Source organism: Peribacillus sp. P4_D6 (assembly GCF_056401795.1).
This window is the reverse complement of sequence record NZ_JBFUIQ010000005.1, coordinates 1-57,671: the sequence shown is the minus strand read 5'-3', so window position 1 is coordinate 57,671 and position 57,671 is coordinate 1. Positions and strand designations below refer to the sequence as shown.

Genomic DNA, 57,671 nt, shown 5'->3' with positions numbered 1-57,671 from the left:
CTCGAAGCAAGGCAGATGGCCAAGCTCATTAAAAAGGCTATAAGCGAAAAGCATCGGATATATGATACGAAAACCAAAAGGTACCGATCTGCCACTTATCGGGACATGGTCATTCTTCTTCGTTCAATGCCATGGGCACCGCAAATCATGGAGGAATTTAAAAAGCAGGGAATTCCAGTATATGCTAATTTATCCACGGGGTATTTTGAAGCGACCGAAGTGGCCATCATGATTTCCTTATTGAAGGTGATTGATAATCCGCAACAGGATATCCCATTGGCTTCCGTTCTCCGTTCACCTATCGTCGGGTTGGATGAAGAAGAGATGTCAAAGGTGCGTTTATTCCATACAGGAAGCTATTACGAAGCACTAGCTGATTTTTACAGAAAGAGTGACCCTGAAGAACATCCGGGGCTTTATGAAAAAGCCTCTGCATTTTATAAAAAACTAGTGAAGTGGCGGAAGCTTGCCAGGCAGGAGGCATTATCAGATCTAATCTGGCTCCTATACCGCGAAACGCAGTTTTATGATTTTGCAGGTGGGATGCCGGGCGGCAAACAGCGTCAGGCCAATTTACGAGCGCTGTATGACAGGGCAAGGCAATATGAAGCAAGTTCTTTCCGCGGTCTGTTCCGTTTCTTGCGGTTCATAGAAAGGATGCAAGAACGTGGAGATGATTTAGGGGCAGCTCGAGCTTTAGGGGAACAGGAAGATGTAGTCCGGCTGATGACAATTCACTCGTCAAAGGGGCTTGAGTTCCCGATCGTGTTCATTGCAGGTCTTTCCAAGCAATTCAATATGATGGATTTACGAAAGTCCTATTTACTGGATAAAGATTATGGCTTTGCGGCAAAGTATGTGAATTCCGAATTACGGATAACTTATCCATCCCTCCCTCAATTGGCTTTTAAGAAAAAAAAGCAGCTTGAATTAATTGCCGAGGAGATGCGTGTCCTCTACGTGGCGCTAACAAGGGCTAAGGAAAAGCTTTATTTGATTGCCAGTATCAATGATGCAGAAAAAACGCAGCAGAACTGGGAAAGTAATGCGGCACATGGAGATTGGCTATTGAAGGACTATGTACGGGCAGGTGCAAAAAGTTATCTTGATTGGATTGGTCCATCCCTTGTCCGACATCGGGATTCTCTTGGTGCTGCAGGTCTTGGCCTGGAAATGGAGTCGCATCCATCGAAGTGGTCCATTTCCGTCATTCCAAGTGAAGAGCTTGCTGTTCTGGATGAGGAAGAGGCACTGGTTCAAGAGCAAATGCTTGAACATGTCCAGAAATCGGAGAAGGTCGGCATCGTTTCCGAGTTTTATGATGATATCAAGGAACAGCTGGAATGGGAGTACCCCGAGCATGAGGCGACGGTGTATCGTTCCAAGCAATCCGTTTCTGAATTAAAACGTCAATATGAACTCAAGGACGAGCAAAGCTCCACAGAGCTGTTGCGTAAATTTAAGCGGCCTATCACGAAGCGGCCGACTTTCATGCAAGAAAAGTCACTGACTCCTGCTGAAAGGGGTACGATTACACATTTAGTCATGCAGCATATTGATCTATCTAAAGAGATTACCATTCAATCGATTCAGCAACTGATCATTGATCTGATTCAACGTGAGCTGTTGACGGAGGAACAGAAAGAAGCTGTGGATCCGGAGACGATCGTCGATTTCTTCGATAGTGAAATCGGCCAAAGAATGCAGAGGGCCGAAAGCATTCGCCGTGAAGTGCCATTTACGATGTCGCTGCCTGCAAAGGAAGCTTACAGCGATTGGACAGCTGGAGATGAAGAAGTCCTTATCCAAGGGGTGATTGATTGTATCTTTGAGGATGAACAAGGTCTTGTGCTTCTCGACTATAAAACGGATACGATCACCGGCCGTTTTGCAAGCGGGTACGAAGGGGCTAAAGGGATTCTTGCCGATCGATACCAGATGCAGCTTCAGCTTTATACGAGGGCTGTTGAAGGAATAATGAATAAGGAGGTAACCGGCCGTTACTTGTTTTTCTTTGACGGCTCGCATTTATTGGAAGTATAAGAGAGAAGGAGTGTCCCATTGATGTGGGACGCTTCTTTTCGGTTGAATAAACAGAATAGTTTGAAAAGGTGTAAATGCTTACTATATACTAGTGGAGAAAAATACCTTTTTAAAGGAGTAGAGAAGAGTATGACGAGTGAGATCAAGAGCAAGGGATACTTTGGTGAGTTCGGTGGAAGCTTTATACCGGGTGAACTTCAGGAAGTTATGGATATTTTAGAAACGGAATTCCTGAAATATAAGGATGACCCGGAATTCATTGAGGAGTTCCGATATTATCTGAAAGAATATGTCGGACGCGAAAACCCGTTAACACTTGCAAAGAATTTAACGGAAAAGGTTGGCGGGGCAAAAATATACTTGAAGCGTGAAGATCTGAATCATACAGGTGCTCATAAAATTAATAATGCGATTGGACAAATCCTGCTCGCTAAACGAAGGGGTGCTAAACGCATCATCGCAGAAACAGGAGCAGGACAGCATGGTGTGGCGACTGCGACAGCATGTGCGATGTTTGGCATGGAGTGTGTGATCTATATGGGTAAGCTGGATACGGAGAGGCAGGCATTGAATGTCTTTCGGATGGAATTGCTGGGGGCAAAAGTCGTAGCTGTCGAAAAGGGACAGGGTCGATTGAAGGATGCTGTTGATGAGGCATTGAATGACTTGGTGCAAAACTATGAAAATACTTTTTACTTGCTTGGTTCAGCAGTGGGGCCACACCCATATCCAACGATCGTTAAGCATTTCCAATCAATCATAAGTGAAGAATCAAAACGCCAAATCCTTGAAAAGGAAGGAAAACTACCAACTGCCATCATTGCTTGTGCAGGAGGGGGAAGTAATGCGATCGGTGCTTTTGCTCATTATCTCGATGAAGAAAATGTCCGTTTAATTGGTGTAGAACCGATTGAAGCCCCAAGTATTTCGCAAGGTGTCCCGGCAGTATTGCATGGATTCAAAAGTTTGACGTTAGTGGATGAACAAGGAGAACCAAAACCAACATTCTCTATAGCTGCAGGTTTGGATTACCCGAGCGTGGGGCCCGAGCATAGTTTTTTGAAAGAAAGCGGACGAGCGGAGTATGTGACGGTAAAAGGGGAAGAAGCTCTGGAGGCTTTTCAGGTATTATCCAAAACAGAAGGAATCATTCCAGCTCTCGAAAGCTCACATGCCCTAGCTCACGCCATGAAGCTCGCAAAAGAGTTAACAAGGGCTGATATACTGATCGTTAATTTATCAGGCAGGGGAGACAAAGATGTCGAGCAAGTATTCAACATGTTAGAAAAATAGTCCGAAATTAAAAGCCTCCCTGGAGATGGGAGGCTTTTAGTTTATAAAATAACTGGATCAAACTTGGGCTACCTACCTCTGAATACATATCTTTCACCAAGTCAAAACTGAAAGAGAAAATCAATCGCTGTCTCAATTTACCAACCAAATGGTCTGATGGCGGCAACAGTTGATCTCGCTTAATCGAATCATGATTAGAAAGCATCCTTATCACCTCAAGATTTAGTCCTACTATTTGAAAACAAAAAAGATTGTAGGCAAAAGGAGTACTATCTAAATGTTAAAACAAAGTTGAATGGAGCGGGTGTTCGAGACTCCTGCGGGGAAAACGTGTCCAAGGGAGACCCCGCAGGCGCAAAGGCGCCGAGGAGGCTTCCGGATCGTCCGCGGAAAGCGAGTGCCTAGAGTGGAAATCAACGGTCAAATTGTAAAAACTAAAAAAACTGTAGACAAACTCAATTATTATCGAGTTTGTCTACAGTTTAAAAGCCTCCTTGGAAATGGGAGGCTTTTTCTATAACTAATTATTCCCTGTAATGGGCTGGTCGACCCCATTGACATCAAGGACATTGCTACCGTTCAGGCCATTGGCCGTAAAAACGATTGCAGCCGTGTTCCCTGAGCCGGATCCGCTAACGGATTTGGAGGAAGACTTAGGGGAAATGACTGCGCAATCACCGAATAACAGGTTTCCTTGCGCGACATTAAATACTTGAACCGGGCCGATAATGGCGGGCATATGAACCCCTCCTTTAAAAGTTTAAGTGTTGTTGGTCGAATCTTCGATTGGCGTCTCTTCGTTTTCTTTAGGAATCTCCCGAATATGTTTCACTCTTGATTCCATGCGTGCATGGCCTACGTTCCCCACACCAACCACAGATGAGGATGATACCCCGATTATATTGATATTGCCGACCCGTATGAAGGGATTCGGATTTGAAAAACTTGATATGACTGGTTCGTTCAATCTTGGGATATAAAATGGTCTCTTAAAAATGTCATAGTCTTCGAAATGAATATCGACTGAGTGGAAAGTTTCACTTTTCTTTTGAACGGCTAAAGCCAGGGAATTCCCGTCAATATATGAGGTATCCCCGATTTGCATGGCGGAGCTGAATGATACCGTGTCGGAAAATATAGATTTTACTTTTGATATTCTTGAAAACATGTTTTTTATCCTTCTGGTGTAAGCGGTACGGATGGCCCGATGATCAGGGATTCCGGTGGGGTATCGAATGCTGAGGATAGTTGGACCGTTTGTACATCCCCTATGAGAAATAAAGCAGAGCTTGCTACACCGGTAATTTTGATATCTCCTACACAAAGCTGATGATTGGTTACATTAAACTCCATTTGGATTTCCTCCTGTCTCGGCTTGTGAATGGGTAATGAATTGTAATAATGCAGTTTGAATATCGGATTTCACCTTTTCCCTGATCTTTTCCTTGATATTCTCCCTTTGCTGCGGAGCACGTTCCGCGTAAGAAAGATTATCGAAATACATATTGATGCGTTGATGAAGCTGGCGTTCGACATCTTGCTTAATGAAGTCATGATATGAGGGTTCCAATGATGTTTTCAGTTGGTTTTCAGCATCGGTGATCATATTTTCCAAGTCTGAAAGGATATCGTTGTGAATTTCCTGGACGACGATTTCCCTGCCTGGAAATAGGTTAGGGGCAGGCTGAACAGGTTGGTTGTTGACGGCAAATTCATCTATGTTGTTAAGGTCAGTTGGATTTAAACCGATATTCAATGTTCCATCTAGAGATTCGACTTTTAACTGATCGAATTTATATTCAATTTTATCTACATGGATTGGCGGTTTATTTTTCAGCTCGGCAAGTTCATCTGTCAGGCGTTTGAGTTCGTGTTCAAGTTTCATGATCCGTTTATCCTGGGCTTCAAGAAAACGCTGCATTTGTATGGAATATGAATATAGATCCTGATTCACGATTCAACACCTCACCTTCACAATAAGTTAATTTCATATATGACAGTATATGAAAAAGTTGGATGTAGGTGAATGCCTATGAACTAGGAGGATGTAAATGGGACGAAACTGGGTAATGGGATTACATCAGCTTCAATTTCGGGAGCTGGCTCTGTGAATCCACCGGTATTGGCTAATGTGGAATATGGTTTAATCACTCCGGCACTTCCTATTTGAAAAACGGATGAATTGGCGATGCTTTCAATTTTTATCATATTGATTTGTATGGTCTGGTGAATATTGAAGATCATGCTGACTCCTTTCTTAAAAACATTAGAGATTTAAGACCAGTGGCTGATCAACACCATCAGTATCATTTGTATTTGTGGTGCTATAGGCATTATAAAGGGATATGGATTCACCCGTATTAAACGAGCCAGCACCTGCAAACGTTTTTGAAGTGGCATATGGACTAATTTTAAAGACGTCGCCAATATGGACAATTCCACTGCTACCGACGTTGATGACTTGAACGACTCCTACGATGGCCGGCAAGAAAATCACCCTTTTTTTATTCTGGTTTTCCCCATGTATCTCAGGCCATGAGCCTATCACTGAAGGGAGTTTCACTGTATTGTATGTTGGCTCATGATTGATGTGATTCATCTGCCTATTAATATATTGTTATATAACAACAGTTGGTATTATTGGAATGTTGGTAACAGATATGGTAATATAATGCTAATTCGGAATTTTCAAATAAAGATAGAGGTGAGGAAATGAATGTACCATTAGTATTATCGCATTTCTTAGATCGAGCAGCCTTACTATATGGAGATAAGAAAGCCATCATTGGAGATGACAAGGTTTTAACATACTTAGAGCTGAATGGCCGTGTAAACCAGCTTTCAAATGGTTTAAGGGATATCGGTGTCAAAAAGGGTGATAAGGTGGCATATTTGGCACCTAACTCAATTGAAATGCTTGAAGGATTTTATGGGGTATTTCAACTTGGTGCTGTAATCGTTCCCTTGAATATTCGTTTGAAGCCTTCAGATTATGTTTTCATTTTGAACCATAGCGAGTCCAAGGTCCTTTTCGTAGATCAGGAATTGTATCATCTAATTTCCCCTGTCAAGGACGAACTTGAATCGGTGGAGCACATAATCGTTCATTATAAGGATGAGGAGATAAATGAAACCGATTACAGCCATTGGCTGGAACGTTATGATAACAAGTGTTTTAACCGGGAGTCAGTGGATGAAAATGATGTTTCGAGCCTTCTTTATACGAGCGGGACCACAGGAAATCCCAAAGGGGTGATGCTGACTCACCGCAACAACTATTTACATGCCCTGGGTGCGATGCATCATTTCAGGGTCAATGACCGCGATACATATTTGCACGTACTGCCGATGTTCCACGTGAATGGGTGGGGGGCGCCATTTTATTATACGGCAAATGGTGCCACTCAAGTTTGTTTGAGGAAAACCAGCCCAGAAATGATATTTGATGCACTGCAAAAGCATAAGGTTTCCATCATGCATATGGCACCGACGGTTCTGAATTCACTGTTCCAATATTATGAACGGAATGTTACGAATATCGAGCAGGATATCCGAATCGTCGTTGCAGGCTCCGCTCCGCCTCCTGCATTCGTTACAAGGGTGGAAAAAGAGTTAGGCTGGGAGTTCATTCAAATTTACGGAATGACAGAATCAACACCTGTCAGTCTGATATCGCTGATTCGTTCTGAATTCGATGATCTTCCGGAAAAAGAAAAATACAGAATGAAGGCGAAAGCCGGATATCCCATCATAGGCAGTGAGGTAAAGGTTATCCATGACGATGGTGAGGAAGTTGCCCATGATGGCGTGGATATCGGCGAGCTTATCGTCCGCAGCCATGGGGTGATGTTAGGTTATTGGAAAAATGAAGAAGCGACCAGCCAGACACTGATAAATGGATGGCTGCATACAGGGGATATGGCCACAATCGATGAAAACGGGAATGTGGATATAGTAGACCGCAAAAAGGATATAATCATTAGTGGCGGAGAAAATATCTCTTCAATAGAAGTGGAAGGAATACTCTACGAACATCCGGACATTCTTGAAGCGGCGGTCATTGCCGTTCCGCATGAAAAGTGGGGAGAGACACCGCATGCCTTCATCGTGCCAAAAATGGGCGTGGAATTAACGGTGGATGATATAAAGGCCTTCACACGGGAAAAATTAGCTCATTTTAAATCAGTTACCAGTGTGTCGTTCGTCGATGAGCTTCCAAAAACGGCATCGGGGAAAATACAAAAAATCCATCTCCGTAATGATTATTGGGAATTTAAGGGGAAAACAGGCAGATTCGTTAATTGAAGCTCGCTAACGCTGTTCAGAAATGAACAGCATTTTTTTGTTGCCGTTTAAATTCAGTTTCATATTAAGCTATGCAGATATCGATCCTGATGAAAGGAGGATCGAGGTGAACACTGATATGTAAGCCGCTAACTAAAGCCATTGTTGGATAAGGGAAGGTCAATCAGGAACACTGGAATTTGTTTTGAAAAAAAGCTTCTTGTTTAACGATAAAGTGTTACTATTATAAAATATTTCAAATTATTATAATTTTTCTTTTTTCATTATGTTGATTTTAACAGTTTTGGATTGTGGGGGAGATCATTGAAACGTATTCATTATAGCTGGGTTATTTTAATCATAACATTCTTCTCGATTATTGTAGCCGGAATCGTTAGGTCATCATCGGGAGTATTCATCGTACCATTTGAAAATGAATTCGGGTGGGACCGGTCCGTCATTTCTTTAGCCTTTGCCATAAGTCTTTTTCTTTATGGATTATCGGGTCCATTCATGGCCGCACTAATTGAAGTGCTTGGATTGAAGAAAATGATGGTATCGGCCATGTCCACTTTATTGGCAGGGATTCTCCTCACTTTTTTCATGCAGCATGAGTGGCAGCTCATTTTAATTTGGGGAATTATCATTGGATTGGGTTCTGGAGTGTTTTTAACGGTATTGAGCCCATATGTGGCAAATCGTTGGTTCGAGAAGAGGCGGGGGCTGGCGGTCGGGATACTGACGGCAAGTACGGCCACGGGCCAGCTCATTTTACTTCCGGTTTTAGCCATCATCATTGAGAGTTATTCGTGGAGATGGGCGATTGGATTAATTTTGGTCCTTAGCTTGATCATGCTGGCAATCATCCTTTTATTCATGAAAAACAATCCGAAGGAAGTCGGGACTCTTCCATATGGATTGGAAGAGGAAAAGCAGGAGACTGTTACAGTCCAAAATAAGAATCCCATCGCCATGGCTTTTCAGTCGTTGATTGAAGCAGTGAGAGTGAAGGAATTCTGGTTATTGGCAGGTAGCTTTTTTATATGCGGACTTTCAACGAGCGGGTTGATCGGGACACATTTCATTTCTTACTGCATTAGTTTTGGTTTACCGGTTGTGACGGCAGCATCTCTGCTATCTTTCATGGGAATCTTTGATTTGATTGGTACGACTGTATCCGGATGGCTATCAGATCGTTTTGATAACCGTTGGCTGTTGTTTTGGTATTACGCTCTAAGGGGTGCTTCCCTCGTATTACTTCCTTTTGCATTAAATGAAGGTTCTATCGGTCTATTGATTATCTTTTCCGTTTTCTATGGCTTGGATTGGATAGCGACCGTTCCTCCGACCATAAGCATTTCAAGGCAAGTATTTGGCATGGAGAAAAGCGGGATCGTATACGGGTGGATATTCGCGGCCCATCAGGTGGGTGCAGCAGTGGCGGCGTACGGTGGAGGGCTTATCTTCAAAATATTCAACTCCTATACTTGGGCATTCTTCCTTGCAGGAATCTTTTGCTTATTGGGCAGCTTGTTTGTCATACTGATAAAAAAGCACAAAGCGGTCACGAAAGTTAAAGGTGATGCAATGGAGATATAGAAAAGATGTTAAATCTGTATGAATGAAAGAGGGTGTACCTATGAAGGGCGCAATGGTACCATTGCAGGAAAGTAAACGGATCGTAAGCATCGATATTTTACGTGGATTAGCCATTTTAGGGATATTTTTAGTGAATATGCCTTCTTTCCACTCCCCGCTCTTGTACATAGATGGTGCCGAGCGGTGGGCAGGAGGATGGGATGGGATATTGTACAGATTCAGTGATATAGTCGCACAGGCCAGCTTTTATCCGTTATTTGCCTTTCTGTTCGGTTTCGGGGCAATCATTTTGGCAGTAAGGAGTGAAGAAAAGGGTATTTCATTTCCGTTACTATATATGAAAAGGCTAAGTTTCCTGCTAGTACTTGGCTGCATTCATGCTTTCTTCATCTGGCATGGGGACATCCTCATTAATTATGCTGTATTTGGGTTTGCACTTTTGTTTTTTTATAAGATGAAGGGCCGGAATTTAATTCTGCTTGGCTCGGTTTGTTATGTCCTGCCTTTTGCAATATTGGGTTCTCTATTTCTTATAATGGGCACTTTTGATAGTGAAGGGATGGCGATCACGACTGATTCGGCGATGATGAAACAGTCTTTGGAAGTTTATCAATCTGGTACATTTACGGAACTGATGAGTCAAAGGGCGTTGGATTGGTATATGGTGAACAACCCTTTAAATGCCATTATCCTTTTTTTATCGATTTTTCCGTTTTTTTTAATGGGAGCAGGCGTGGCAAAACAAGGCTTTCTCCAAAATCCAACCCAATATAAACGACAATTGAAAGCGATATCGATCGTAAGCTTGCTATTGGGCATGTCAATTAAGATGCTGCCATATGTAACGGTATACCATTTTGGAACGATATTCGTCCAGGATTATTTGGGAGGACCGTTACTTACGATTTTTTATATCACGGCAATCACGCTTTTGGCGGAACGGGCAGGGGCTTCCCGCCTGTTACATCCGCTTTCGTATATCGGAAGGATGTCGATGAGCAATTACTTGTTCCAATCTATGGTATGTACGGGCATTTTTTATTCATATGGCCTTGGTTTATATGGATCAGTCTCATATACGACAGGATTTGTTTTTCTAATAGCCCTGTTTTGCCTGCAAATCCTGCTTTCCTTATTGTGGATGGGCCTTTATGAATACGGACCGGTTGAATATATATGGCGTTTTTTTACGTATGGTAAAAAGCCGGTCATGCGCAGGTAGGGACCAGTTAAGAAGAAATGTAAATGATGTTCATTAAATTGTTGGTTTTACCCATTCAGGTGGATACTTAGCTTTGTTTTTTTGTAAAAGCCTATGATATGATGAAATGGAAACTGAACGAGGGGGCAAAAAAATGACTACACATATGCATATTACAGCTTGGGTTATCGGAATCATTCTTTTCTTTGTCACATATTCGATGCTTAAAGGTGCAAACCCGAAAGCGAAAATGCTACATATGATAACACGGTTGTTCTATCTATTGATTTTCCTTACTGGCGGCATGCTGATCACTGATTTTGGTGCTTACGCAGTAAAAATGATTGTTGGAATCATCGTGATTGCGGCGATGGAAATGGTGCTGGTCCGTACGAAAAAAAGAAAAAGCACAGGTGCCATGTGGATATTGTTCATCGTAGCGCTTGTATTCGTCCTTTATTTAGGACTTTCACTGCCACAAGGAATGGACTTTTTTTAATACAGAATTAAAGACGGGTAAATGAGGAAATCTCATTTACCCGTTTTCTTTTACCCGTTATTGTGAATTCACTTTCTCAATGACGATCCTTTTTCCGGTGTTCAGGGTGAATTCAAAACGATCATGATCCTTTTTCCCGTAAGAAAAATGGTGCTGAACGAGACAAATTTGGCTCTCGTTATCAAAGGTGAAGAAATTCACGCCGGACTGGTTTGGGACGGCCCTTAAAAAAGTGAGCTGGTTATAGCTATATATACAATCATAAATAGAAAAATCAAGTGAATTCAATGTCGTTACAAATTGGAAAAAGGAATCATCGTTCAATTCTTCCAATAAACGTTCAAAAGAGTAGAGCAGTTTTTTGCGTATCCGAATGGGCTCATTTTCCCTTAAGAAGGTGATTTCCCGATGAAGCAGGATCTTTCCCTCTTCTTCAATTACTCCTTGCTGCCAGCGCCCGCCCCTGTACACTTCGATGATGCTGTCAACGTGGTCTTCAATGGAGCAGGCCTCATCTGTTTCATCATCGAAAAAAATCCATTGTTGATTGATATTTTCCACTGTTCCTTCGGTAAAAGCTCTTGTTTGCCTATTCATTAACTTAGTTCGTTGTTGCTGACTCATACATATACCTCCAATAGTGGAATCCTCACCTACTTTTTAGTCAAAATCCAATGAAAATATAACTGTATATTTTAAAATATTATGGACAAATAACCATCTTTCCGTCTTTGCATAGGCTATGTTTAACACGGGATGCTTTGCTCAACAATTCATTAACGACGCCGGGCGTTGTTGGCAGGTGGCCCTACGGAATGATGCTGAGCGATACTTAGGGACTGTAAATCTTTTTAAGACAGGGAGCCAATATATTTTTGATAGTCCGGATAGAAAGGATGAAGTGTAAAATGTGTGGGATAACAGGCTGGGTGCATTTTCAAAAAGATTTACGGACAAAAACGAAAACGCTGGAAAACATGACAAAAACGTTGGCAAAGCGGGGGCCTGACGAAGATAATGTTTGGAGCGAAGCCCATGTTGCCTTTGGTCATAAACGGTTAACGGTTGTCGATGCGGAAGGCGGAAAACAGCCGATGACGAAAAATCATGAAAACGGCAGATATACGCTTTGTTATAATGGTGAGCTATATAACACCGAGGATATTCGTAAACAGCTATTATTAAAAGGATATTCCTTTAACGGTCATTCTGATACAGAAGTTTTGCTAACTTCTTATATAGAATGGAAAGAAAAATGCATTGACTTGTTCAATGGGATTTTTGCGTTTGCGATTTGGGATGAAAAGGAACAGAAATTATTCGTCGGAAGAGATCGCATGGGGGTAAAACCATTCTTTTATGCGGAAAGGGACGGCGGGTTCATTTTCGGATCGGAGCTGAAGGCGATTCTGGCCCATCCGGATGTTAAAACGGAGATTGACCGCGAAGGGTTGTCTGAAGTTTTTGGTGTTGGTCCATCCCGGAAGCCAGGTTCAGGCGTATTTCATGATATCCAGGAATTAAGGCCCGCCCATGCGCTTACTTTATCAAGGAAAGGCCTCCGGATTTGGAGATATTGGAATGTGAAAAGCGAAGAACATCGGGATACGCTTGATGAGACGGCCGAGAGGGTTCGCTTCCTTGTCGAAGATGCAGTGACGCGGCAACTTGTATCTGATGTTCCGCTTTGTACCTTCTTATCAGGAGGGCTTGACTCAAGCGCAATTACGGCCATTGCTGCAAATGCCTATCAAAAAGAAGGGAAAGGCCAGCTTCATACGTATTCCATTGATTATGAGGATAATGAGCGTTATTTCAAGGCAAATGATTTTCAGCCAAACTCCGATGGGTATTGGATTAAAAAGATGTCGGATAGTTTTAACACGGTTCACCATTCATCGGTCATCTCTCAAGAGCAGCTGACAAATTATTTAACGGAAGCTGTCCTTGTAAGGGACCTCCCAGGCATGGCGGATGTCGATTCTTCTTTACTTTGGTTTTGTAAGGAAATCAAGCGGGATTTTGTCGTTGGCCTGTCCGGCGAATGTGCGGACGAAATTTTTGGAGGTTATCCTTGGTTTCACCGTGAGGATGATTTGAATCGTGCTGGTTTTCCATGGATGAGATCTACGGATGAGCGGGTATCTTTATTGAAAACGGGATGGCGCGAGAAATTGAAGCTGGAGGAATATGCCCAGGAAGCTTATTTGGCCACCCTTGCCGAAACGCCTAAATTGGAAGGGGAAAGCGGTATAGCGGCAAAGCGGAGAGAGCTTTTCTATGTGAATTTATTATGGTTCATGACGACGCTCCTTGACCGGAAGGATCGGATGAGTATGGGGGCAAGTCTAGAGGTGCGCGTGCCATTTGCCGATCATCGCCTTGTTGAATATGCATGGAACATTCCTTGGGAAATGAAAATGGAAGGCAACCGTGAAAAGGGTATTCTTAGGAAGGCTTTGGAGGGGCTATTACCGGATGAAGTATTGTATCGTAAAAAAAGTCCATATCCAAAAACCCATAACCCTATATATACAGACAGTGTGCAGGCGTGGTTGAAAGACTTACTGACGGATAATAATTCGATCCTGCATGAATTTTTCGATAAACAGAAGCTAACCGATATAGTAGATTCCAAGGGTGCGGCTTTTAAAGTGCCATGGTTCGGCCAATTGATGTCAGGGCCACAATTGCTCGCGCATTTGGCACAGACCCATGTATGGTTCAAAGAATATGATATCCAAATAATCGAGTGAAAAAAACGGGGCGGATGATTATCAACGCCCCGTTTCCATTTGCCTAATGATTGATTGCGAGAATTTTATATTGATAACCACCCAATTCAAATTTGCCAACTTGTGTGGTTTCCTTCGTCCTTAAATCCGTTAGTGTACGTCCTTTCAAATCAACAGGAAGGGTAAAGGATTGCTTGACATCGGTCGGATTGATGAGGATCACGACAGAACGTTTTTCATTATACTTTTGGTAAGCCACGATATTTTCATTTCCGGCTGTATCAAGGAATTTAAACTCCCCGTCATTGGCAAGTAACCTTTCTTCTTTTCGCAAGCGGATCAATGCCTTAATTTCATTGAGTAGCTCGGTGTTTTGTTTTTCTTCTTCCCAGACCATGCATTTTCGGCATCCTGGATCCATGCCGCCGGTTAAGCCGATTTCATCTCCATAATAAATACAAGGGCTGCCATTGAATGTCAGCAGGATTGCGTGAATGAGCTTGGCTCTAGCTAGATCTTCCCCGCAATCCGTGAAAATCCGCGGTGTATCATGGCTTCCAAGAAGGTTGAATGTCACGTCAAAAACATTGGTAGGATAACTGTGATAGATGGCTGTCATTTCTTCAGTGAACTCGCGTGCATTGATGGTTTGTGAGGCGACCAGGCGAAAGACTTGGTTGGTGAAAGGGTAATTCATGACGGCATCGAACTGATCACCGCGAAGCCATGGCATGGAGTCATGCCAAATTTCCCCAAGAACATAAAGGTCAGGCTTTATATTTTTCACCGTTGTTCGAAATTCACGCCAGAATGGCTGATCGACTTCATTTGCGACATCGAGCCGCCAGGCGTCTATATCGAACTCCTTGATCCAATAAGCCGAGACTTCGAGCAGATATTCTTTCACCTCCGGATTTGCCGTATTCAATTTTGGCATCGATTCAAAAAAACCGAATGTTTCATAATTGGGCCTTTCCCCTCCCTTAAGAGGGAAGCTGTGAGGGTGGAACCAATCCTTATATTTCGATTTCTCCCCTTTTTCGAGTAAATCCTGGAAAGGGGGGAAATAGTAGCCGCYATGGTTAAAAACGGCATCCAGCATGACCCGTATATTCCGTTTATGGCATTCGGCTATTAGTGTTTTCAATGTTTCCTTCGTTCCGAATTGCGGATCGATACTCCGATAATCAATCGTATCGTATTTATGATTGGAGTAGGCATGGAAGATTGGCGTGAAATAAATTCCGTTGATGCCAAGATTCTCAAGATAATCCAAATGTTCAATGATTCCTTCGAAGTCCCCGCCAAAAAAATTATCCACCGCCGGTTCTTCACTTCCCCAGGGTTTCACACCTTCGGGGTCGTTGGCGGGGTTTCCGTTTGCGAATCGTTCAGGGAAAATTTGGTACCAAATTGTATCTTTGACCCATTCCGGTGCCCCGAAAACTTCATTTTGATGGAGATAGGGAATCGCAAAATAGCATCCGGGATCTCGGGGAGGCTCTTTGAAGAAGCCCTTTTCCGTGTAAATGGAGCATTCTTCTTCTGCCGATACTTTGAACCCATATCGAATTCTTCGGTAGGGAGGCTTCACATAGATATGCCAATAATCATAACGGGTATCGCTGCCCGACAGACTCATGGGAAGTTCCTCGTACTGCCATTGACCATTATTTGAAATGTAGGGATCCCCAAAAATCAATCCAACTAAGGAGATATCTTGTTTTTTCGTACGTAAGCGGATATGTAGGGTTTCAGTGTTGATAGGATAGCCGTAATTGTCATTAGGTCTATGGTGTATGGATGAAAATTCCATGAAAACCACTCCGATTCTATAAGTTTTGGGACTGTGAAAAAGGAAACTTCCGGCTGTTACGAGGAGGGTCTCTATGAAGTGGTACTAAGCCAGGTAAAGTGCTTTTTCATTTTGGTTATATACCCAATTTCAATTGAAAGAAGCACTTATTAACTAAAAAATAACAAAAATTGTTCATCACTACAAGGAAATAAATACGCCAAGGAAAATGTTGTAAAAATCAAAGCCGTTCATATAATGATAACAATAGCTTTGGTATCGCTTTCATCAGTTGGCTTTATTTGAAGTACTGAACTGAAAAACAGTATTATTTGGTGCTTTTGGACATGATAGAATAAACATTGCAAAAAGGAGAATGAAAGTGAAGAAGCTGATTTTTCATTTGTTCATGTCCATATTATTGATTGTTAGTGTAAGTGCTTGCGGATCCAGTTCAGATTTAGAAAATAAAGCAGTGAAAGAAAATAAGAAAAAAGAAGACGAAGCCAGCAATGAAGCGAAGCCGGAAAAACTGATCATTTGGGAGGAAGAGGGTAAAGCGGAGGCCCTAAAGCCGGTGATTGAAGCCTTTGAAAATGAATATGGAATCAAAGTTGAGCATGAAGAGCTTGAAATGGCTACCGAGATGTATGAACGACTTCGTCGAGATGGGCCAATCGGAAATGGAAAGGCACCGGATGTCGTAACTTTTTCCCATGAAAAGGTCGGGCAAATCGTGAAGGAAGGCTTAATTCAGGAAGTGAAGGTGAAAGATGAGGTATTGAATGCATTCATTGAACCTTCAATTAGGGGGGAGATATATCAAGATAAGGTTTTTGGATTGCCAAAGTCCGTAACCACCTCCGTCTTCATTTATAATAAAAAATTGATGGCTAAAGCTCCTGAGACGATGAATGACCTTTATAAAATGACGAAGGAATTAAGAAAGCGTAACGTGCATGGTTACTATGCCAAGTGGAATGATTTCCATGATTCGTATGGAGTAATGGCTGGAATGGGAGGTTATATATTTAAAGATAAGAATGGAAAGTTAGACCCTTCCGACATTGGTTTGAATAATAAGGGTTCCATAAAAGGGGCTGGGTACATCCAAAAATGGTATAGGGCGGGTTTGATTCCTAAAGGCGGYAAGGCAGGAATCGAGAAGTTGTTTTTACAAGGTAAATTGGCTTCCATCATGAGTGACGGGAACTCATTTACCGAGCGAAAGGATACAGGAATTGCCCCCATGCCAGAATTGCCCAATGGTCAGCCAATGAAAACGTTCATGGAAATCAAAGGCTGGCATGTAACAGCATTCACAAAACACCCTTATTGGTCTACGAAGTTAGTTGAATATTTGACTAATGATGATAATGCAATGAAGCGTTTCGATTTAACAGGGGAAATCCCACCTAATAAATCAATTAAACACAATGCCGCAATCAAAGAAAATGAAAGGGCACAAGCCTTAAGCATACAATTACAATACGCCGAACCCGTGCCGAATATTCCGGAAATGAATAAAGTATGGGGACCGATGAATTCAGCCATGGATGAAATGACCACTCAAAAAGCAAAACCAAAAAGGGCTTTGGATAAAGCGGTCAAGAAGATAAAAAAAGAACGTTAACCGTGTTCGGCTCTTTTCCAATTCAGTAACCATATCCAGTATCCCCAGTTTGTCCCTTAAGTGTAAAGTTTTTTATAAATTGGATTTGACGTTAAGGGGTCAAAAGGCTAATCTTAAAGGCGTAAAGAGATAGCTAGGAGGAGAACGGATATGAGAAAAAGAGCGTTATCACTCGCTTTAATTCCGCTGCTTCTTTTTTACGCCATTCCAGTAGGAGCAGCTGAAAAAGAACAACGAACTTGGAAGGATGAAATCGTATATTCATTATTGGTCGACAGATTTTTCGATGGGGATACCCAAAATAATGGAGATGCGAACGTGAATGATCCTTCCACGTTTAATGGCGGGGATTTCGAAGGTGTCACGAAGAAACTGAATTATTTAAAAGATATGGGTTATACCGCTATCATCCTTTCACCGATTTTCGCTAATGATGCAAATGGTTATCATGGCGATTGGGTGGCCGATTTTTATAAAACGGATAAACACTATGGGACAATGGAAGAGTTTAAAAAACTCGTGAATGAGGCACATAAACGCGATATGAAGGTGATCATTGATTTTCAAGCAAATAATGTGGGGCCTGAATCCGCGTGGCTGACCGATCCAAAAAAACAAGATTGGTTCCATGAAGAAAAAAAGATTTCCAAGGACGGTAGCCAAACGGATTTGGAAACAGGGTGGGTTGATGGTCTTCCCGATTTGAATCAAGATAATGAGGAAACAAGGAAATATTTACTTGATGCTGCCAAATGGTGGATAACGGAAACCGATATTGATGGATACCGTATAAATAAAGTCCAATACGTAGCAAAAGATTTTTGGAAGGAATTTGTGGATGCAGTCAAATCTGAAAAATCAAATTTCTATACAATCGGCGATGTTCAAGGTGATGCGAAATTGATCTCAAGCTACAAGGAGACGGGCATCGATGCTTTTATGGCTTATCCGCAGAATGCTGAGCTACGTGAAGCATATGCTGCGCCCGATAAGGAATTGAAACCTGTTTTTAATGCGTTTGCAAAAAGCGAAGATGAATTAGGGGGCAATGCCCATCAGGCATTGTTCATGGACACACAGGAAATGCCCCGTTTTACAAAGGATGCAGCCGATCATAACGAAAATCCAGGCTCCAGATGGAGAATGGCTCTGTCGTATCTTTATACGATGCCAGGGGTGCCTATCGTATTTTATGGATCGGAAATTGCCTTAAATGGCGATATTGCCCCGGATAATCATAAGTTGATGAATTTTAAGACAGAACAGGAATTGGTGGAATATATAACAAAGCTTTCTGATCTCAGAGACATGTACCCAGCATTGGTAAAAGGGGATATGGAGCTTTTATATGAAGAAGGCGGAGCTTCCGTATTCAAGCGTGTGTATGGTGATGAAACGATCGTCGTCGCCATGAACAATACGACTGAAACTCAAACGATAAACCTTGCTGATAAGGAACTTGAAAGTAATAAAGAGTTGAGAGGTATGCTGAATGGGGATCTGGTCCGCAGTAAGGACAACAGCTACTCTATCGTAATCGACAGGGAGACGACAGAAGTCTATACGCTGTCACCTAAGTCGATTATTAATATTCCTTACCTGTTAGTCATAGGATTGGTTCTTCTCATTTTTGGTATATTCATTGCTTTGGTTATTAAACGTTCAAAACGGAATCAACCAAAATAATCATATACCTCTCGAATGTCGGTAGCCGCCAAACATTGTCCCTAAGGCTTTGTGGAAAACAGGATCGGGAGGTTACAGCATGAATAAGACCTGGTGGAAAGAAGCGGTTTGCTATCAAATTTACCCGCGCAGTTTCATGGATAGTAATGGTGATGGGGTCGGAGACATAAAAGGTTTGATTTCAAAGCTCGACTATCTGCAGGAATTAGGGATAGACGTCATTTGGATTTGTCCTTTTTATAAATCGCCCAATGCGGATAATGGCTACGATATTAGTGATTATCAAGCAGTTTCCGATGAATTCGGTTCAATCGAAGATATTGATCTGTTATTGAAAGATGTTCATGGGCGTGGGATGAAGGTGATACTCGACCTTGTTTTGAATCATACAAGTGATGAGCACCCCTGGTTCGTCGAGTCACGTTCTTCCCGCGATAATCCGAAACGGGATTGGTATATTTGGAGGGATGGTCAGGATGGCCGTGAGCCTAATAATTGGGAAAGCATCTTTTCCGGAAGTGCCTGGAAGTTCGATGAAAGGACCAATCAATACTATTTACATCTATTTGCCGAAAAGCAGCCGGACTTAAACTGGAAAAACACTGATGTGCGAAAGGCATTATATGAAATGGTCAATTGGTGGCTCGATAAGGGAATCGATGGCTTCCGGATTGATGCGATCACGCATATTCATAAGCGTGAAGGCCTTCCTGATATGCCCAATCCTTATTGGCATCAGTATGTACCTGCTTTTGAAATGCATACGAATCAGGACGGGATTCTGGATTACCTTCAGGAGTTGAAAGAAGAGACTTTCTCTAAGTATGATATCATGACGGTCGGTGAGGCCAATGGCGTCAGGATAGAGCAGGCGGAAGAATGGGTCGGGGAATCGAATGGGAAGTTCAATATGATCTTTCAATTTGAACATCTTGGTCTATGGAATAGGGGACAGAATCACGCTGTTGATGTTCAAGGGTTAAAGCGAACGATGACGAAATGGCAAAAGGGGCTGAAAAACAAAGGATGGAATGCTTTGTTTTTTGAAAATCATGACCAGCCGAGAAGTGTATCCACCTGGGGAAATGATCATCAATATTGGTTGGAAAGCGCAAAAATGATTGGGGCCCTTTACTTTTTCATGCAAGGGACACCTTTTATTTATCAAGGTCAGGAAATTGGCATGACAAATGTCCAATTTGATTCGATTGATGATTATGATGATGTCGGAATGAAAAACTTTTATAGGATAGAGACCTCGAAAGGGCGGCCACATGATGAGATCATGAACATTATATGGCATAGCGGCCGTGATAATTCACGAACACCGATGCAATGGAATGAGCTTGAAAATGGCGGATTCACTCATGGAACCCCTTGGATGAGGGTTAATCCAAATTATCGCGCCATTAATGTAGAACAGCAGAAAAATGACCCGTCATCCATTTATCATTTTTATAAAAAGATGATTGAACTTCGAAAAAAACATCAGGTCCTTGTTTATGGGGAATATGAGTTATTATGGGAAGATCACCCTGAACTTTATATTTATACAAGAAGTATGAATGAAAATTCAGTCATGGTAGTATGTAACTTTAGTATGAATCACCATCAAATCGACCTTTCTTATTGGGGGGGAATGGAACTCTTGCTGGCTAATTATGAGGATTGTCCTGAGGTGCCCCTTATTGATTTACGTCCATATGAAACGAGGATTTATCGTTATTGATTCTATGGACTTGATTGGGAATTAGCCTAAAACCTATGTAGTTAGTCGTCTGACTTCTTAATTTCCAATAGACCTGTCTTTTTTCAAGAAGCTGATCATCCATCAGCTTCTTTTTGAATTTTAAACTTAGGTTAAAAAACGGAAAAGTGAGTATTTTCTGAAAAATTAAACGAACATTAAAAAAAGTATGGATATAACTATTGAACTGAGTGTATTATGAATACATACAAAATGTATAAATATAAAACGAATATTAGAGAAGTGTTTATTGGTATTCACCTTTTTTTTAATGAAGTCAATAAAGGCTTAGAAAGGAGAGGGGAAATGCATGGCCATCACAATAAAAGATGTGGCACAGCTAGCGAATGTTGCTCCTTCAACAGTTTCTCGAGTGATTGCAAATAATCCTCGGATAAGTGAAAAAACAAAGGTAAGGGTACGTAAGGCGATGACTAAATTAGGATACCATCCAAACTTCATTGCACGTAGTCTTGCCAATCAATCGACCAGGATCATTGGCTTGGTAATGCCAAGTTCGTCAAATGATTATTATCAAAATCCCTTTTTTCCTACGATCCTCCAGGGTCTAAGTGAGGGGGCTCAGGAAAATCATTATTCCCTGTTGTTAAGCACGGGAAAAACAGAAGATGAAATCTACGAAGGAGTAGTGAATATGGTGCAGGGGGGGATGGTGGATGGAATAATCCTGATGTATTCAAGGATGAACGATCACATTCTGACCTATTTGAGGGAAAGGGATTTTCCATTTGTGATCATTGGGAAACCCTATGATTACATCGAGGAGATAACATATGTTGATAACGATAATGTCTTGGCTGCCGAACAGGCAACGGATTACCTCATAAAGCTAGGACATGAAAGGGTTGGATTCATCGGAGGTGATGAATCCCTCATGATGACCATTGATCGCTTATCAGGATATGAACGGGCATTGGAGAGGGCTGGAATCGATCGAAGGATGGAATATACCCTGCATGAAGATTTTTTGCATGAAGGGGGACAAGCTGCTGCAAAAAGGTTACTATCCATCGATGAACCACCTACCGCTTTGGTGGTCAGTGATGATCTCATGGCACTTGGCATCGTGCATTCACTTCGCGAAATGGGCGTGCGCACTCCTGAAGAAATGTCAATCGTCAGCTTCAATAACGTTCTTTTCTCTGAACTGTCATTACCAGCTCTGACCTCCGTAGATATTAATATTTTTGATTTGGGATATCAGGCCGCTAAGGGCATCATTCATATGCTGCAGACTGGAGATGCTCCTGCCGGGACCATCATTCCACACCATTTCGTGGAAAGGCATTCCTGCAGATCGATCAAGCAAGGTGCAATGGCCATGACTTTTTGAACGAGAGGGCATTGCGTAAAAGCAATGCCTTTCTTATCTAGAAATGTACACTGAAACTTTTGAATGCATGTACACCCGTTCCGTGTCTGACCAAATGATTCTCTTTAAGATATTGAATGGCTGCAAGGACTTCTTCAAGGATCTTTGGTTCGAGGCCTAGTTGGTTGTGAACGCCATAGATTTTGGAGACTGCCTTGATCTTTGCGATTTTTTCTAACGAATTAACAAGGTCTTCAGGGCTTGTCGAGGGATAAAAGGCATAAACGGGAGTATCTGAATAAAGCAGGTCGCCAGTAAATAAATAACCTGTTTCATCATCCAAAATTGAAATGTGGCCAGGCGAATGACCAGGTGTATGATAAATGCTTAAACTTCGGTTTCCAAGATCAATCGTGTCCCCGTCCGATAAAAGTCTATCGGGGTACCCCTGGTATGGCTTGTATGTATCAGGATTGAATGAATCGGGTATGGGTAATGTGATATCCCGGGCCATGTTCTTTCTTATTTGTTCCAAGGGCAAACCTTCAATGCCGTTAATCAGCCAATTGGCATCATCACCATGAACATAAATCGTTTCATAATCACCGTGACCGCCAATATGATCCGCATGAACGTGTGTGGTCAGAACGATGATCGGAAGATCGGTAAGCTGGTCTGTAATCCGCTTAATCGAATCGATGCCTAATCCTGTGTCGATTAACGCAGCCCGGGTCTCACCAAGTAATAAAAAGGAATGAACTTTCTCCCAATGACCATATTCACTGATTGCAAACGTTTTTGAGTCCAATCCCTGAACGGTGAACCATGGATCTACAATATTTTTCAAAAATGACTCCACTCCTTCCCAGTCATATATTCCGCGTTATCCGGAAATATCCTGCCTGAAAGAGTAAAAAGAGTGGATTTCAATTTATGAAATCCACTGCTTTTGGAAAAAAGGTAAGGCCTTATCCGTTAACAACGGTCCCGCCGTTTACATGGATGACTTGTCCGCTGACATAGGATGAATCATCACTTGCCAAATATACATAGGTTGGTGCCAATTCCTCAGGCTGACCTGCACGGCCCATTGGAGTATCCTGTCCGAATTTGGCAACATCCTCTTCGCCGAATGAGGCAGGAATCAGCGGTGTCCAGATCGGGCCTGGAGCCACACCGTTCACTCTGATGCCATCTTTTGAAATGGAGTTCGACAGGGCTCTTGTAAATGCAAGTATTGCACCTTTAGTTGAAGAGTAATCGATTAGTTTTGGGTTGCCCTGATAGGCTGTGATAGAGGTTGTATTAATGATGCTGCTTCCTTTTTTCAGGTGCTTCAATGCAGCTTTAGTTAAGTGGAACATCGAGAAAATATTCGTGCGGAACGTTTTTTCCAATTGTTCAGCTGAAATGTCCAGGATACTTGTCTGCACATGCTGTTCTCCGGCGTTGTTGACTAGAATGTCCAAACCGCCAAATTCATCAACCGTTTTTTTGACGACTTCCTGGCAGAAGGCTTCATCACCGATATCACCGGAAATGAGTAAACATTTCTGGCCTTCTTTTTCGATCAATTCTTTTGTCGCTTTGGCATCCTCGTGTTCATCCAAGTATGCAACTGTCACATTCGCTCCTTCTTTAGCGTAGTAAATGGCAACTGATTTTCCGATTCCGCTGTCTCCTCCCGTTATGATTGCCGTTTTACCTTTTAATTTGCCGCTTCCTTTGTAGGCAGCATTAACTGAATCAGGGTTCGGTTCCATTTTTGTTTCCAATCCAGGTTGATGCTGCTGATGTTGTGGTGGAAATCCTTGTTTGTTCTGATTTTGGTTTTGAGTAGTCAAGATATAAACGCCTCCCATTTAATGATCTACGCTTTTTCTATTCCTTCTTTTAGGAAAAAGAAAACATGGAAAAAATACCCATAAAAGTTTTTGTTTATGTGTTTTAACTGAAGGGAACATGACTAGTCTTTCCATGTTCCATGAAGGCGATTCATAAGAAAAAGAGGAGGATGAGCGCTGATGGAGGCAGTTGAAACAAATGAAAAAAGGCCCACCCAAAGCAGGTGAGGCCTTCATAATTAGCGGTAATTTAAGAATTGTACATCAATGGACAGATCAGCGCCCCGAATCGCGGAAATGATTCCTTGTAAATCATCCCGGTTCTTACCGGTAACCCGGATTTGATCATCCTGGATCTGGCTTTTCACTTTAAGGCCGCTATTTTTAATGATGGTATTGATCTTTTTTGCTTGCTCCTTATCGATGCCTTGAATTAACTTGGCCCGTTGGCGAACGGTCCCGCCAGAAGCTCCTTCCAATTTTCCATAATCCAGGTTCTTGACGGGTACGTCACGTTTAATGAGTTTACTGATGAGAACATCCTTCAGCTGTTCGAGCTTATATTCATCGTCGGATACCAAAACCAAGTCTTCTTTATCAATGGTGATGCTGCTTATGCTCCCTTTAAAATCATATCGTGTCTGTATTTCCTTCATAGCCATGGTAACTGCATTCGTTACCTCTGAAAAGTCTACTTTCGAAACAATATCAAATGAATTTTCCTTTGCCATCACTTACCTCCAGCAGGGTTTATTTCCTTTATTATAGAGAAAGTATGATAGGAAGACAACTATCTAAACGATAATTAAAAAAGCGAGGGGACAAGCCCCGCGCTTCATTTATGATCCGTTTTCTTCGAATAGGAGTGCTTACCTGCAGTAAGGTTTTCCTGATAAGCGATATTTTTTTCAGCATTTCTCGCTTGGTTATCTTTTGGCCTTTTATTGTCATCGGTTGTTTTGGACATAGTGAAAACTCCCTTCCATTATCTGATCAATATATATTGTTCACAATTATGGAAGGGAGTATGTATGTTTATGATTTCTCAGGGGTATCGTTTAAGAAGAAGAGGGCAATTGTGCCAGGGCCGGCATGCGCGCCGATGACGGAGCCAATTGTATGGATCATGAAGTCGGTTGTCCCGAATTCATTTTGGATGGCTTCCTTCCATTCCAGGGCCGTTGCTTCATCATCACCATGACTGATGGCAATCGTTTGGGTAGTTAAGTTTTTGCCTCTTTCGTGCATTAATTCGATTACACGTTTGATCAATTTCTTTTTGCCGCGTATCTTTTCAAGCGGAACAAGCTTCCCATCTTCAACATGCAATAACGGTTTAATGTTTAATAAACCGCCAACAAGGGCAGATGTCTTGGAGATGCGGCCGCCACGGGCCAGATATTCAAGGTTGTCTACAGTGAATAGATGCTCCATATGCCGGGTTTGGAATTCTATGGCAGCCAGGATTTCTTCTTTAGTGGCACCGTTTGCTGCCAGATCGGCTGCTTTCTTTACAATTAAACCGACGCCCATCGAAGCGCAATTCGTATTGACGATTTCAATGTCAACGTCAGGGTACTCTTCCTTCACCTGATTAAGAATCATGACTGCCGTTTGATATGTTCCTGATAACTCGGAGGAAAAGGCGATATATATCCCTTGTTTTTTCTCTTTGGCAAACTGTGTGAAAAGTTCTATAAAGTATTCTGGAGAAGCTTGCGATGTTTTCGGGGCTTTTCCTTCAAGCATCGCCTGATAGACTTCGTGAGAATTAATGGTAAGTAAATCTTCATAAGTTTCCCCGTCAAGATGGACTTGTAAAGGGATTAATGAAACATTGTTTTCCTTATAGAAAGACAACGGCAAATCACATGCACTATCTGCAAGAATTGTGATAGCCATAATACACCTGCTTTCTTTTTACAATTTTTAGAAAATGAGTGGTCACTCTACTTTTTAGTGTAGCACGTAACGGTAAAAATTCAATCTCTACGTAAATAGAATAAATAATTAAGGGTAAAAAGATAATAGAATAAGGGTGAAATGGAGGTTTTTAGGATGTACAGTGGTGAAATGAAGAAAATTATCATAGTTGTGGTCGGGGCATTGCTTAATGCCATCGCAATGAACTTTTTTCTAATACCGGCAAACGTATATGCAAGCGGATTTACCGGAGTGGCCCAGCTTCTATCGAGGATGATTGGATCTTTTGCTCCTATTAATGTATCGACAGGTATTCTCTTGCTTTTATTGAACATTCCAGTAACGATCATTGCTTGGCGGAAGGTAGGAAAGTCTTTCACTTTTTATAGTTTCCTCAGCGTTGCCTTGATGTCCTTCTTTATGGAAATCATTCCGATTACACGCTGGTCACCTGACATATTATTGAATGCGGTATTTGGCGGAGTCATAGCTGCAGTTGGTGTGGGGATCACCTTGAAATACGGTGCATCGACTGGCGGAATGGATATTATCGCCATGCTTCTTTCACGGAAGAAGGATAAACCTGTAGGGACTTATTTATTTCTTTTGAATGGCGTGATCATTGTAACGGCAGGTGCTGTTTATGGACCGGAAAAAGCTTTGTATACACTTGTTACCCTTTATACATCGACCCGTGTCGTGGACGCGATACATACACGTCATGAAAAGCTTACGGCAATGATCATTACAAAGAAAAGCGAAGAGCTTAAACAGGCAATCCATGCTAAATTAGTCCGCGGAATTACAAGGGTTCCCGCAAAAGGTGCATTCACTAACGAAACTAAGGAAATGTTATTGATTGTCATTACAAGGTATGAACTGTATGACCTTGAAAAGATCATCAAGGAAGTGGATCCACACGCATTCACAAACATCATAGAAACGTCAGGAATTGTTGGGACTTTCCGCAGGGAATGATATTAATGAAAAATCAAGGCCATTACACTTCTATTACAAAAGAAGGTATTTCGGCGTAATAAGTTTATTGCCTGTACAAAACGGCTAATTCTTATATTGTAGCGCCAATTTAAAATCTTATGAAGGATTGATTAAAATGGCTAACGACGAAAAAATGAGCAGGCAGGAAGCAGGCCGTAAAGGCGGGGAAGCCACTTCTAAAAATCACGACAAGGATTTTTACCGGGAAATTGGGCAAAAGGGCGGAGAAGCCACTTCGGATAATCATGATAAGGAATTCTATCAGGAAATTGGACAAAAGGGCGGGGAAGCCACTGCTGATTCCCATGGTAAAGATTTTTATAAAGAGATAGGTGAAAAAGGCGGTAAGGCACGAAATAACAATTGATGAAAAACAAAGCGAAAGCCTCCAGGAATCCCTGGAGGCTTTCACATTATTTAGAGTGATTTTCCAGCTCTTGCTGGAGTTCTCGCAATTGTTCTTTTTCAGCCTCGTTCGTATTGGCAAAGGCTGATGAAAGAGCGTTTTTAGCGATTTCCTCTGTCTTATGCTGGTCACCGTCATGCTCAGAGTGGAGAGCTTCTTCAACAAATTCCTCTGTCTTATGCTGGTCACCGTCATGCTCGGAGTGGAGAGCTTCTTCAACAAATTCTCTAGCCTTTTGGAATAATTTGTTTCCCATTAGAAGCCACCATAGCTTTGTTCAGACATAATTCTTAACCTGTCTTTTTCTGCCTCTTCAAACGTAGTGTGATAAGGGATTTTTTCGGCATGCCTGGCAACACTTTCTTTGCCCTGCTGTACAAATCGTTTAGATTTACTGCTTTTACCCATTCTTATCTCCTCCGATTCTGAGCGTTGTCGACAACGGAATAGATCTGTTGTCCATATTAGTTTGGCTTGAAAGTTGATAATTATGAAGGTAAAAAATGACGAATTAGGCTTTCATATTGAATTTTTCTTCGAGGAAGACGGCTATACCATCTTCTTCATTCGTCAATGTCGTCGTATTTGCTACCGTTTTTACTGGAGAGATCGCATTTCCCATGGCCACCCCGGTTCCCGCATATTCGAGCATTTCCAAATCATTATCTTCATCACCGAAAGCGATTATCCTGTTTCGAGGAATTTCCAGATAGTTGGATACGCGTTTTAGCCCTACGGCTTTACTTAACCCGCTTTTTATTATTTCGATGATATGAAAAGGCTCTGCCCAGCGGCGGTGATCGACCAATTCTGCATGGACATCGGATAGATGCTGGCGAATCTGCCCTACGAATTCACTATCTGTGTGAATCAGCATCGAAGTTGGGGAATCCTGAAGGTAATTGCGTAAATCACCTGTCTTCATGATCGGATTTCCTAGATTGAACATGTTCATTAACTTTTCATCATGATAATGGACATAAACTTCGTCCCGGACTTCAGCGATGATGTTATGATATGTAAACTGATCACACGCTTCGACAATTTCTTTCGCAACATTTATATCCAGTGGGGAGTGGTATACCCCCCAGCTTGTATGTAATGGGTGATGGACGAAAGCGCCATTGAAATTAACGATTGGTGTAGTCAGCCCCAGTTCCCGGTAATAAAGTTCACTTGAGCGAAAGGGGCGCCCGGTGGCGATCATAACCTCGTGTCCATCTTCTTTAAGTTTTAGGAGTGTTTTTTTAGTCCTTGAAGAAATTGTTTTGTTATCTGTAAGTAAAGTGCCATCAAGATCCAATACGATTAAATGTTTCTCAGTCATGTACACACCTTCTGTTCTTTTTGATTTCATTATATGCAAATATTGTTAAGCCTATTTTAAAGTAAATGTAAATCTTTTTCATTCTTTATGCATTCCTGTATGATATTACTATATTCAGGATTATGATAATTAAAGCGAAGCTCAGATTTGAAGGTAATAAACTCCATTTTGATAATGGATTGAAAAGACCGGAACAAATTATTCGGAGGGGTTAACTTGATAATAATTGAAAAAGAACGAATTGGACAAATTCCTGTCTTGCACTTAGGGAAACAAACCACTTTCAATCAGGAATTGCCGCTTATTATTTTTATACATGGTTTTCAAAGTGCAAAAGAACATAATCTCCACTATGCTTATTTATTGGCTGAAAAGGGGTTTCGTGTGCTTCTACCCGATGTGATTCATCATGGGGAAAGGGAAGCAGGTTTAAGTGATTCTCAAATGATGCCCCGTTTTTGGGAAATGGTTTTACAAACAATCCAGGATTTATCTTTGCTGAAGGATGATTTATTATCCCGAAAATTGATTGATCCCGACAGAATTGGCGTGGCAGGTACTTCAATGGGGGGAATAGTTACTAATGGGGCTCTGGCTGCATATGAATGGATTTCCGCCGGAGTCAGTTTAATGGGGAACCCATCATATGTCGCGTATGCAGAGCTCCAAATGGAGGAGATTAAGAAAAGGAAAGTTGATTTCCCAGTTACTGATGAGGAAGTTGCGAAGGTGATTCAACAGCTCAAGCCGTTTGATTTGAGTCTAAATCAGGATAAGCTTTGCGACCGACCGCTTCTTTTTTGGCATGGTGCCAAAGATCCGGTTGTACCTTATCAGCATGCATACCGTTTTTATGAGGGGGTCAAAGCAGGGTATGGCAAGGCGGATGAAAAAATTGATTTTATCCTTGATCCTAAGGCTGGGCATAAGGTCAGCAGAGAAGGAGTGCTTAAGACAGCGGACTGGTTCGCGAAACATTTACTGTCTGCTGTGCAAAATGCTTAAGTACTCAATCAAAATCTGTTATGATGCTTATACGGACATAATGATGAAACCGACAAACTAGAGATTTTCCATAAAAGGAGTGATTGAAGTGGATCAAGATACAAAAGACATTATTCTTGGAGCTTTGGAGCAGGTAATTGACCCTGAGCTTGGTATAGATATCGTTAATTTAGGCTTGGTATATGATGTGGATATGGATGAGGAAGGTCTGACCACCGTTACGATGACATTGACAGCAATGGGCTGTCCGATGGCTGGGACGATCGTCGATCAAGTTAAATTGGTTCTGGAAGATATCCCCGAGGTCAAGGAAACGGACGTGAAGATAGTCTGGAGTCCGCCATGGACGAAAGACAAAATGTCCAGATATGCTAAAATTGCATTAGGTATAAAATAATAACTCTGTAATAGAAATGAAAAGCCAGTCAAAAAAAGTGAACCCATTCAAGGAGCCACTTTTTATGGTCTGGTTTTTTTCTAATACTTTCGGCTAGGAGTGGTTAATTGAACAGTCAAATTAAAGATTCATTGGACAGGCCACTAAGGGATTTAAGGATTTCAGTCATAGATCGCTGTAACTTTCGCTGCCAGTATTGCATGCCTGCTGAAATTTTTCACGAGAATTTTCAGTTCCTGCCTAAAAGTGAGCTATTATCTTATGAGGAAATTGTAAGGCTTTCTAAAATCTTCGCAGGCTTAGGGGTAAAAAAACTAAGGTTGACTGGCGGGGAACCATTACTCCGAAGAGATCTTACCACTCTGATTTCAAATCTCGTTAAAATTGAAGGTATTGAAGATATTGGACTGACCACGAATGGGGTCTTCTTGAAAAAACATGCCGTAAATTTGAAGGAAGCTGGTTTGCAGAGGGTGAATATCAGCTTGGACAGCCTCGATGACGATCTTTTCAAGAAGATGAACGGCAGGGATATCGGCATAAAGCCCGTAATTGAAGGCATCACTACTGCTAAAGAAGCAGGGCTTGGCGTTAAAGTGAATATGGTAGTCAAAAAAGAAACCAATGAATCTCAAATCCTGCCGATGGCCCGATTTTGTAAAGATGAGGGCCTTCAATTACGCTATATAGAATTCATGGATGTCGGACATACAAATGGCTGGCAGTTAAAGAATGTCATTACGAAAAAAGAACTGCTTGCATTGCTCCAAACCGAATTCGATCTCGAACCAGTTGAAGAAGATTATTTTGGAGAGGTCGCAAAACGCTTCCGCTATAAGGGCACTACTGCAGAAGTAGGCTTCATTACCTCGGTTTCCGAGTCTTTTTGTTCAAGTTGTACACGTGCACGTCTTTCTGCTAATGGAAGTTTATATACATGCCTGTTTAATGGAAAGGGACATGACTTGAAGTCATTGCTCCGTTCAAACATGACCGATGAAGAATTGACAGGGTTCATCATTTCACTTTGGAACCGTAGGGACGACCGCTATTCGGATGAGCGTGCAGCGGGAACGGTGAAGAAACAGGAAAAAATCGAAATGTCATTCATTGGCGGATAATCCGTCCGAATGAAAAAAAAAGGGATGGCAGCTATGCCATCCCTTTTTTGTATAGTTGTCAGGATCTGATGCCGGTCAATGGCGAAATCCATGTTTATACTTTTTTTATGCATTTTTATTTAGGATACAGGTAATGAAAATGATTCAATGGTCCTAGGTATGGATTAGTCTGAAATAAATTCCATTCATTATTAAGATCATTAAGGCTTTATGTATTGCTGCTTTTTATGGGAAAGGATTCAATCGATTGTACAGATTTCTATTGGACAGTTTTCACAGTCGATTTCCTGTTTCAAATAGTCAAAGTCAAGAATCGTAATGCGGCCCTTTTTAATGGAGATGACATTGTTTTTCCTTAATTGAGCGAGCATTCGATTGACTACTTCGCGGGATGTGCCGCAAAAGTTGGCGAGTTCTTGGTTTGTAAAGGGAAGATTGATAACTTTGCCGTCTTCCGCTTCAGTGCCATAGCTATTTGATAAACGGATGAGGGTGGAGTAAAATGCACCTTTCTTACCGTGCAGGAGCATATCGCGGAATTTAGCCTGATTTTTACGGTTTTGAGCGGATAACCATGTCATCATCTCGACTGCGAGATGGCTATCGGAGGCRATTTTTTCTTCTAATGCTTCTTTGGAAATAACCGCGACAGTACCATCTTCCATCATTTTTGCATTCATCATATATTTAGGATTTTGAGAAAATAAGACTGTCTCCCCAACCAAATCATTCTCCGAACTAATGCGTATAGTTAATTCCCGACCGTCGGGGACAACCTTACTCACTTCTACTTTCCCATTTATAATGTAATACAAATCACTTGCTGGGGTGCTCTCATGAAAAAGGTAGCGCCCTTTTTCCATATGTTTAATTTGTTGTTTATTATCTAAAATTGCTTGCATCCGATTGGATAACGATAATTCATTCATGCATATGACCACCTTTCAGAAACCGTCATTACTCAATTACTACCTTTGATTTAAACGGAAAAAAACCTAGTAGTCAACAACTTTGGATAATTCTAGGAATTTTGGTGGATAATATTTCATTTAAAATTTATGTTTATAATTTTATAAAAATACATTTGATTTTATTTTTATTCAGTCTTATAATAATAGAATCAAAGATTGACAGGGACCTGAAATTATAGGAGATGGTTTTATGAACGTATCAATAGTAGGTGCAACGGGTTATGGAGGAATGGAACTAATAAGGTTTTTGAATAATCACCCGCAATTTAAAATAAAATCATTGCATACTTCATCCCAATTTGGTCGAAGTTTATATGAAGAAAATGCACATTTAATGCATATGAAAGATACTTTAGAAGAAATCGACCCAGAAGCGATTGCAAAAAAATCCGATATTGTATTTCTTGCAACTCCTTCGGGCGTTTCATCGCAATTGATTTCGGAATTTTCTGACCTCGGCATTAAAGTGATCGACCTATCAGGAGACCTTAGGCTTCAAACTCCAGGTGAATACGAAAACTGGTATAAAAAGCCGGCAGCGCCTCAGCATATTATTGAAGAAGCCGTATACGGATTGGCTGAATGGAATGCCGGAGCTATAAAAAAAGCGACGATCATTGCAAATCCTGGGTGCTACCCAACCGCATCACTATTAGGTCTTGCCCCTTTATTCACTGAAGGATTGGCCGGTGCGGATGCCGATGTGATCATCGATGCAAAATCCGGGGTTTCAGGGGCGGGTAAATCACCTTCCGCAGTCACCCATTTTAGTGAAATGAATGAGAACTTTAAGATATATAAGGTGAATCAACATCAACACATACCGGAAATCGAGCAACAGCTTGGGCGATGGTCATCAGGTTTACAGCCCATTTCCTTCAATACCCATCTTGTTCCAATGACAAGAGGGATTATGGCAACGATGTATATAAAGGTAAATCGGGAAACCTCAAATGTTGAATTAAAGGATTTGTACGAAACGGTTTACGAGAACCACCCATTTGTCCGGGTGCAGCCCCTTGATCGCTTTCCATCCACGAAACAGGTATACGGATCGAACTTTTGCGACATTGGCGTCGATTATGATGAAAGAACAGGTAAGGTAACGGTGGTTTCGGTTATTGATAATTTAGTGAAGGGTGCCGCAGGGCAGGCCATTCAAAATGCAAATATATTAATGGGACTAGAAGAAACGGCAGGACTATGGAACAGTCCGTTATATCCGTAAACTATGGAGGGAACCAATGAATACACTACAGCCAGTTGAAGAAATCAAACAAATTCAAGAAGGAAACATTTTAATGCCCCAAGGGTTCAAAGCGTCAGGTGTCCATGCAGGATTACGCTATTCTAAAAAGGACGTTGGCATCATTTTTACCGATGTCCCAGCATCAGCCGCGGCCGTTTATACACAAAATGTCGTTCAAGCCGCTCCAATCAATGTAACGAAAGACAGTATTGCCGTTACTGGAAAACTTCACGGCATTGTAGTGAATAGTGCTTGTGCGAATGCTTGTACAGGTGAACAAGGTTTAAAAGATGCAAATGAAATGAGGAAGCTTGCGGCTCAAAAGTTCGGTTTGGAGGACCATTCATTTGCAGTGGCTTCAACGGGAGTCATAGGGGAATTCATGGAAATGGAGAAAGTAAGAAACGGCATAGAGGCATTGCAGCCAGAAAATACACCTGAAGCTGCTGAAGCTTTCGGTACCGCCATTTTAACAACGGATATTGTAACGAAGAGTTGTGGTTATGAAACAATCATCGACGGTAAAACCGTGAAAATGGGCGGTGCTGCCAAGGGTTCGGGAATGATTCATCCGAACATGGCCACAATGCTAGGTTTCATTACGACGGATGCCGTCATTGAACCACATGATTTACAGCAAGCATTATCCTCGATTACCAATGATACATTCAATCAAATCACGGTTGATGGCGACTGTTCAACAAACGACATGGTGTTAGTGCTCGCGAATGGAGAAGCGAACAATGAACCTTTGACACCTGACCATCCAGAATGGTCCATCTTCCTGGAATTATTAAAACAAACTTCCGAAAACCTCGCCAAACAAATTGCGAAAGACGGAGAAGGTGCGACTAAACTGATAGAAGTGAATGTTCATGGCATGCATACGAAACAAGATTCACAGATGATGGCGAAGACGATCGTCGGTTCAAATCTTGTGAAAACGGCAGCTTTTGGAGCGGATGCAAACTGGGGACGAATCATAGCTGCAATGGGAAGAAGCGGAGTGGGATTCAATCCGGATCAARCAACAATCGTTTTTGGTGATATCGTCGTACTTAAAGACGGTGAGCCGATTATGTTTTCTGAGGAAGAAGCCAAAGCATACTTGGAAAATGAAAGTATCATCATTCATGTTTATTTGAAAGATGGTAATGAATCAGGCACGGCATGGGGCTGCGATTTAACCTATGATTATGTGAAAATAAACGGAAGCTATCGTTCGTAAGAGGTGAAAAGTATGAACATATTAGTCATAAAGTGCGGCGGCAGCATCATCAATGAGTTATCGGAGTCGTTTTTCAATAGTATTAAAGAGTTACAAAACCGCGGATACCATATTGTCTTTGTGCATGGGGGCGGCCCTGATATAAATTCAATGCTTGAAAAATTTGAAATTGAACCAGTATTTGAAGATGGGTTAAGAAAAACGACCACAGAAGTACTGGAAATTGTGGAACTTATGCTGGCAGGAAAATCGAACCGCAGCCTCGTTCATAAATTGGAAGCCCATGGCATCAAGGCAGTCGGTTTAAATGGCTCGGACGGCGGAATTCTCACAGGTGATTATATCGATGAACAGAAACTTGGGGCTGTTGGTGAAATACAACAAGTCAATACGGAATTATTCGGACTTTTATTCGAAAAAGGCTATTGTCCGGTATTGACGCCCATCTCATCTACAGAAGAGGGCAATAAATTAAATGTGAATGCCGATATGGCTGCCGGGTCTGTAGCTAAGGCACTATCGGCTGACATGTGTTTATTTGTGACCGATGTTCAAGGGGTCTTGAAGAATGGGCAGATCATTGAGGAATTGAATGAAACGGAAACGAAGAATTTGATCATGGATGGAAGTATCCATGGCGGAATGATCCCGAAAGTCAATACAGCCTTGTCGGTGCTGAATAAAGGGATTGAAGAAGTGATGATCGTTAGTGGGAAAGATCATTTTTATCAAGACGGACAATTCATCGGTACAAAATTTCTTCAGGAAGAAGGGGTATTTCAATGAGTTCTTTATTTCCTACATACGCTAGGTGGGACATTGAGCCAAGAAAAGCGTCAGGATTGAAGATTACAAGTGAAACAGGTAAAGAGTATCTGGATTTCACATCCGGAATCGGGGTTTTGAATCTTGGACATTGCCATGAGTTGGTAAAAATGGCCGTGACGGAACAACTTAATAAATATTGGCATGTATCGAACATGTTTCAAAGTTCCATTCAGGAACGGACAGCAAAAATGCTGGCTGATGCCTCAGGTTTAAGTCAGGTGTTCTTTGCCAACAGCGGTGCCGAGGCGAATGAGGCAGCCATCAAACTAGCTCGTAAAGCTACCGGGAAAAGCAAAATTATCACTTGTCAGCAGTCTTTCCACGGCCGTACTTTTGCAACGATGGCGGCAACGGGACAGGAGAAAATCAAGACTGGTTTTGGACCGATGCTAGCATCGTTCGAATATGTTCCATTTAATGATCATGATGCCATGAAAGCAGCCATCGATGAAAATACGGCAGCTGTAATGATTGAAATCGTGCAAGGAGAAGGCGGCATCCATGTTGTACAGCAATCATATCTGGACGCGATTCAAACTAAATGTCAAGAACACGGAGCTCTCCTTATCATAGATGAAATTCAGACAGGGATAGGACGTACAGGAAAGCCATTTGCATTCCAGCATTTCAATATCCTGCCGGACATCATCACTTCGGCAAAAGGGTTGGGAAATGGCCTGCCAATCGGGGCGATGATTGGGAAGGAAGAGTTGTCTGTATTCTTTGACCCTGGAAGTCATGGATCCACATTTGGAGGGAATCCAGTTAGTGTCTCAGCAGCCGAAGCTGTATTAAAGGAAATTTTTCAATCAGGGTTTTTAAAAGAAACCGTTAAAAAGGCGGAATACCTTGAGAGCGAATTGGCAAAAGCATTGAATGGCATCGAAGAAGTGAAAGAGATTCGCGGTCTGGGAATGATGGTCGGAATTGAATGTAAACAAGATGTTCAGGTGTTTTTAATGGAATTGCAAGAAGAGGGCTTACTTGTATTGAGTGCAGGTCCTAAAGTACTTCGTTTACTTCCATCCCTGAATGTTTCAGAATCGGAGATCGATACGGCGATAAATAAAATTAAAAAAGTATTGGCAATAAAACAAACTGTCTAAATTTATTGAATTTTTATAGAATAAAATGAATAATTATGCTATTGTATATATAAATATACATCATCTAAAGAGGTGAAGATCATGAAAAGCTATCTATATTTAGAGAATGGTTCCGTCTTTGCAGGGGAACTGCTGACTACATCGACTGAAAAAACAATCACTGGAGAGATTGTCTTTTTTACAGGAATGACCGGATATCAAGAAGTGTTGACAGATCCTTCATATAAGGACCAGATTGTCATCTTCACATACCCACTAATCGGAAATTACGGAATCAATGAACATGATTTTGAAAGTAAAAAGCCGCATGTTGCCGGTGTGATTGTATATGAAGGAAATATGAGCCATTCCCATTATCAGGCTAAATATTCAATTGGTGAATATTTAGACAAGTGGAACATTCCTCTTTTAAGCCATGTGGACACAAGAGCGGTCGTTAAGAATATAAGACAGGAAGGTTCCATGCAAGCAGTCATCACAGCTGAAGAAGAATACACTGTCGTACCCAGCCTGAATGGTTTATCAGCCCATGTAGCTGAGGTATCCACTAAGGTTGTCGAGAGATTTGGTGAAGGCGGCAAGCACGTTGTGATGATGGATTTCGGTTATAAAAAATCAATCTTGGATTCATTGGTCGCTCAAGGCTGCCGAGTCTCTGTCGTACCATTCGATACGGAATTCGAGCAAATCAAGGACTTGAAGCCAGATGGTATTTTGCTTTCAAATGGGCCTGGGGATCCAAAACAGCTTGAATACCTTTTAGGAAACTTAAAAAAGATCATTACGAGTTTTCCCACGATGGGCATCTGCCTCGGTCATCAATTAACGGCCCTTGCCTTAGGTGGAAATACAAAAAAAATGCTGTTTGGACATCGCGGTGCGAATCAGCCCGTGGTCGATTTGAAAACGAAAAAGGTGTATATGAGTTCGCAGAATCATAGTTACGAGGTTGATGAACCGAGCTTGCAAGGAACATCGCTTCAAGTGAGATTCAGAAACGTGAATGATAACACGGTTGAGGGACTCATGCATGAAGACTTGCCAATCTTCACTACCCAGTACCACCCAGAGGCAAATCCAGGACCTATCGAGAGTTCATTACTATTCAAAGACTTTTTACAAATGATAAATGATTATAGCGGGAGAGAAAAAGCTTATGCCTAAGGACGACACGATACAGACCATTTTAGTGATTGGTTCGGGGCCGATTGTCATCGGGCAGGCCGCCGAATTCGATTATGCAGGTACACAGGCCTGCCTCGCTTTAAAGGAAGAAGGATATAAAGTCATACTGGTCAATAACAATCCGGCAACAATCATGACTGATGATATGAATGCGGATGCTGTTTATTTCGAACCTTTAACGGTTGATGTACTGGAAAAGATCATTTCCAAAGAAAAGCCGGATGGCCTGCTCGCTACATTAGGCGGTCAAACAGGATTGAACCTAGCTTATCAGTTGGATGATGCTGGAATACTTGAAAAATATAAGGTCAAATTATTGGGAACTCCGATCGATTCCATCAAAAAAGGGGAGGATCGTGAGCTGTTCCGTGAGTTGATGTTTGAAATAGGTGAACCCGTTCCCGACAGTACGATTGTCCATACTCTTGAAGAAGCGCTTGCTTTTGCCGACAAAATCGGTTTCCCCATCATCGTTCGTCCCGCTTATACACTCGGCGGAACTGGCGGTGGTATTGCCGATTCACTGGAGACCTTTAAGGAACTTGTACGGGGCGGACTGCAAGAAAGCCCAATTACACAATGCTTGATTGAAAGAAGCATAGCTGGTTTTAAGGAAGTCGAATATGAGGTTATGCGCGATGGCAACAATACGTGCATCACTATCTGTAATATGGAAAATATCGATCCGGTAGGGATCCATACAGGTGATTCGATCGTCGTGGCACCATCACAGACTTTATCGGACGATGAGTTTCAGATGCTGCGTGCCGCATCCATTAAAATCATCTCTGCTTTAGGGATCATAGGCGGCTGTAACATTCAATTTGCACTTGATCCGAATAGCAAGCAATATTATTTAATAGAAGTGAACCCGCGCGTCAGCCGTTCATCGGCACTAGCTTCAAAAGCAACAGGTTATCCCATAGCCCGCATAGCGGCAAAGCTCGCTGTCGGCTACGATTTATCGGAGCTCATCAATCCTGTAACGAAAAGCACATATTCAAGTTTCGAACCTGCGCTTGACTATGTAGCGGTGAAGTTCCCGAGGTGGCCATTCGATAAATTCACGACCGCCGACCGCAAATTGGGAACACAGATGAAGGCAACTGGTGAAGTCATGGCTTTACACCGCAGCTTTGAGGGTGGAGTCCAAAAGGCCGTCGATTCTTTGGAATTGAAAACGATTGGGCTGCAGCTATCATCACTGAAAAATAAAACCATTCCTGAACTTTGGKGAAAGCTTGCCGAAAAATCGGATGAACGAATCTTTGTCATTTTTGAAATGCTTAGAAAAGGTGTGACGATTGAAGAAATCCATGAAGCGACAACCATAGATTATTTCTTCCTTAAATCCTTTGCTTCATTGATCCAAAGCGAAATGGAGATTGAAGCTAAGGCAATCGATCATGTAACAAGGGAAGAACTTCAGTCATACAAGGAAAAGGGCTTTTCAGACCGCTATCTTGCTTCCGTATGGAAAGTAAATGAGATGGAGTTGAGGGCACACAGGAAATCACTAGGTGTTACGGCGGTTTACAAAACGGTTGATACATGTGCAGCCGAGTTCGAATCACATACAAACTATCACTATTCAACATATTTTGGTGAGAACGAACAGCAAAAAACGGATAAAAAGAAAGTCTTGATGATTGGCAGCGGCCCGATCCGCATTGGACAGGGAATAGAGTTTGATTACTGTTCAGTTCACGGTGTTTATGCACTCCAGGATGAAAATGTTGAAACGATCATGATCAATAATAATCCGGAAACGGTAAGCACGGATTTTGCGACAGCAGATCGCCTTTATTTCGAACCGTTGACCCTTGAATATGTTCTTAATGTGATAGAAGCGGAAGACATAATTGATGTTATCGTCCAATTTGGCGGGCAGACAGCGATAAACCTTGCTAAAGGCCTGGAAGAATACGGTGTTAATTTGTTGGGGACATCCTTCGATACACTTGATCAATTAGAAGATCGTGATCGTTTTTATCAGCTTCTTCAAAAACTGGATATCCCCCATGTACCAGGTTCAATGGCTAATGGAGAAGAACAATTAATTTCCCGGGCAGAGGCTATCGGCTATCCGGTACTCTTACGACCATCCTATGTAATTGGCGGCCAGGGAATGGAAATCATCGGCTCTAAAGAAAGCTTGTTGAATAGAATGGCTAATGGAACGGCACTAGTCTATCCCGTGTTGATCGATTCCTATATTCCAGGGAAGGAAGCCGAAATCGATTTGATTGCTGATGGAAATGATGTTTATATTCCCATCATTGCCGAACATATAGAAAAAGCAGGCGTCCATTCAGGAGATAGCATGGCCTTATTGCCAGCTCAATCCTTAACGGATGATATTAAAGATAAAATGACTCTTTATGCTAAAAAACTAGTTAGTGAACTTGGTTATAAAGGTCTTATGAACATCCAATTCGTGATCGAAGGAAATAGTGTATACGTATTGGAAGTGAATCCTCGTGCAAGTCGAACAATTCCAATCATCAGTAAAGTGACCGATGTAGCTTTGGTGCAAATAGCGACAAAAATATTGCTTGGGAAATATTCATTGTCGAATGCTTTCGAAAAAACGGGCTTAATGGATGAAATTCCATATGCAGTTGTCAAATATCCCGTATTCTCTACTTTTGCACTAAGCGGACTTGATTCGAAGGTAGGTCCGGAAATGAAATCAACAGGTGAAGGAATCGCCATCGGGGAAACGGTAAATGAAGCATTGACAAAAGTGTTCCATGCTCAAAAAGCTAATCATACCACAGGCGTTTATCAATCAGAATCAGTTCAATTAAGTGAAGACCTGTTAGTGCAAATCAAAGAAGCAGGTTTGACATTGGGGAATTCAGATTTTGATGAATGGTTAAATGAAGGAAATGCGGCGGTCGTTTTGGCATATGGAACAACGGAGGAAGATAAGCAGCTAAGGTTACTTGCAGCGAAATACCGACTGCTTGCTTTTACGGAAGAAGAGACGTTCATGGCCTATCTGCAATCGGTGGAAAATGCCGATCCAGGGGTTACCTCTCTTCAGGAATGGCTTATACCATATTCGAAAGGAGTGTCACACGTATGAGTTCAATGACGGCACCGACACAAGCGAAGATTTTAAATGGAAAAGATTTTTTGACCATGAAAGAGTCCACACCAACGGCAATTGCAGATTTGTTAAAGCTAGCGCAGACCATTAAAGGTAAATTGCAAGCAGGTGAAGAATATACGCCTTTAAAAGGGAAAACGCTGGGGATGATCTTTGAAAAATCGTCTACCCGTACCCGTGTTTCTTTTGAAGTGGGCATGATGCAACTTGGCGGGCACGCTTTGTTCCTAAGTGGCAATGACTTGCAAATTGGACGTGGTGAAACGATTTCCGATACTGCAAAAGTTCTTTCTGAATACATTGATGGCATCATGATTCGTACCTTCGAGCATGAAAAAATCCTGGAATTGTCAGAAAATGCTTCTATCCCAGTCATCAATGGGTTAACAGATCTTGCACATCCTTGTCAGGTACTTGCAGACTTCTTGACGATCATCGAGATAAAAGGGCAGTTAAAAGGCTTGAAGATGAGTTATATCGGTGATGGCAATAATGTTGCGAATTCATTGATGGTAGGCTGTGCAAAAATGGGAATGGATTTTTCCATTGGGTGTCCTGACGCCTACAAACCTGATGAAAAGGTCGTCGCCTATGCTAAAAAAGTGGCAGAAGAGACTGGCAGTGAAATTTTGGTGACAACCTCAGCTTCGGAGGCCATAAAAGATGCGGATATCGTCTATTCGGATGTTTGGACTTCCATGGGGCAGGAAATCGAGAATGGTATCCGCTTAGAAGCTTTTAAAGATTATCAAATTAATGGTGATCTGGTAAAACTTGCTAAAGAAGATTATTTATTCATGCATTGCCTGCCTGCACATCGGGAGGAAGAGGTTACGGCTGAAGTCATCGATGGTCCTAATTCCGTCGTTTTCCACCAAGCCGGAAATCGCCTTCATGCCCAAAAGGCGGTCCTGGTGGACTTAATGTCTTAACCAAAAAAGCTTACTTCAGAGAGCAGTCACTCAGTTTGTAGAAAAAAAGGTTTCGGAATGGTCTCATTCCGAAACCTTTTTGATTTTATTTGTATCAGTTAGAGAATAATAACTGGATAAATACTTGGGAACCCTACCTCTAAAACATATCTCCCTTCAAGTTTAAATGAAAAAGACACTAATTGTTGCCTTCATTTTACGAAACAAATGGTTCTATGGTACCAGTTGATCTGAAGTAATCATTTCAAATTGATCTCGCTAAATAGAACCATGGTTAGAAAAGCATCCCTATACCTCGAGTTTTAATCCACTATATTAAAACAAAAAAGACTGCAGGTAAAAGGCTCTATCCTTAATAGCTGGTGTTCGAGATTCCTGCGGGAAAAGCGCGTCCAAGGGAGACCCCGCAGTCGCAATGGCGCCGAGGGCGGACCGCCCCGGAAAGCGAGTGCCCTACGTTCCAATCGGCGGTCAATTTTTAAAAACTTAAAAAGACGTCTGCTCAGAGAACAGACGCTTTTTAATTCAACCGAATTTCCCGTATGTTCCAAATTTTTCTGACATGAAAGGTAGGAACCTGGTAATAATAACAGGGAAAGCATGTAAAGGGGTGAAATCTATGGGGCAAAATCGTCAATTTAAGCCAGGTCAAAAGGCACCGAATAATGGGACCTACGTAGAAATCGGTGAAACGGGCAGCACGGTAGTGAATCCGAAAATGGTAAAGCTGGATGCAGGGGATTCTTTTCCTGAAACATCCAATCATAATCGGATATGGACCTATAAGCGGAAGCCATGAAACATCAAAAAGCAGGAAAAAGGAATGGTCGCCATCCTTCTTCCTGCTTTTTTTCTATTCAGCGGAATAACCGAATATATTCGAGATTTCCAAACAGCTTTTCCTTAAATAGACACTTAAAGGATCTTCATAATGATCAGGAATGTTTTCGGTGAACCCAACGGCAGTGATTGCTCCCAACAATTCCGAATTATAATTAAAAACCGGAATGGACATGGAGGAAACGGATGGTACAAGTGGCTCTTTGGCAAAAGCTATTTTGTATGTCCGAATTTCATCATATTCATTCGTTTCATTAAGGAACGAGCCCGTAACATTACGATCTTTTTCAATCCATTCCGCTGTCAAGGAAGGATCCTGAAATACAGTGAATACCTTTCCGGAAGAGGATGATGGCGGAAGTCGTGTACCTAACTGTGCCCCTATGTTTAAGTTTTGATTGGAATTCCATATTTTTGCCGTGATTGGTCCATCATATGTCCAAACGGAAAAAAGGACCGTGCAGGAAGTATGGTGACTGATTTCCTGTAAATAAGGAGTTATTCTGCTCGTTATATCCTCATTTCCTATCGCTGCCATTCCGTATTGAATCAATTTGCTCCCAAGGTGATACATACCGGTTGTCTTATCGCGATATAGTAACTCAAGTTGAGTCAAAGTATTCAAATACTTATAGAGGTTACTTTTCGTTATCTCCGTTAATTCCTGAATATCAGAGAATCTTAAAGGAGTTCTGTGGGAAGCAAGTAAATCTATGATGCTCATCCCTATTTGTAATGATTGAATCGTCGAACCGGATTTTACGATTTCCATAAATCAATCTCCCTAATCTGTTTTAATTTAGGTCTAGTATATCAGAATATGTAAAATATACATGAAAATCAACAGAAAAACCGCCGGATGCTTGAAGCTATCAATATACGTTCCTATTAAATGAATAACGAACTTTTTGATTCCGCAGTACTGATAATGGTGTAGATGATAACATTTGCACAAAAATTTGCAATACTTTCTTGACAATATTCCGAAAATTAAGTTATTATTTATATAAATAGTGAACAATGTTATCTATAAGTGAAATAGATAAGGTGTACGTCATTCAAATTCTGGTTTGCGAAGCAAATCCAGCAGAATTAGGATGTTGGCATCAAAAATAGGTTTTAAAAAAATCCAGATTAATAAAGGAGAATGAATATGAAATTAGTAACGTTCAGCAGTCAAGGATTTAAACGCATCGGTGCGATTTACCCGGAAAATGTAGTCGTTGACTTGAACTATGCCTATCAAGCGCTACTTGAAAGCGAAGGGAAACTTCGCAGTGAAAAAATTGCTGACGCTTATGTCCCTGCAACAATGGAGGAGTTTTTACAGGGAGGGAATGAAAGCCTTTCCATCGCACAAAAGGCTGCGGACTACGCTATTAACAATCGTGATTCCTTCAGACATCAATTGGTACATGAAATTGAAAATATAAAGCTTGAGGCCCCTGTCCAAAAGCCAAGCAAAATTATTTGTGTCGGCCATAATTACCGTGAACACATTGCTGAAATGGGCCGTGAACTGCCGCCATTCCCTGTAGTATTCGCAAAGTTCGCCAATACAGTTATCGGTCCCCAGGATGATATACCGTTTTTCCCAATCTCGGAACAACTGGATTATGAAGCCGAATTCGCTTTTGTTGTCGGACAAAGGGCACGTAATGTTTCAAAAGAAGATGCTCTTGATTATGTAGCTGGTTATACAATTGCGAATGATGTCACTTACCGTGATATCCAACGGCGTACACTTGAGTGGCTACAAGGGAAAACGGTTGAAGGAAGTGCTCCGATGGGGCCTTGGTTAGTCACTTCCGATGAACTGTCCGATCCATCGGGCTTGAATGTCCGATTAACGGTAAATGGTGAAGAACGCCAAAAAACCAATACATCCAACTTTGTATTCGATGTGAAGTATCTAGTTGAATTCTTATCGAATTTAATGACTCTTGAACCAGGTGACATCGTACTGACAGGAACACCGGGTGGGGTAGGAGTAGCCCGTGATCCACAAGTGTTCTTGAAAGATGGTGACGTTGTCAAAATCGAAATCGACAAAATAGGTTATCTTGAAAACCGTGTGAGACGTGTCGGGGAGGGAGAATAAAATGGCTTATCAGGAAATCGGGACATCAATCCAATCAGTGCAACAATCCATCGACCATATTCTTGAGACAACGGCAAACCTACCGGAAGAAACGATCCGATTTAAACCGGCAGAGGATGAATGGTCGATCATGCAGATACTTTCCCATTTAGCTGAAGCCATTCCTTATTGGTTAGGTGAAGTGGAAACTGTAATAGCGATGCCTGGATCCGAATGGGGGCGTGGATTGCAAGATCCAGCCCGATTGGCGGCGGTTACCGATACTGACAAACTTGCTGTGGATGATGTCATGAAGCAAGTGGAGGAGCTTAAATATAAAGTGGAGAGCGGTCTCGGGGATTTAGATGAAGAAACACTATCCAAAGAATCGCCACACCGGAATTTCGCTAAATTCGGAAACAAACCAGTTTCTTATATAGTCGATCACTTCATCGATGAGCATGTTTCAGGACATTATGATCAAATTAAGCGAAATCTTTCTAAAATCCAGTGAGGCAAAATAAAAAAGAAAGTAGGGATTAATATGGCTGAAAAATCGGAATACATGAATAGTACAATCGTAAAAGATTTTACAAAGGATATTCAGCAGTATAACCTTGGGCCGCTGTGGGAAGCCATTCCCGCTCTGATGGACCATGAACCTAAACCTCATGCGCATGCTTATTTATGGAAAGAAGAGCTTTTGACAAAAAAATTGATGGAAGCGGCTGAAATCTTCACACCTGACCGAGGCGGGGAGCGCAGGGCGATTTATTTTCAAAACCCTGGCCTTACTTATCGCCAGCCTTGGGGATGGGCTTCGACAACACAAACGCTTTATGCAGCGGTCCAGCTACTGTTGCCAGGTGAAGTGGCCCCCTCCCACCGTCATTCCCAAAGTGCACTTCGTTTCATTACGGATGGTGAAGGTGCCTACTCCATCGTGCAGGGAGAAAGGATCTTCATGGAAGAAGGCGATTTTTTGATCACGCCTAAAAACTTATGGCATGGTCATGGCCATGTTGGGGAAAAACCAATGATTTGGATGGATGCCCTTGATATCCCAACCATCTATTCCATAGGCGGCACTTTCTTTGAACCATATCCAGATCGGATTGAAACGCCTAAGCGGCCGGATAATTTTTCAGAGCTCCGTTATCAAGGCGGAATGGTTCGTCCAGTATCCGACCGTTATTCACAAGTGGCACCGCTTGCCAACTACAAGTGGAAAGGCACCAAAGCAGCGATAGAAGGATTGATGAATTTCGAACCGGATCCATATGAAGGTTTTGCCGTGGAATATATCAATCCATCAAATGGCCAGACGGCCAATCCGACGATGGGGGCATGGATGCAGAAACTTCCTAAAGGTTTCCATACGAAAGCCCATCGCCATACCCATTCCACGATTTATCAAGTGCACCAAGGATCAGGATATACGGTCATTAATGGAGTGCGTTTTGACTGGTCCAAGGGAGATTATTTCGTCGTTCCGAATTGGGCATGGCATGAGCACGTTGCAGAAGCGGATTCTTACTTATTCTCGGTAAACGACCTACCAATAATGGAAAGATTCGATTTGGAACAGCAACAAGCATTAGACACAAACAATGGGTACCAAAAGGTTGAAAGTGAATTCAAGCCTGTTTTGGTTTGAAAATAATCGGTTTGGAATCTTCAGCTAAGATACTAGTGAATAGATGAATGCCATTCGAATGAAAACGCTTACTTGGTAGTGGTCCGCAACTTTGGCTAAAAGCAACTAATATAGGGGGAATTGATGATGAACACAGAAAAAAAACCATTCATCGTTATCGGTGGGGGAATTGGCGGATTGGCAACTGCTTTAGGAATCGCAGAAACAAAACAGTATGTAAAAGTCCTGGAACAAGCTCCCGAATTTGGGGAAATTGGTGCAGGGATTCAGCTTGCAGCAAATGCCACCAACGTATTGCAGCGTTTAGGTGTCATGGATAAAATCAATGATATTGGAGTATTTCCAAAAAGATTGGTGCTGATGGACGCCTTTTCCGGAAAAGAGCTTTCCGCTTTGGATTTAGGTGATGTTTATAAAGAAAGATATGGAGCTCCGTATGTTGTTTTGCATCGTTCCGATTTGCATAAAGTATTGGCTGAAGCCTGTGAAAAGAACCCGTATATCGAACTGGTCACGAATCAAACCATTATTGAGACAGTAGAGTATGAAGGTGAAGTGACGGTTACTTCTGCCAACGGGTCCCAACATTCAGGAACTGCTGTCATTGGAGCCGATGGATTATGGTCCAAGGCACGGAAACTTTTTGTGGAAGATCAGCCGGTCTGCTCTCAATATGTTGCATACAGGGGAGCGATCCCGATGGAAGAGGTTACGAGCCATGGAGATTTAGATGATGTATACATGTGGATTGGTCCGGACCTTCATCTTGTTCAATATCCGGTTAGAAGGGGAGAACTTTATAACCAAGTAGTGGTTTTCAAAAGTTCTCAATATACGGAAGAAAACGAAAAAACAGATCAATGGGGAACACCGGAAGAAATGGACCGTGTATTTGCCGGAACTTGTGAGCTTGTTCAGAATGCGATTTCATTCATTCAAAGACAACGCCGCTGGCCGATGTATGACCGTTTACCAATTGACAATTGGACAAAAGGAAGAATTACGCTTATGGGCGATGCGGCACATCCGATGCTTCAATACTTGGCACAAGGCGCTTGCCAGGCTTTAGAAGATGCAGCTTATTTGTCTGATATGCTCCATAAGCATGGGAATGACATTGAACAGGCATTTTTGGAGTATCAGGAGGAACGCATTCCACGTACGGCTAATGTTCAAACGAGTGCAAGAATGTGGGGGGAAATCATCCACAATACGACCGATGCAGGCATTCTGCTTCGAGATACGATCCTTGCAGGTCGGACGGATAGGGATTTCCAATTCGTCGATGAATTTCATGGTTACAATAAAACGGCCGTGAAAGCATAAACCATTTTGTTTCATCCATAAAGGAATGTATCCATGTTACAAATGGTTCTGCCTTTCTTCTATATGAAGAAAGGCTTTTTCCGTTTATTTTCCAAACTACTGCATTTCTTATAACTTTCCTTTACATGGGGAGAATTAGAAGTATAATGAAAATATAAAGGTCAAAATTGGTCAAACCAAGTTGTGATTCGTTCATGATATAGATGAATGGGAGGTTTCAAGATGGATATTAATAAAATGACGGAGAGAACCCAACAGGCATTCACTGGCGGTCAGGAACTAGCCAATGAAAGAGGGAATCCCGAGCTGACGGAGCTTCATTTATTAAAGGCCTTAATGGAGCAGGATGAAAGTTTATTAATCAGGATTTTATCGGAATCTGGTAAATCGGTGAATCTATTTGATATAGAGCTGAATAAGGAATTGGATAGATTACCGGAAGTGAGCGGGGGTGTTTCCCAGGTTTACATGTCATCCTCCCTACAGCAAATTCTGACGGCTGCCGAAAAGGAAATGCAGAAGTGGGGGGATGAATACTTATCTGTCGAACATATACTGCTTGCGTCTTTGCAAGTCAATAGAACGAATGTAAACAGGCTATTTTCATCATATGGAATTGATTATGATAAAGCAAAACGGGTTATAAGCGATATAAGGGGGAATCAGCGAGTGACTAGTCAAAATCCTGAAAGCACTTATGAAGTACTGAAAAAATACGGCAGAGATCTCGTTGCTGAGGTTAAATCGGGTAAGGTCGATCCAGTAATCGGTCGAGATACGGAAATCCGTAACGTCATCCGGATCCTTTCACGGAAAACGAAAAATAATCCTGTATTAATAGGAGAACCTGGAGTAGGTAAAACAGCGATTGTCGAGGGGTTGGCTCAAAGGATTGTCAGGAAGGATGTGCCGGAAGGTTTAAAGGATAAGACCGTTTTTTCACTCGATATGAGTGCACTTGTCGCAGGGGCCAAATTCCGAGGTGAATTTGAGGAACGCCTAAAAGCGGTGTTGAATGAGATCAAGAAGAGTGATGGGAAAATTCTCTTATTCATTGATGAATTGCATACAATTGTCGGTGCAGGAAGAACGGATGGCGCCCTTGATGCCGGAAATATGTTAAAGCCGATGCTTGCGCGCGGTGAGCTGCATTGTATCGGTGCAACGACCCTTGATGAATATCGGCAATATATTGAAAAGGATCCGGCTTTGGAACGCCGTTTCCAACAGGTTCTGGTTCCTGAACCGGATGTTGAAGATACGATTTCAATTTTGCGGGGATTAAAGGAACGGTTTGAAATTCATCATGGCGTCAGGATACATGATCGGGCGATCGTTGCAGCCTCTGTCCTTTCGAACCGATATATAACGGAGCGATTTTTACCGGATAAAGCGATCGATCTAGTGGATGAAGCTTGTGCGATGATCCGCATGGAAATCGACTCCATGCCATCCGAGTTGGATGAAATCACGAGAAAAGTCATGCAACTTGAAATTGAAGAAGCGGCCCTGAAAAATGAAGACGACCCTCAAAGCAAAGCAAGGCTGGAAGGGCTTCAAAAAGAACTATCAGAACTTCAGGATCAAGCGAATAGCATGAAATCCAAGTGGCAAATGGAGAAATCAGCGCTTCAAAAGGTGCAGGACAAACGTGAAGAGCTTGAGAAACTGCGTCATGAACTGGAACAGGCAGAGAATGACTATGACCTTAACCGGGCAGCTGAACTTCGGCATGGAAGGATTCCGCAGCTTCAAAAAGAATTGGAAGCAATGGAAGACGAATTGGAAAAGGAAAAACAGGAATCACGATTGCTTCGCCAGGAAGTGACGGAGGAGGAAATTGCCTCGATTGTGGCAAGGTGGACAGGGATTCCGGTAAGCAAGCTGGTGGAAAGTGAAAGGGAGAAGCTGCTTCGCCTATCAGATATCCTGCATGAACGGGTAATCGGTCAAGGAGAAGCGGTGGAACTCGTATCCGATGCTGTTTTAAGAGCAAGGGCTGGAATAAAAGATCCAAACAGACCAATCGGTTCATTCATTTTTCTTGGGCCGACTGGTGTCGGTAAAACCGAATTGGTAAAAGCTTTGGCAGAAACATTATTCGATAGTGAGGAACATATGATTCGAATTGATATGTCGGAATATATGGAGAAACATTCCGTGTCCCGACTTGTTGGTGCACCTCCCGGTTATGTTGGATTTGAGGAAGGCGGCCAGCTTACGGAGGCTGTTAGGAGAAACCCCTACTCAGTCATATTATTGGACGAAATTGAAAAGGCGCATCCGGAAGTCTTCAATATTTTACTGCAAATGTTGGATGATGGAAGAATAACAGACTCTCAAGGCAGAACAATCAACTGTAAAAATACGGTGATCATCATGACTTCCAATATCGGTTCCCATTTCTTATTGCAATCCAACCGGGTGGATGGTGGCATGGAAGAAGAAATAAAAGATCAGGTCTTTAAAGAATTAAGAGGGCATTTCCGTCCGGAATTTTTGAATCGAGTTGATGATATTGTTTTATTCAAACCTCTGACAAAACAAGAAATCGTTGAAATCGTAGATAAAATGGTTCATCAATTACAAGTGAGGTTAACTGAACAAAATATAGTCCTCAACGTCACAAAAGCGGCTAAAGAATTCATTGCGGACCAGGGATATGATCCGGTATATGGAGCAAGACCGCTGAAGCGATTCATCCAAAAGCATCTTGAAACGAAAATCGCCCGTAAAATCATAGCTGGGACTGTTGAGCTTAAAGAAGGAATCACGATTGATTATGATCATGATGAATTGGTCCTCATATAAAAACGTCGCCATGCAGTTTACCCGTAAGCAAAGTATGGTATAACAAAAAGGACATCCTAAAAAGGATGTCCTCTTTTGCTTCTTAATGTTGATGGGAGTCTTTAGCTGGCCCAGCAGGCAAGATAGCAGGGATGATAAGAATCAGGATAGCCGCAGCCAATCCTAAAATCGTTCCCTGCGCAGCATCGTATGAAACTCCGATCATGGAAGAAACAACATATACAGTCATATGCACTAATAAGAATGTCCAAAAAATTGTCCAAGCATAACGCATCGAATTTCACCTCATTCCACTACATTCATTTTTATCTTACCATAATTAATATACAGTTAAAACGTGTTTTTAATAATAACCTTTAAATTATTCAATACATTAAATCATAAGAGAATTTTTTTTGGCATACAAGTTGGTTCAAAACTTCAAAAAGGAAATTATAGGGGAAAATAAAAACAAAAATCGTCCCTGCTTGCTTAATTTAAGATAAGAAGTTAGGCGTTTCCACTGACCCTTTCTATTTTTCGTCATAAATTAATATAGTAGTAATATTCCATAAAGGAGTTAGAACGATGGAACAACGAACTTTTCAAATTGATGACCAGTGGAATATCATCTATTATCCAGAGCGGCCCAGTGGTTTTTCCGTAATGGTAATTGGAGACCGCAGTCATTTTGTCGAAAAAGACAGCAGCTTTTGGCTGCAGCATCCTGGGAGGCTGCAGATATTGGAATATTTAAAGGAATACGGATACACGCTGTTTTCATCCAATTTTCACGGAGCCAACTGGGGCAGTCCTAAAGCACTGGACCTTTCCCTTAACCTATATATTCTTTTCATGAAAAAAGAAATAGTCAATCAAAGGGTTCATATATTGGCAGAGGGGACAGGCGCACTACTTGCCCTAAAGCTAATGAATGAACTTGGAAATAAAATTCGGTCTGTCGTATTGATTGATCCGGTTTTTTCCTTGAAAGCACAATTGGAGAAAGAAAAGGAAAATAAGTTCTTCTATAAAAAGTGGCTATCCGAGGTTGCTGCTGCATATGAGCTTGAGCCTGCGGAATGTGAGCAGCATATCCTGGACACTGAAGATTCAGTAATCGCAGAGAATATCCCCATGAAAGTGATTCAGGTTTTTGGAAGCTTACGGAAAGAGCAAGCCTCCCTTTATCGGCAAATCCAGCTGGCAAGAAAAGCAGACCTGCAGCTGACGTATATATTGCCCGAAAAACGTTATAAAATCCCCTATCAAATACAAAAGTTTTTCAATGAGAATGAAGAGATTTTATGAGAAGAGATATATTTTTACAATAGTTTGCATACGATACAGCATCTAAAAAAACTAGACGTGCCAGGTGAAGTGGGCTTGATGGCATACGAGGAGGCTGTATTTATGCAAACAAACATTGTCATTGGCACTTATCGATTTGTGGGATTCTATGTGACTCAATATTTTTTGAACCAAGGGAAAGAAGTAATTGGAATCGATTGGGATGATTCCGAAGCAAATCAATATATTATGGAAGAAAAAGAACTTGAAATAGGAAGGAATTCAAATTTTATATACTTTCCGATAAATAAACTTAAATTATTGGATATTTCACAGGAGGACACGGTGTTCATCTCTTGCTACGATATTCAAAGCGGCAAAATGGGGAAAATCGATTTTCTGATAGGCGAAATCGTTTCCTTCATTGAGAAATTCAAAAATGGCAAGAATGAAACGCCCAATTTCGTTCTTTTCATGCCCATTGAAAAAGATGTCAGTATTTTTCATTCCATATTAAGCTCGATTCGTGAAATCGATTCCGCAAAAATCATATTTTTACCGACGATTTATGGACCTTGGCAATCGGAAGGCATGAGCTTTGAAGCTGGAATCAATCAGCTTGGGCAGTCTGATATCAAAGCGGCAATTGCTGCCGAATATACCTTTGATGCTCTCTATATCACTGATTTTGTTAATGCTTTGGAAGCGGTGCTAACCTCAGGTTCCGATAGGGACATCCAATTGTGCAGCTCTATTGATGATCATTGGAATGAATGTGCCAAGCTAATATTTGATGAAAGCATGGATTCATTCACTCCCCAACAATCAACAACTAAAATCAATAAAGGAACAATATTTGAAGTGCAATGCAAAATGGAACCGGAAGAAGGCATTGCATTACAAAAAAAACATAATAAACGATTAAACTTACTTAAAAAGTGGAGAAAGCGTGATTAAAAAAATATTTTCGTTATTTGAGAAGAACAAAACGGTATATTTGCCTCTAATCTATATGTCTTGTACTATAATGTACAAGGATAGGAAGAACATCAAAAGATATCCATGATTTTATATGTGCGCCCTTTACGAAAGGGTTCTGTGGAATTATGATATTATTGAGCTTTATTTAGGCATCACAAATCAATTGATGAATATTCAAAAGATAGGGGGAAACGCGAATGAGTTCAGATAAAACTCTTGAATTTATGGGAATCGCCATGAAATACTTCCCAGAGGCTAAAGCGAAGCTTGAGGCAAGCGGGATTCCATTTTCAATGGAGATGGCAGAGCCATTCATGGAGCTCTTTAAAAGCGTAATGCAAGAAGCTTATGAGCTTGGCAAACAAGATGCTCAGCGTTAATTAAAGGCAGGCTGTCCCGATAAAGGGCAGCCTTAATTTTTTATTCTTTTTTCAAGAACTTGGCAATCAATGGATCCAGATTGATTTTATCAATGGTCGGTTTGTATTGACTGTACAAGCCCATCAATGTTTCAACGCTCGCCATCAATTGCAAGTAATCAACCTTCGATTCCTCTTGCTCCGGTTCGGGTTTCTTGCCAAACATCAAATTCGAAAAATGATCATCCGGGTTACTTTCGCGGTTGCGATTGAAAATGTCCACAATGAGTCCTCCTTTACACCTTTTATTTATAATGTATGTCCCTGAATTTCCCCTGGCATAGGCGCTTGACCGACTTCCGAAAGAGATTTCTTTAGCCTTTCAAATTGTTAACTCTTGCAAGGAAGTCTTTTTTTATATAAAATTAGTACCAGGTAATAATAGATGATTATAATAACTCATTAAAATATAAGGGGATGGCAAGATGAATGCTGGAATACTAGGGCTTGGCCGCTACTTACCCGACAAAATCGTTACAAATGCGGATTTAGAAAAAATTATGGACACTTCTGACGAGTGGATCCGGACCAGGACGGGTATCGAGGAAAGAAGAATTGCAAATGATGATATTGATACATCAGATATGGCTTATGAAGCCGCAAAGGCTGCATTGAAAAATGCGGAAATTTCGGCTGAAGAGATAGATATGATTCTTGTGGCTACCGTTACACCTGATCAGTCGTTTCCTTCTGTCGCTTGCATGATTCAAGAGAAATTGGGAGCGATGAAGGCAGCTGCAATGGATGTAAGTGCGGCATGTGCCGGATTTATGTATGCAATGATCACGGCACAGCAATTTATTAAGACAGGTGCATATAAGCATGTGTTGATTGTCGGTGTTGAAAAACTTTCGAAAGTAACCAATTGGGAAGACCGTAATACTGCTGTCCTTTTTGGTGACGGAGCGGGTGCAGCTGTACTTGGACCTGTCTCTGATGGCAAAGGGGTCCTTTCCTTTGAATTAGGCGCAGATGGAACTGGCGGGAAGCACTTATTACAGGAAGGAGATTTCATTCATATGAATGGACGTGAAGTATTTAAATTTGCTGTCCGTCAGATGGGGGAATCCAGCCTGGGCGTATTGGACAAAGCTGGTTTGACAAAGGAAGATGTGGATCTGCTTGTTCCGCATCAAGCAAACATACGCATAATGGAAGCCTCAAGGGAACGCCTGGGTCTCCCGCTTGAAAAAATGACAAAAACGGTTCATAAATATGGAAATACTTCATCAGCGTCCATTCCAATGGCCCTTGTGGAAGAAATGGAAGCGGGAAGAATCAAGGACAATGACTTAATCGTCATGGTCGGTTTTGGTGGTGGCCTTACATGGGGAGCGATCGCTCTTAGGTGGGGTAAATAAAAAGAAGAAACAAATCGTAAGAGCTTTAAAAATAGGAAGGAGCCATTTTCAATGACTAATCGTCGTGTAGTTGTAACAGGTATTGGAGCAATCTCTCCAGTTGGTAATGATGCAGAAACTGGATGGAAGAATATAATCGAGGGGAAATCGGGAATAGGGCCTTTAACTCGTTTGAATGCTGAAGAATATCCCGTTAAAGTGGCTGCTGAAATCAAGGACTTTGATATAGAAACATATATAAATCGTAAAGAAGCTCGCAAAATGGACCGTTTTACGCATTATGCAATTGCGGCTTCCGTTATGGCATATAATGATAGCAAGCTGGAAATAACCGATGAAAATGCTGCACGTGTCGGGGTCTGGATCGGTTCGGGTATCGGCGGGCTGGAGACACTTGAAACACAGCATGAAAACTTTTTAAACAGGGGATATAAACGGGTTAGCCCATTTTTTGTTCCAATGATGATACCGGACATGGCAGCCGGCCAGGTTTCTATCTTACTGGGTGCAAAAGGAATCAATTCATGTACGGTAACAGCCTGTGCAACAGGAACAAACTCAATTGGTGATGCGTTTAAAGCCATTCAACGGGGCGATGCCGATGTCATGATTACAGGCGGGGCAGAAGCGCCAATCACAAAAATGTCGGTTGCAGGCTTCTGTGCAAATACGGCTTTATCGACAAATCCTGATCCACAAACCGCTAGCCGTCCTTTCGATCTTAACCGTGATGGTTTCGTAATAGGTGAAGGAGCTGGAATCATCGTTCTGGAAGACCTTGAACATGCATTGAATAGAGGAGCCAATATTTATGCTGAAATAGCTGGTTATGGCTCAACTGGAGATGCCTTCCATATTACCGCTCCGGCACCAGGTGGAGAGGGCGGTGCAAGAGCCATGAAAATTGCAATTGAGGATGCAGGTTTGAATCCGGAAGACATCCAATATGTCAATGCCCATGGAACGAGTACACCATACAATGACAAATACGAAACGATGGCAGTCAAAGAAGTCTTTGGCGACCATGCTAATAAACTTGCGATAAGTTCCACTAAATCAATGACAGGCCATATGTTAGGGGCAGCAGGCGGTGTGGAAGCAATATTCACGATTCAGGCAATCAGGGACAGCATTTTGCCTCCAACCATCAATATTGAGACACCAGACCCTGAGTGTGATTTGGACTATGTCCCGAATCAAGCAAGGAAGGGCGAAATCAATGCAGCCATCAGCAATTCACTTGGATTCGGTGGACATAACGCAACGATTCTTTTCAAGAAATATCAATAAGTTTTGAAGGAAGAGCAGATCTTTTTGGGATCTGCTCTTTTTTAGGTTGAAGGGAAAAGGGATATATTGTGTCATCCGCCTTCATTAAATCATACGATAGTCAATAGAAGCGGAGGTGTATGGTGAAATGGGAGTCATTTCAACCAATGAATGGATGAGGAAGGATTTCAACCGGCCGATCCAGATGATGGAAAGACTTAAAAGCAATTTCAACGATACCCTTGATGCTGAAATGATGTATCATCATTTATTGAAGCATGGCATGTATTCGCCGAATCAAAAAACAAAACTCACATGGGAAGACTTACAGGAAAACGATGTATGGGAAAAAACACAAAGCTTGTTTACAGCTTATAAGAAGCTATGGGGAGGGCCTGATGTTCCCATATATATTTTCCCGCTCATGTCTACAGGGATATGGAATAAAAAAGTTGAAACGAAGTCAGGGTTGGCCTTTAAAGATAAACTATTCCTTTTTTATGGAAAGGGGATAGCCGAAAAGGAAATGGAGGCCCTGTTGATTCATGAATACCATCATGTTTGCCGTCTGCATCATTTGAAAAAGGACCAAAAAGAATTCACTCTCCTTGATACGATGATCATGGAAGGACTGGCGGAAAGAACGGTGGGAAAATATTTAGGAACAAAATATTTAGCGAATTGGACTAAGTTATATCAGGAAGATAAACTACGAGAATATTGGAGAAAGCTTTTAGAGGAAAAGCACACGATAAAACGTACAGATCCTCTTCATGATGTACTTCTGCTTGGGACAAAAGGATATCCATATATGCTTGGATACTGTAGTGGCTATTACCTGGTGAAAAATTTTGAAAAACTCTCCGTGAAAAGATCATTCATTATTCAATCTGAAGAATTCTTATCAAAATAGAGCTAAAATATACGTTCTTTTTTTATTATTCTGTTTTCTAGAATAGGAATAAATTGTATGGTTCCTGCCTATACTGATTGACAAACAGAAATTTGTTTAAGTGAGGGATGAATGATGCTATATCTTCATGATGTATGGGTTAACTGGTTTGAAGGAGAAGAAAACGGCTATAATATTTGTCATTTTCATGAATGGAGGAAAGATGACGGGATCGAACTACTAGATCAAGTTCCTTTGTTGAAAGTGTCATCAACATTGTTCCACTACATAGAAAACGACTTGTCAGAATTACCTAAGCCATTGCTGAATGATGTTTATCAAAAAGCATATGCAAGGAAAAATCATGAGCGAATTCAGCTTGACTATTGTTTTATCGTGACTGACGGAAATGGAATTTTAGCTGTTGATACGATAGGTTATCATATTCCGATTAGGAAAAGCAGAATAATTCCCCGGCAGGAACAAATTGTTTATGACATGATAGAAAACCATGATGAGATGGATTACACCTTTATTGAAAAACCTACATCTGAGAAAGAATATCATATTTTGTCGCCGTCTCCCTTATTCATGAACGGTTTGACAAGAAAAGAAAGACAGCTTAAGCAATTGCTATTCATGGCCATGGACCAATTATTCACGGCGAAAAACACTGCTGAAATCCGCTATTGGTACACAGAATGGGCCCCTGAGAAATATGAAAGCATTCAAGAAATGGATTTTCAGATAGCTTGGCTTGAGTTATATGAAGAAATGAAGGAAGGCTGGTCAGAGAAGCACCTTCAACTTTGTGAAAACCTTGTGAAGGGGCAGCCTTTTTTTGAAAAGCTTTGGCAAGTCGAGGCTGGCGATAGCCCATCGATATTATGAACAAAAAAGACGATCCGTTGAGGATAAGTCTCAGACTGTAGACAGACTTGATGAAAATCGAATTGAACTGCCACGTAAATGTTAGACACCAAACTAACATTTACGGGGTGTTTTTATGGCTAATTTTTCTGCAGAACAGAAAATATTCATTACACGACTTTACCTAGAAGGTTATATGGATCTTCAAAAAATATTTGAAGTTTCGTATCAAATAATTCAAGGATGGGTTCGTTTATACCAAATTCAAGGAGCCGATGGATTTAAGAAATCCTATACAAGTTATTCTACGGAGTTTAAAATGGATGTACTTAATTATATGAATGAAACGGGTATATCTTCTTACGACGCAGCCGCAAGGTTTAATATTTCATCTCCAGCGCTAATTCGGACG

57 protein-coding genes and 1 pseudogene (1 of these 58 running past the window's edge) are annotated in these 57,671 nt (G+C 41.6%); 37 read left to right on the top strand and 21 right to left on the bottom strand.

What is annotated here, in order from left to right:
• Both addA and trpB read left to right on the top strand, forming a co-directional pair.
• Positions 1-2,043, top strand: partial view of a helicase-exonuclease AddAB subunit AddA gene (addA, locus tag AC1DVB_RS03830; protein ID WP_477588216.1) — the 3' portion only. 1,692 nt of this gene lie to the left of the window's left edge; only the last 2,043 of its 3,735 coding nucleotides appear in the window; the start codon falls outside the window, past its left edge; it ends in the stop codon at positions 2,041-2,043.
• A 129-nt stretch (positions 2,044-2,172) separates the two neighbouring features.
• On the top strand, positions 2,173-3,336 hold the full coding sequence (gene trpB / locus AC1DVB_RS03825) for a tryptophan synthase subunit beta (protein ID WP_454862106.1): 1,164 nt from the start codon (positions 2,173-2,175) through the stop codon (positions 3,334-3,336).
• 7 nt (positions 3,337-3,343) lie between these two features.
• Here the strand turns inward: trpB and AC1DVB_RS03820 are convergent, their stop codons facing one another.
• The 7 genes from AC1DVB_RS03820 to AC1DVB_RS03790 form a co-directional block, all read right to left on the bottom strand.
• Positions 3,344-3,541 (bottom strand): hypothetical protein, encoded by a 198-nt coding sequence (locus AC1DVB_RS03820; RefSeq protein ID WP_454862107.1) that lies wholly within the window; start codon positions 3,539-3,541, stop codon positions 3,344-3,346.
• Between the two features lie 315 nt (positions 3,542-3,856).
• Entirely contained in the window at positions 3,857-4,075 is a 219-nt protein-coding gene (locus tag AC1DVB_RS03815; protein ID WP_095391926.1) for a spore germination protein, read from the bottom strand.
• A 21-nt stretch (positions 4,076-4,096) separates the two neighbouring features.
• On the bottom strand, positions 4,097-4,504 hold the full coding sequence (locus AC1DVB_RS03810; protein ID WP_454862108.1) for a spore germination protein GerPE: 408 nt from the start codon (positions 4,502-4,504) through the stop codon (positions 4,097-4,099).
• Positions 4,505-4,509: 5 nt separating this feature from the next.
• Positions 4,510-4,689 carry a spore gernimation protein GerPD gene (locus tag AC1DVB_RS03805; RefSeq protein ID WP_106026619.1) on the bottom strand — a complete coding sequence of 60 codons (180 nt, stop codon included), beginning with the start codon at positions 4,687-4,689 and terminating at the stop codon, positions 4,510-4,512.
• On the bottom strand, positions 4,679-5,290 hold the full coding sequence (gerPC, locus tag AC1DVB_RS03800) for a spore germination protein GerPC (protein ID WP_057275826.1): 612 nt from the start codon (positions 5,288-5,290) through the stop codon (positions 4,679-4,681). The genes AC1DVB_RS03805 and gerPC overlap by 11 nt, the downstream gene beginning before the upstream one ends.
• A gap of 83 nt (positions 5,291-5,373) precedes the next feature.
• The gene (locus AC1DVB_RS03795; protein WP_328119170.1) at positions 5,374-5,580 is read right to left on the bottom strand and encodes a spore germination protein GerPB; all 207 of its coding nucleotides are present in this window, start codon (positions 5,578-5,580) and stop codon (positions 5,374-5,376) included.
• A 22-nt stretch (positions 5,581-5,602) separates the two neighbouring features.
• Complete coding sequence (locus AC1DVB_RS03790; protein WP_106026617.1) at positions 5,603-5,824, bottom strand: spore germination protein; 222 nt, start codon at positions 5,822-5,824, stop codon at positions 5,603-5,605.
• Positions 5,825-6,048: 224 nt separating this feature from the next.
• Here AC1DVB_RS03790 and AC1DVB_RS03785 point away from each other — a divergent pair, with 224 nt between their 5' ends.
• The 4 genes from AC1DVB_RS03785 (at position 6,049) to AC1DVB_RS03770 (ending at position 10,919) form a co-directional block, all read left to right on the top strand.
• Positions 6,049-7,641, top strand: coding sequence for a long-chain-fatty-acid--CoA ligase (locus tag AC1DVB_RS03785; protein WP_454862109.1), 1,593 nt, complete (start codon positions 6,049-6,051; stop codon positions 7,639-7,641).
• Positions 7,642-7,944: 303 nt separating this feature from the next.
• Positions 7,945-9,219, top strand: coding sequence for an MFS transporter (locus AC1DVB_RS03780; RefSeq protein ID WP_411739655.1), 1,275 nt, complete (start codon positions 7,945-7,947; stop codon positions 9,217-9,219).
• A 40-nt stretch (positions 9,220-9,259) separates the two neighbouring features.
• Positions 9,260-10,441: a DUF418 domain-containing protein gene (locus AC1DVB_RS03775; RefSeq protein WP_427603156.1), complete on the top strand. Its 1,182-nt coding sequence runs from the start codon at positions 9,260-9,262 to the stop codon at positions 10,439-10,441.
• 133 nt (positions 10,442-10,574) lie between these two features.
• Positions 10,575-10,919: a YisL family protein gene (locus tag AC1DVB_RS03770; protein ID WP_034314600.1), complete on the top strand. Its 345-nt coding sequence runs from the start codon at positions 10,575-10,577 to the stop codon at positions 10,917-10,919.
• 57 nt (positions 10,920-10,976) lie between these two features.
• Here AC1DVB_RS03770 and AC1DVB_RS03765 read toward each other — a convergent pair whose 3' ends face one another.
• Entirely contained in the window at positions 10,977-11,543 is a 567-nt protein-coding gene (locus tag AC1DVB_RS03765) for a DUF2777 domain-containing protein (RefSeq protein ID WP_020018810.1), read from the bottom strand.
• Between the two features lie 284 nt (positions 11,544-11,827).
• Here AC1DVB_RS03765 and asnB point away from each other — a divergent pair, with 284 nt between their 5' ends.
• Positions 11,828-13,675, top strand: coding sequence for an asparagine synthase (glutamine-hydrolyzing) (gene asnB / locus AC1DVB_RS03760; RefSeq protein WP_057275829.1), 1,848 nt, complete (start codon positions 11,828-11,830; stop codon positions 13,673-13,675).
• Between the two features lie 43 nt (positions 13,676-13,718).
• Here the strand turns inward: asnB and AC1DVB_RS03755 are convergent, their stop codons facing one another.
• A complete protein-coding gene (locus AC1DVB_RS03755; RefSeq protein ID WP_477588210.1) occupies positions 13,719-15,470 on the bottom strand; it encodes a glycoside hydrolase family 13 protein in 1,752 nt (583 codons plus the stop codon).
• Between the two features lie 355 nt (positions 15,471-15,825).
• On the opposite strand from AC1DVB_RS03755, the gene AC1DVB_RS03750 reads away from it, so the two are divergent.
• From AC1DVB_RS03750 to AC1DVB_RS03735, 4 genes are all read left to right on the top strand, one after another.
• Positions 15,826-17,082 carry an extracellular solute-binding protein gene (locus AC1DVB_RS03750; protein ID WP_230136699.1) on the top strand — a complete coding sequence of 419 codons (1,257 nt, stop codon included), beginning with the start codon at positions 15,826-15,828 and terminating at the stop codon, positions 17,080-17,082.
• A 150-nt stretch (positions 17,083-17,232) separates the two neighbouring features.
• On the top strand, positions 17,233-18,768 hold the full coding sequence (locus tag AC1DVB_RS03745; protein WP_477588208.1) for an alpha-amylase family glycosyl hydrolase: 1,536 nt from the start codon (positions 17,233-17,235) through the stop codon (positions 18,766-18,768).
• Between the two features lie 79 nt (positions 18,769-18,847).
• Positions 18,848-20,497, top strand: a complete 1,650-nt coding sequence (locus tag AC1DVB_RS03740; protein WP_230134927.1) for a glycoside hydrolase family 13 protein — start codon at positions 18,848-18,850, stop codon at positions 20,495-20,497.
• Positions 20,498-20,825: 328 nt separating this feature from the next.
• Positions 20,826-21,869 (top strand): LacI family DNA-binding transcriptional regulator, encoded by a 1,044-nt coding sequence (locus AC1DVB_RS03735; protein ID WP_095678187.1) that lies wholly within the window; start codon positions 20,826-20,828, stop codon positions 21,867-21,869.
• Between the two features lie 37 nt (positions 21,870-21,906).
• Here the strand turns inward: AC1DVB_RS03735 and AC1DVB_RS03730 are convergent, their stop codons facing one another.
• The 5 genes from AC1DVB_RS03730 to AC1DVB_RS03710 all read right to left on the bottom strand — a co-directional run bounded on the left by AC1DVB_RS03730 (position 21,907) and on the right by AC1DVB_RS03710 (position 25,594).
• Positions 21,907-22,686, bottom strand: a complete 780-nt coding sequence (locus tag AC1DVB_RS03730; protein ID WP_477588238.1) for an MBL fold metallo-hydrolase — start codon at positions 22,684-22,686, stop codon at positions 21,907-21,909.
• A gap of 130 nt (positions 22,687-22,816) precedes the next feature.
• The gene (locus AC1DVB_RS03725) at positions 22,817-23,692 is read right to left on the bottom strand and encodes an SDR family oxidoreductase (RefSeq protein WP_057275836.1); all 876 of its coding nucleotides are present in this window, start codon (positions 23,690-23,692) and stop codon (positions 22,817-22,819) included.
• 239 nt (positions 23,693-23,931) lie between these two features.
• Complete coding sequence (locus AC1DVB_RS03720; RefSeq protein ID WP_034314577.1) at positions 23,932-24,423, bottom strand: YajQ family cyclic di-GMP-binding protein; 492 nt, start codon at positions 24,421-24,423, stop codon at positions 23,932-23,934.
• 104 nt (positions 24,424-24,527) lie between these two features.
• Entirely contained in the window at positions 24,528-24,659 is a 132-nt protein-coding gene (locus AC1DVB_RS03715) for a DUF3941 domain-containing protein (protein WP_082196697.1), read from the bottom strand.
• Positions 24,660-24,727: 68 nt separating this feature from the next.
• Positions 24,728-25,594, bottom strand: a complete 867-nt coding sequence (locus AC1DVB_RS03710) for a DegV family protein (RefSeq protein WP_057275838.1) — start codon at positions 25,592-25,594, stop codon at positions 24,728-24,730.
• Between the two features lie 156 nt (positions 25,595-25,750).
• Here AC1DVB_RS03710 and AC1DVB_RS03705 point away from each other — a divergent pair, with 156 nt between their 5' ends.
• Both AC1DVB_RS03705 and AC1DVB_RS03700 read left to right on the top strand, forming a co-directional pair.
• A complete protein-coding gene (locus AC1DVB_RS03705) occupies positions 25,751-26,593 on the top strand; it encodes a YitT family protein (protein WP_034314573.1) in 843 nt (280 codons plus the stop codon).
• A gap of 136 nt (positions 26,594-26,729) precedes the next feature.
• Positions 26,730-26,978 (top strand): annotated as a pseudogene (locus AC1DVB_RS03700) (KGG domain-containing protein); the annotation flags it as partial.
• Positions 26,979-27,027: 49 nt separating this feature from the next.
• On the opposite strand, the gene AC1DVB_RS03695 reads toward AC1DVB_RS03700, so the two are convergent.
• From AC1DVB_RS03695 to AC1DVB_RS03685, 3 genes are all read right to left on the bottom strand, one after another.
• Positions 27,028-27,276: a DUF3813 domain-containing protein gene (locus AC1DVB_RS03695; RefSeq protein WP_057275840.1), complete on the bottom strand. Its 249-nt coding sequence runs from the start codon at positions 27,274-27,276 to the stop codon at positions 27,028-27,030.
• The gene (locus AC1DVB_RS03690) at positions 27,276-27,428 is read right to left on the bottom strand and encodes a hypothetical protein (protein ID WP_164468789.1); all 153 of its coding nucleotides are present in this window, start codon (positions 27,426-27,428) and stop codon (positions 27,276-27,278) included. Before AC1DVB_RS03690 ends, AC1DVB_RS03695 begins: the two co-directional genes overlap by 1 nt.
• Before the next feature lie 103 nt (positions 27,429-27,531).
• Entirely contained in the window at positions 27,532-28,347 is an 816-nt protein-coding gene (locus tag AC1DVB_RS03685; RefSeq protein ID WP_328119581.1) for a Cof-type HAD-IIB family hydrolase, read from the bottom strand.
• Positions 28,348-28,563: 216 nt separating this feature from the next.
• Here AC1DVB_RS03685 and AC1DVB_RS03680 point away from each other — a divergent pair, with 216 nt between their 5' ends.
• From AC1DVB_RS03680 to moaA, 3 genes are all read left to right on the top strand, one after another.
• Positions 28,564-29,352: an alpha/beta fold hydrolase gene (locus tag AC1DVB_RS03680; RefSeq protein ID WP_057275842.1), complete on the top strand. Its 789-nt coding sequence runs from the start codon at positions 28,564-28,566 to the stop codon at positions 29,350-29,352.
• Between the two features lie 88 nt (positions 29,353-29,440).
• A complete protein-coding gene (locus tag AC1DVB_RS03675; RefSeq protein WP_034314562.1) occupies positions 29,441-29,749 on the top strand; it encodes a metal-sulfur cluster assembly factor in 309 nt (102 codons plus the stop codon).
• A gap of 107 nt (positions 29,750-29,856) precedes the next feature.
• Entirely contained in the window at positions 29,857-30,870 is a 1,014-nt protein-coding gene (gene moaA / locus AC1DVB_RS03670) for a GTP 3',8-cyclase MoaA (protein ID WP_454862111.1), read from the top strand.
• 239 nt (positions 30,871-31,109) lie between these two features.
• Here moaA and AC1DVB_RS03665 read toward each other — a convergent pair whose 3' ends face one another.
• Positions 31,110-31,799, bottom strand: a complete 690-nt coding sequence (locus AC1DVB_RS03665) for a Crp/Fnr family transcriptional regulator (RefSeq protein ID WP_034314560.1) — start codon at positions 31,797-31,799, stop codon at positions 31,110-31,112.
• A gap of 232 nt (positions 31,800-32,031) precedes the next feature.
• On the opposite strand from AC1DVB_RS03665, the gene argC reads away from it, so the two are divergent.
• From argC to AC1DVB_RS03625, 8 genes are all read left to right on the top strand, one after another.
• Positions 32,032-33,069 carry an N-acetyl-gamma-glutamyl-phosphate reductase gene (gene argC / locus AC1DVB_RS03660; RefSeq protein ID WP_477588202.1) on the top strand — a complete coding sequence of 346 codons (1,038 nt, stop codon included), beginning with the start codon at positions 32,032-32,034 and terminating at the stop codon, positions 33,067-33,069.
• Between the two features lie 16 nt (positions 33,070-33,085).
• Entirely contained in the window at positions 33,086-34,318 is a 1,233-nt protein-coding gene (argJ, locus tag AC1DVB_RS03655; RefSeq protein ID WP_477588200.1) for a bifunctional ornithine acetyltransferase/N-acetylglutamate synthase, read from the top strand.
• Positions 34,319-34,330: 12 nt separating this feature from the next.
• Positions 34,331-35,104: an acetylglutamate kinase gene (gene argB / locus AC1DVB_RS03650; RefSeq protein ID WP_057275846.1), complete on the top strand. Its 774-nt coding sequence runs from the start codon at positions 34,331-34,333 to the stop codon at positions 35,102-35,104.
• A complete protein-coding gene (locus AC1DVB_RS03645) occupies positions 35,101-36,252 on the top strand; it encodes an acetylornithine transaminase (protein WP_377333543.1) in 1,152 nt (383 codons plus the stop codon). The genes argB and AC1DVB_RS03645 overlap by 4 nt, the downstream gene beginning before the upstream one ends.
• 81 nt (positions 36,253-36,333) lie before the next feature.
• The gene (locus tag AC1DVB_RS03640) at positions 36,334-37,416 is read left to right on the top strand and encodes a carbamoyl phosphate synthase small subunit (RefSeq protein ID WP_230136657.1); all 1,083 of its coding nucleotides are present in this window, start codon (positions 36,334-36,336) and stop codon (positions 37,414-37,416) included.
• Entirely contained in the window at positions 37,409-40,528 is a 3,120-nt protein-coding gene (locus AC1DVB_RS03635; protein WP_477588197.1) for a carbamoyl phosphate synthase large subunit, read from the top strand. The genes AC1DVB_RS03640 and AC1DVB_RS03635 overlap by 8 nt, the downstream gene beginning before the upstream one ends.
• Positions 40,525-41,484 (top strand): ornithine carbamoyltransferase, encoded by a 960-nt coding sequence (argF, locus tag AC1DVB_RS03630; RefSeq protein ID WP_057275850.1) that lies wholly within the window; start codon positions 40,525-40,527, stop codon positions 41,482-41,484. Before AC1DVB_RS03635 ends, argF begins: the two co-directional genes overlap by 4 nt.
• A gap of 619 nt (positions 41,485-42,103) precedes the next feature.
• Entirely contained in the window at positions 42,104-42,283 is a 180-nt protein-coding gene (locus AC1DVB_RS03625; RefSeq protein WP_034314546.1) for a YjzC family protein, read from the top strand.
• Between the two features lie 54 nt (positions 42,284-42,337).
• On the opposite strand, the gene AC1DVB_RS03620 is transcribed toward AC1DVB_RS03625, so the two are convergent.
• Entirely contained in the window at positions 42,338-43,096 is a 759-nt protein-coding gene (locus AC1DVB_RS03620; RefSeq protein WP_034314544.1) for an IclR family transcriptional regulator, read from the bottom strand.
• 381 nt (positions 43,097-43,477) lie between these two features.
• On the opposite strand from AC1DVB_RS03620, the gene AC1DVB_RS03615 reads away from it, so the two are divergent.
• The 5 genes from AC1DVB_RS03615 (at position 43,478) to clpB (ending at position 50,198) form a co-directional block, all read left to right on the top strand.
• Complete coding sequence (locus AC1DVB_RS03615) at positions 43,478-44,425, top strand: fumarylacetoacetate hydrolase family protein (RefSeq protein ID WP_057275852.1); 948 nt, start codon at positions 43,478-43,480, stop codon at positions 44,423-44,425.
• A gap of 1 nt (position 44,426) precedes the next feature.
• Positions 44,427-44,918: a DinB family protein gene (locus tag AC1DVB_RS03610; protein WP_364282040.1), complete on the top strand. Its 492-nt coding sequence runs from the start codon at positions 44,427-44,429 to the stop codon at positions 44,916-44,918.
• A 30-nt stretch (positions 44,919-44,948) separates the two neighbouring features.
• Positions 44,949-46,061 (top strand): cupin domain-containing protein, encoded by a 1,113-nt coding sequence (locus AC1DVB_RS03605; RefSeq protein WP_057275854.1) that lies wholly within the window; start codon positions 44,949-44,951, stop codon positions 46,059-46,061.
• A gap of 126 nt (positions 46,062-46,187) precedes the next feature.
• Positions 46,188-47,387 carry an FAD-dependent monooxygenase gene (locus tag AC1DVB_RS03600; RefSeq protein WP_477588193.1) on the top strand — a complete coding sequence of 400 codons (1,200 nt, stop codon included), beginning with the start codon at positions 46,188-46,190 and terminating at the stop codon, positions 47,385-47,387.
• A gap of 222 nt (positions 47,388-47,609) precedes the next feature.
• Complete coding sequence (gene clpB / locus AC1DVB_RS03595; RefSeq protein WP_057275856.1) at positions 47,610-50,198, top strand: ATP-dependent chaperone ClpB; 2,589 nt, start codon at positions 47,610-47,612, stop codon at positions 50,196-50,198.
• Between the two features lie 82 nt (positions 50,199-50,280).
• On the opposite strand, the gene AC1DVB_RS03590 is transcribed toward clpB, so the two are convergent.
• Positions 50,281-50,472 (bottom strand): YjzD family protein, encoded by a 192-nt coding sequence (locus AC1DVB_RS03590; protein ID WP_034314532.1) that lies wholly within the window; start codon positions 50,470-50,472, stop codon positions 50,281-50,283.
• 293 nt (positions 50,473-50,765) lie between these two features.
• Here AC1DVB_RS03590 and AC1DVB_RS03585 point away from each other — a divergent pair, with 293 nt between their 5' ends.
• From AC1DVB_RS03585 to AC1DVB_RS03575, 3 genes are all read left to right on the top strand, one after another.
• Positions 50,766-51,488: an alpha/beta fold hydrolase gene (locus AC1DVB_RS03585; protein WP_057275858.1), complete on the top strand. Its 723-nt coding sequence runs from the start codon at positions 50,766-50,768 to the stop codon at positions 51,486-51,488.
• Positions 51,489-51,590: 102 nt separating this feature from the next.
• Positions 51,591-52,424, top strand: a complete 834-nt coding sequence (locus tag AC1DVB_RS03580; RefSeq protein ID WP_057275859.1) for a hypothetical protein — start codon at positions 51,591-51,593, stop codon at positions 52,422-52,424.
• A 221-nt stretch (positions 52,425-52,645) separates the two neighbouring features.
• The gene (locus tag AC1DVB_RS03575; RefSeq protein WP_034314525.1) at positions 52,646-52,828 is read left to right on the top strand and encodes a ComZ family protein; all 183 of its coding nucleotides are present in this window, start codon (positions 52,646-52,648) and stop codon (positions 52,826-52,828) included.
• A 40-nt stretch (positions 52,829-52,868) separates the two neighbouring features.
• On the opposite strand, the gene AC1DVB_RS03570 is transcribed toward AC1DVB_RS03575, so the two are convergent.
• Positions 52,869-53,090, bottom strand: a complete 222-nt coding sequence (locus tag AC1DVB_RS03570) for a hypothetical protein (protein WP_057275860.1) — start codon at positions 53,088-53,090, stop codon at positions 52,869-52,871.
• A 202-nt stretch (positions 53,091-53,292) separates the two neighbouring features.
• On the opposite strand from AC1DVB_RS03570, the gene AC1DVB_RS03565 reads away from it, so the two are divergent.
• The 5 genes from AC1DVB_RS03565 to AC1DVB_RS03545 all read left to right on the top strand — a co-directional run.
• Complete coding sequence (locus tag AC1DVB_RS03565) at positions 53,293-54,228, top strand: beta-ketoacyl-ACP synthase III (protein ID WP_034314519.1); 936 nt, start codon at positions 53,293-53,295, stop codon at positions 54,226-54,228.
• Positions 54,229-54,279: 51 nt separating this feature from the next.
• The gene (fabF, locus tag AC1DVB_RS03560) at positions 54,280-55,518 is read left to right on the top strand and encodes a beta-ketoacyl-ACP synthase II (RefSeq protein ID WP_057275861.1); all 1,239 of its coding nucleotides are present in this window, start codon (positions 54,280-54,282) and stop codon (positions 55,516-55,518) included.
• A 127-nt stretch (positions 55,519-55,645) separates the two neighbouring features.
• Positions 55,646-56,410 carry a DUF2268 domain-containing putative Zn-dependent protease gene (locus tag AC1DVB_RS03555; protein WP_477588188.1) on the top strand — a complete coding sequence of 255 codons (765 nt, stop codon included), beginning with the start codon at positions 55,646-55,648 and terminating at the stop codon, positions 56,408-56,410.
• 114 nt (positions 56,411-56,524) lie between these two features.
• On the top strand, positions 56,525-57,280 hold the full coding sequence (locus tag AC1DVB_RS03550; RefSeq protein WP_477588236.1) for a DUF3603 family protein: 756 nt from the start codon (positions 56,525-56,527) through the stop codon (positions 57,278-57,280).
• A gap of 115 nt (positions 57,281-57,395) precedes the next feature.
• A partial coding sequence (locus AC1DVB_RS03545) for a helix-turn-helix domain-containing protein (protein ID WP_477588186.1) occupies positions 57,396-57,671 on the top strand: 276 nt, incomplete at its 3' end.

Bases quoted from the DNA above. Each gene is read 5' to 3' on its own strand.
- AC1DVB_RS03580 (WP_057275859.1), top strand. From the start codon at position 51,591: ATGCAAACAAACATTGTCATTGGCACTTATCGATTTGTGGGATTCTAT.
- AC1DVB_RS03710 (WP_057275838.1), bottom strand. From the start codon at position 25,594: ATGGCTATCACAATTCTTGCAGATAGTGCATGTGATTTGCCGTTGTCT.
- fabF (WP_057275861.1), top strand. From the start codon at position 54,280: ATGACTAATCGTCGTGTAGTTGTAACAGGTATTGGAGCAATCTCTCCA.
- AC1DVB_RS03785 (WP_454862109.1), top strand. From the start codon at position 6,049: ATGAATGTACCATTAGTATTATCGCATTTCTTAGATCGAGCAGCCTTA.
- AC1DVB_RS03705 (WP_034314573.1), top strand. From the start codon at position 25,751: ATGTACAGTGGTGAAATGAAGAAAATTATCATAGTTGTGGTCGGGGCA.
- AC1DVB_RS03590 (WP_034314532.1), bottom strand. From the start codon at position 50,472: ATGCGTTATGCTTGGACAATTTTTTGGACATTCTTATTAGTGCATATG.
- AC1DVB_RS03810 (WP_454862108.1), bottom strand. From the start codon at position 4,504: ATGTTTTCAAGAATATCAAAAGTAAAATCTATATTTTCCGACACGGTA.
- AC1DVB_RS03640 (WP_230136657.1), top strand. From the start codon at position 36,334: ATGAAAAGCTATCTATATTTAGAGAATGGTTCCGTCTTTGCAGGGGAA.
- AC1DVB_RS03795 (WP_328119170.1), bottom strand. From the start codon at position 5,580: ATGATCTTCAATATTCACCAGACCATACAAATCAATATGATAAAAATT.
- AC1DVB_RS03610 (WP_364282040.1), top strand. From the start codon at position 44,427: ATGGCTTATCAGGAAATCGGGACATCAATCCAATCAGTGCAACAATCC.
- AC1DVB_RS03745 (WP_477588208.1), top strand. From the start codon at position 17,233: ATGAGAAAAAGAGCGTTATCACTCGCTTTAATTCCGCTGCTTCTTTTT.
- AC1DVB_RS03685 (WP_328119581.1), bottom strand. From the start codon at position 28,347: ATGACTGAGAAACATTTAATCGTATTGGATCTTGATGGCACTTTACTT.
- AC1DVB_RS03820 (WP_454862107.1), bottom strand. From the start codon at position 3,541: ATGCTTTCTAATCATGATTCGATTAAGCGAGATCAACTGTTGCCGCCA.
- AC1DVB_RS03550 (WP_477588236.1), top strand. From the start codon at position 56,525: ATGCTATATCTTCATGATGTATGGGTTAACTGGTTTGAAGGAGAAGAA.
- AC1DVB_RS03585 (WP_057275858.1), top strand. From the start codon at position 50,766: ATGGAACAACGAACTTTTCAAATTGATGACCAGTGGAATATCATCTAT.
- AC1DVB_RS03720 (WP_034314577.1), bottom strand. From the start codon at position 24,423: ATGGCAAAGGAAAATTCATTTGATATTGTTTCGAAAGTAGACTTTTCA.
- AC1DVB_RS03625 (WP_034314546.1), top strand. From the start codon at position 42,104: ATGGGGCAAAATCGTCAATTTAAGCCAGGTCAAAAGGCACCGAATAAT.
- AC1DVB_RS03765 (WP_020018810.1), bottom strand. From the start codon at position 11,543: ATGAGTCAGCAACAACGAACTAAGTTAATGAATAGGCAAACAAGAGCT.
- argF (WP_057275850.1), top strand. From the start codon at position 40,525: ATGAGTTCAATGACGGCACCGACACAAGCGAAGATTTTAAATGGAAAA.
- AC1DVB_RS03615 (WP_057275852.1), top strand. From the start codon at position 43,478: ATGAAATTAGTAACGTTCAGCAGTCAAGGATTTAAACGCATCGGTGCG.
- AC1DVB_RS03600 (WP_477588193.1), top strand. From the start codon at position 46,188: ATGAACACAGAAAAAAAACCATTCATCGTTATCGGTGGGGGAATTGGC.
- AC1DVB_RS03770 (WP_034314600.1), top strand. From the start codon at position 10,575: ATGACTACACATATGCATATTACAGCTTGGGTTATCGGAATCATTCTT.
- AC1DVB_RS03620 (WP_034314544.1), bottom strand. From the start codon at position 43,096: ATGGAAATCGTAAAATCCGGTTCGACGATTCAATCATTACAAATAGGG.
- AC1DVB_RS03740 (WP_230134927.1), top strand. From the start codon at position 18,848: ATGAATAAGACCTGGTGGAAAGAAGCGGTTTGCTATCAAATTTACCCG.
- AC1DVB_RS03555 (WP_477588188.1), top strand. From the start codon at position 55,646: ATGGGAGTCATTTCAACCAATGAATGGATGAGGAAGGATTTCAACCGG.
- AC1DVB_RS03715 (WP_082196697.1), bottom strand. From the start codon at position 24,659: ATGTCCAAAACAACCGATGACAATAAAAGGCCAAAAGATAACCAAGCG.
- argB (WP_057275846.1), top strand. From the start codon at position 34,331: ATGAACATATTAGTCATAAAGTGCGGCGGCAGCATCATCAATGAGTTA.
- AC1DVB_RS03815 (WP_095391926.1), bottom strand. From the start codon at position 4,075: ATGCCCGCCATTATCGGCCCGGTTCAAGTATTTAATGTCGCGCAAGGA.
- asnB (WP_057275829.1), top strand. From the start codon at position 11,828: ATGTGTGGGATAACAGGCTGGGTGCATTTTCAAAAAGATTTACGGACA.
- AC1DVB_RS03695 (WP_057275840.1), bottom strand. From the start codon at position 27,276: ATGGGAAACAAATTATTCCAAAAGGCTAGAGAATTTGTTGAAGAAGCT.
- AC1DVB_RS03645 (WP_377333543.1), top strand. From the start codon at position 35,101: ATGAGTTCTTTATTTCCTACATACGCTAGGTGGGACATTGAGCCAAGA.
- AC1DVB_RS03805 (WP_106026619.1), bottom strand. From the start codon at position 4,689: ATGGAGTTTAATGTAACCAATCATCAGCTTTGTGTAGGAGATATCAAA.
- AC1DVB_RS03565 (WP_034314519.1), top strand. From the start codon at position 53,293: ATGAATGCTGGAATACTAGGGCTTGGCCGCTACTTACCCGACAAAATC.
- AC1DVB_RS03775 (WP_427603156.1), top strand. From the start codon at position 9,260: ATGAAGGGCGCAATGGTACCATTGCAGGAAAGTAAACGGATCGTAAGC.
- AC1DVB_RS03605 (WP_057275854.1), top strand. From the start codon at position 44,949: ATGGCTGAAAAATCGGAATACATGAATAGTACAATCGTAAAAGATTTT.
- clpB (WP_057275856.1), top strand. From the start codon at position 47,610: ATGGATATTAATAAAATGACGGAGAGAACCCAACAGGCATTCACTGGC.
- trpB (WP_454862106.1), top strand. From the start codon at position 2,173: ATGACGAGTGAGATCAAGAGCAAGGGATACTTTGGTGAGTTCGGTGGA.
- AC1DVB_RS03690 (WP_164468789.1), bottom strand. From the start codon at position 27,428: ATGGGTAAAAGCAGTAAATCTAAACGATTTGTACAGCAGGGCAAAGAA.
- argC (WP_477588202.1), top strand. From the start codon at position 32,032: ATGAACGTATCAATAGTAGGTGCAACGGGTTATGGAGGAATGGAACTA.
- AC1DVB_RS03575 (WP_034314525.1), top strand. From the start codon at position 52,646: ATGAGTTCAGATAAAACTCTTGAATTTATGGGAATCGCCATGAAATAC.
- AC1DVB_RS03735 (WP_095678187.1), top strand. From the start codon at position 20,826: ATGGCCATCACAATAAAAGATGTGGCACAGCTAGCGAATGTTGCTCCT.